The organism is Streptomyces sp. NPDC001828 (assembly GCF_042892175.1).
In the GTDB taxonomy this organism is placed as follows: domain Bacteria; phylum Actinomycetota; class Actinomycetes; order Streptomycetales; family Streptomycetaceae; genus Streptomyces.
This window is the reverse complement of record NZ_JBIATV010000001.1, coordinates 167,894-223,464: the sequence shown is the minus strand read 5'-3', so window position 1 is coordinate 223,464 and position 55,571 is coordinate 167,894. Positions and strand designations below refer to the sequence as shown.

Annotated in this window: 58 protein-coding genes and 1 pseudogene (1 of these 59 cut by a window edge); 13 read left to right on the top strand and 46 right to left on the bottom strand. The window is 69.1% G+C overall.

Annotation, left to right across the window (positions count from 1 at the left end):
* The first annotated feature begins 11 nt into the window (after positions 1-11).
* The 4 genes from ACFYZA_RS01080 (at position 12) to ACFYZA_RS01065 (ending at position 3,872) form a co-directional block, all read left to right on the top strand.
* Positions 12-1,100, top strand: a complete 1,089-nt coding sequence (locus ACFYZA_RS01080) for a WD40/YVTN/BNR-like repeat-containing protein (RefSeq protein WP_388486064.1) — start codon at positions 12-14, stop codon at positions 1,098-1,100.
* Positions 1,101-1,144: 44 nt separating this feature from the next.
* Positions 1,145-1,822 (top strand): uracil-DNA glycosylase, encoded by a 678-nt coding sequence (locus ACFYZA_RS01075; RefSeq protein WP_382587861.1) that lies wholly within the window; start codon positions 1,145-1,147, stop codon positions 1,820-1,822.
* Complete coding sequence (locus tag ACFYZA_RS01070; RefSeq protein WP_388486062.1) at positions 1,819-2,847, top strand: N-acetylglucosamine kinase; 1,029 nt, start codon at positions 1,819-1,821, stop codon at positions 2,845-2,847. Before ACFYZA_RS01075 ends, ACFYZA_RS01070 begins: the two co-directional genes overlap by 4 nt.
* Positions 2,848-2,942: 95 nt before the next feature.
* The gene (locus ACFYZA_RS01065) at positions 2,943-3,872 is read left to right on the top strand and encodes a sirohydrochlorin chelatase (protein ID WP_382587865.1); all 930 of its coding nucleotides are present in this window, start codon (positions 2,943-2,945) and stop codon (positions 3,870-3,872) included.
* A gap of 67 nt (positions 3,873-3,939) precedes the next feature.
* On the opposite strand, the gene ACFYZA_RS01060 is transcribed toward ACFYZA_RS01065, so the two are convergent.
* Together ACFYZA_RS01060 and ACFYZA_RS01055 are read right to left on the bottom strand one after the other, a co-directional pair.
* Positions 3,940-5,013 (bottom strand): lactonase family protein, encoded by a 1,074-nt coding sequence (locus ACFYZA_RS01060; RefSeq protein ID WP_388486060.1) that lies wholly within the window; start codon positions 5,011-5,013, stop codon positions 3,940-3,942.
* 91 nt (positions 5,014-5,104) lie between these two features.
* Positions 5,105-6,610 carry an FUSC family protein gene (locus tag ACFYZA_RS01055; protein ID WP_388487940.1) on the bottom strand — a complete coding sequence of 502 codons (1,506 nt, stop codon included), beginning with the start codon at positions 6,608-6,610 and terminating at the stop codon, positions 5,105-5,107.
* A 227-nt stretch (positions 6,611-6,837) separates the two neighbouring features.
* Here ACFYZA_RS01055 and ACFYZA_RS01050 point away from each other — a divergent pair, with 227 nt between their 5' ends.
* From ACFYZA_RS01050 to ACFYZA_RS01040, 3 genes are all read left to right on the top strand, one after another.
* The gene (locus ACFYZA_RS01050) at positions 6,838-7,314 is read left to right on the top strand and encodes an Lrp/AsnC family transcriptional regulator (RefSeq protein ID WP_382587870.1); all 477 of its coding nucleotides are present in this window, start codon (positions 6,838-6,840) and stop codon (positions 7,312-7,314) included.
* Positions 7,315-7,354: 40 nt separating this feature from the next.
* Positions 7,355-8,065: an HAD family hydrolase gene (locus ACFYZA_RS01045; RefSeq protein ID WP_382587872.1), complete on the top strand. Its 711-nt coding sequence runs from the start codon at positions 7,355-7,357 to the stop codon at positions 8,063-8,065.
* A 194-nt stretch (positions 8,066-8,259) separates the two neighbouring features.
* On the top strand, positions 8,260-9,312 hold the full coding sequence (locus tag ACFYZA_RS01040) for a chitinase (protein ID WP_382587874.1): 1,053 nt from the start codon (positions 8,260-8,262) through the stop codon (positions 9,310-9,312).
* A 75-nt stretch (positions 9,313-9,387) separates the two neighbouring features.
* On the opposite strand, the gene ACFYZA_RS01035 is transcribed toward ACFYZA_RS01040, so the two are convergent.
* On the bottom strand, positions 9,388-9,861 hold the full coding sequence (locus ACFYZA_RS01035) for a luciferase family protein (RefSeq protein WP_382587877.1): 474 nt from the start codon (positions 9,859-9,861) through the stop codon (positions 9,388-9,390).
* A gap of 469 nt (positions 9,862-10,330) precedes the next feature.
* Here ACFYZA_RS01035 and ACFYZA_RS01030 point away from each other — a divergent pair, with 469 nt between their 5' ends.
* From ACFYZA_RS01030 to ACFYZA_RS01010, 5 genes are all read left to right on the top strand, one after another.
* Positions 10,331-10,558, top strand: a complete 228-nt coding sequence (locus tag ACFYZA_RS01030; protein WP_382587934.1) for a type A2 lantipeptide — start codon at positions 10,331-10,333, stop codon at positions 10,556-10,558.
* A gap of 93 nt (positions 10,559-10,651) precedes the next feature.
* The gene (locus ACFYZA_RS01025; protein WP_388486057.1) at positions 10,652-11,458 is read left to right on the top strand and encodes an HlyD family efflux transporter periplasmic adaptor subunit; all 807 of its coding nucleotides are present in this window, start codon (positions 10,652-10,654) and stop codon (positions 11,456-11,458) included.
* Positions 11,455-13,731, top strand: a complete 2,277-nt coding sequence (locus tag ACFYZA_RS01020; protein ID WP_388486055.1) for an NHLP family bacteriocin export ABC transporter peptidase/permease/ATPase subunit — start codon at positions 11,455-11,457, stop codon at positions 13,729-13,731. Before ACFYZA_RS01025 ends, ACFYZA_RS01020 begins: the two co-directional genes overlap by 4 nt.
* Before the next feature lies 1 nt (position 13,732).
* Positions 13,733-16,603: an NHLP bacteriocin export ABC transporter permease/ATPase subunit gene (locus ACFYZA_RS01015; RefSeq protein WP_388486053.1), complete on the top strand. Its 2,871-nt coding sequence runs from the start codon at positions 13,733-13,735 to the stop codon at positions 16,601-16,603.
* 157 nt (positions 16,604-16,760) lie between these two features.
* A complete protein-coding gene (locus tag ACFYZA_RS01010; protein WP_388486051.1) occupies positions 16,761-17,315 on the top strand; it encodes a phospholipase domain-containing protein in 555 nt (184 codons plus the stop codon).
* 33 nt (positions 17,316-17,348) lie between these two features.
* Here the strand turns inward: ACFYZA_RS01010 and ACFYZA_RS01005 are convergent, their stop codons facing one another.
* The 6 genes and pseudogenes from ACFYZA_RS01005 to ACFYZA_RS00980 all read right to left on the bottom strand — a co-directional run bounded on the left by ACFYZA_RS01005 (position 17,349) and on the right by ACFYZA_RS00980 (position 21,486).
* A complete protein-coding gene (locus ACFYZA_RS01005) occupies positions 17,349-17,822 on the bottom strand; it encodes a DUF3574 domain-containing protein (RefSeq protein WP_382587887.1) in 474 nt (157 codons plus the stop codon).
* A 58-nt stretch (positions 17,823-17,880) separates the two neighbouring features.
* Entirely contained in the window at positions 17,881-18,828 is a 948-nt protein-coding gene (locus tag ACFYZA_RS01000; protein ID WP_388486048.1) for a DNA-binding protein, read from the bottom strand.
* A complete protein-coding gene (locus ACFYZA_RS00995; protein WP_382587891.1) occupies positions 18,825-20,039 on the bottom strand; it encodes an MAB_1171c family putative transporter in 1,215 nt (404 codons plus the stop codon). Before ACFYZA_RS00995 ends, ACFYZA_RS01000 begins: the two co-directional genes overlap by 4 nt.
* The gene (locus ACFYZA_RS00990) at positions 20,036-20,611 is read right to left on the bottom strand and encodes a hypothetical protein (protein WP_345259192.1); all 576 of its coding nucleotides are present in this window, start codon (positions 20,609-20,611) and stop codon (positions 20,036-20,038) included. Before ACFYZA_RS00990 ends, ACFYZA_RS00995 begins: the two co-directional genes overlap by 4 nt.
* 154 nt (positions 20,612-20,765) lie before the next feature.
* Positions 20,766-21,047 (bottom strand): annotated as a pseudogene (locus tag ACFYZA_RS00985) (YjbQ family protein); the annotation flags it as partial.
* 16 nt (positions 21,048-21,063) lie between these two features.
* Complete coding sequence (locus ACFYZA_RS00980; protein WP_376207574.1) at positions 21,064-21,486, bottom strand: YjbQ family protein; 423 nt, start codon at positions 21,484-21,486, stop codon at positions 21,064-21,066.
* A gap of 202 nt (positions 21,487-21,688) precedes the next feature.
* Here ACFYZA_RS00980 and ACFYZA_RS00975 point away from each other — a divergent pair, with 202 nt between their 5' ends.
* Positions 21,689-22,489 carry a hypothetical protein gene (locus tag ACFYZA_RS00975; RefSeq protein ID WP_388486046.1) on the top strand — a complete coding sequence of 267 codons (801 nt, stop codon included), beginning with the start codon at positions 21,689-21,691 and terminating at the stop codon, positions 22,487-22,489.
* A 1,794-nt stretch (positions 22,490-24,283) separates the two neighbouring features.
* Here the strand turns inward: ACFYZA_RS00975 and ACFYZA_RS00970 are convergent.
* The 37 genes from ACFYZA_RS00970 to ACFYZA_RS00790 form a co-directional block, all read right to left on the bottom strand.
* Entirely contained in the window at positions 24,284-24,601 is a 318-nt protein-coding gene (locus ACFYZA_RS00970; RefSeq protein ID WP_388486043.1) for a hypothetical protein, read from the bottom strand.
* Positions 24,602-24,671: 70 nt separating this feature from the next.
* The gene (locus ACFYZA_RS00965) at positions 24,672-25,859 is read right to left on the bottom strand and encodes a protein-L-isoaspartate O-methyltransferase (RefSeq protein WP_388486041.1); all 1,188 of its coding nucleotides are present in this window, start codon (positions 25,857-25,859) and stop codon (positions 24,672-24,674) included.
* A gap of 672 nt (positions 25,860-26,531) precedes the next feature.
* Positions 26,532-26,792, bottom strand: a complete 261-nt coding sequence (locus ACFYZA_RS00960) for a hypothetical protein (RefSeq protein WP_376207584.1) — start codon at positions 26,790-26,792, stop codon at positions 26,532-26,534.
* A 686-nt stretch (positions 26,793-27,478) separates the two neighbouring features.
* Entirely contained in the window at positions 27,479-28,654 is a 1,176-nt protein-coding gene (locus tag ACFYZA_RS00955) for a helix-turn-helix domain-containing protein (RefSeq protein ID WP_376207587.1), read from the bottom strand.
* Between the two features lie 138 nt (positions 28,655-28,792).
* On the bottom strand, positions 28,793-29,272 hold the full coding sequence (locus ACFYZA_RS00950; RefSeq protein WP_388486037.1) for a hypothetical protein: 480 nt from the start codon (positions 29,270-29,272) through the stop codon (positions 28,793-28,795).
* Positions 29,269-29,424 carry a hypothetical protein gene (locus tag ACFYZA_RS00945; protein WP_388486035.1) on the bottom strand — a complete coding sequence of 52 codons (156 nt, stop codon included), beginning with the start codon at positions 29,422-29,424 and terminating at the stop codon, positions 29,269-29,271. The genes ACFYZA_RS00950 and ACFYZA_RS00945 overlap by 4 nt, the downstream gene beginning before the upstream one ends.
* A gap of 12 nt (positions 29,425-29,436) precedes the next feature.
* Entirely contained in the window at positions 29,437-29,700 is a 264-nt protein-coding gene (locus ACFYZA_RS00940) for an HNH endonuclease (RefSeq protein WP_376207595.1), read from the bottom strand.
* 17 nt (positions 29,701-29,717) lie between these two features.
* Positions 29,718-30,566, bottom strand: coding sequence for a sigma-70 family RNA polymerase sigma factor (locus ACFYZA_RS00935; RefSeq protein WP_376207598.1), 849 nt, complete (start codon positions 30,564-30,566; stop codon positions 29,718-29,720).
* 499 nt (positions 30,567-31,065) lie between these two features.
* Complete coding sequence (locus ACFYZA_RS00930; protein WP_388486033.1) at positions 31,066-32,925, bottom strand: DNA polymerase; 1,860 nt, start codon at positions 32,923-32,925, stop codon at positions 31,066-31,068.
* A gap of 96 nt (positions 32,926-33,021) precedes the next feature.
* Positions 33,022-35,475, bottom strand: coding sequence for a phage/plasmid primase, P4 family (locus tag ACFYZA_RS00925; protein ID WP_388486030.1), 2,454 nt, complete (start codon positions 35,473-35,475; stop codon positions 33,022-33,024).
* Between the two features lie 66 nt (positions 35,476-35,541).
* Positions 35,542-35,928, bottom strand: coding sequence for a hypothetical protein (locus ACFYZA_RS00920; protein ID WP_388486028.1), 387 nt, complete (start codon positions 35,926-35,928; stop codon positions 35,542-35,544).
* The gene (locus tag ACFYZA_RS00915) at positions 35,925-36,200 is read right to left on the bottom strand and encodes a hypothetical protein (protein ID WP_388486026.1); all 276 of its coding nucleotides are present in this window, start codon (positions 36,198-36,200) and stop codon (positions 35,925-35,927) included. Before ACFYZA_RS00915 ends, ACFYZA_RS00920 begins: the two co-directional genes overlap by 4 nt.
* Positions 36,197-36,667 carry a DNA (cytosine-5-)-methyltransferase gene (locus ACFYZA_RS00910; protein WP_376207612.1) on the bottom strand — a complete coding sequence of 157 codons (471 nt, stop codon included), beginning with the start codon at positions 36,665-36,667 and terminating at the stop codon, positions 36,197-36,199. Before ACFYZA_RS00910 ends, ACFYZA_RS00915 begins: the two co-directional genes overlap by 4 nt.
* 61 nt (positions 36,668-36,728) lie before the next feature.
* On the bottom strand, positions 36,729-37,214 hold the full coding sequence (locus tag ACFYZA_RS00905; protein WP_376231247.1) for a DNA cytosine methyltransferase: 486 nt from the start codon (positions 37,212-37,214) through the stop codon (positions 36,729-36,731).
* Positions 37,215-37,232: 18 nt separating this feature from the next.
* On the bottom strand, positions 37,233-37,505 hold the full coding sequence (locus ACFYZA_RS00900) for a hypothetical protein (protein WP_376207616.1): 273 nt from the start codon (positions 37,503-37,505) through the stop codon (positions 37,233-37,235).
* Between the two features lie 83 nt (positions 37,506-37,588).
* Positions 37,589-38,332: a hypothetical protein gene (locus ACFYZA_RS00895; protein ID WP_376207618.1), complete on the bottom strand. Its 744-nt coding sequence runs from the start codon at positions 38,330-38,332 to the stop codon at positions 37,589-37,591.
* A gap of 117 nt (positions 38,333-38,449) precedes the next feature.
* Positions 38,450-39,169 (bottom strand): hypothetical protein, encoded by a 720-nt coding sequence (locus tag ACFYZA_RS00890; protein WP_388486022.1) that lies wholly within the window; start codon positions 39,167-39,169, stop codon positions 38,450-38,452.
* 299 nt (positions 39,170-39,468) lie between these two features.
* The gene (locus tag ACFYZA_RS00885) at positions 39,469-40,299 is read right to left on the bottom strand and encodes a hypothetical protein (RefSeq protein WP_388486019.1); all 831 of its coding nucleotides are present in this window, start codon (positions 40,297-40,299) and stop codon (positions 39,469-39,471) included.
* Positions 40,300-40,358: 59 nt separating this feature from the next.
* A complete protein-coding gene (locus tag ACFYZA_RS00880; RefSeq protein WP_376207624.1) occupies positions 40,359-40,985 on the bottom strand; it encodes a hypothetical protein in 627 nt (208 codons plus the stop codon).
* 151 nt (positions 40,986-41,136) lie between these two features.
* Positions 41,137-41,355, bottom strand: a complete 219-nt coding sequence (locus tag ACFYZA_RS00875) for a hypothetical protein (RefSeq protein ID WP_388486017.1) — start codon at positions 41,353-41,355, stop codon at positions 41,137-41,139.
* A gap of 1 nt (position 41,356) precedes the next feature.
* Positions 41,357-41,929 carry a hypothetical protein gene (locus tag ACFYZA_RS00870; protein ID WP_388486016.1) on the bottom strand — a complete coding sequence of 191 codons (573 nt, stop codon included), beginning with the start codon at positions 41,927-41,929 and terminating at the stop codon, positions 41,357-41,359.
* Between the two features lie 49 nt (positions 41,930-41,978).
* A complete protein-coding gene (locus tag ACFYZA_RS00865; protein WP_376207630.1) occupies positions 41,979-42,224 on the bottom strand; it encodes a hypothetical protein in 246 nt (81 codons plus the stop codon).
* Positions 42,221-43,024, bottom strand: coding sequence for a peptidoglycan-binding protein (locus ACFYZA_RS00860; RefSeq protein ID WP_388486013.1), 804 nt, complete (start codon positions 43,022-43,024; stop codon positions 42,221-42,223). Before ACFYZA_RS00860 ends, ACFYZA_RS00865 begins: the two co-directional genes overlap by 4 nt.
* A gap of 86 nt (positions 43,025-43,110) precedes the next feature.
* Positions 43,111-44,883, bottom strand: coding sequence for a hypothetical protein (locus ACFYZA_RS00855; RefSeq protein ID WP_376207636.1), 1,773 nt, complete (start codon positions 44,881-44,883; stop codon positions 43,111-43,113).
* A 472-nt stretch (positions 44,884-45,355) separates the two neighbouring features.
* Complete coding sequence (locus ACFYZA_RS00850) at positions 45,356-46,600, bottom strand: hypothetical protein (RefSeq protein WP_388486012.1); 1,245 nt, start codon at positions 46,598-46,600, stop codon at positions 45,356-45,358.
* 60 nt (positions 46,601-46,660) lie between these two features.
* Positions 46,661-49,624: a hypothetical protein gene (locus ACFYZA_RS00845; protein ID WP_388486010.1), complete on the bottom strand. Its 2,964-nt coding sequence runs from the start codon at positions 49,622-49,624 to the stop codon at positions 46,661-46,663.
* Between the two features lie 3 nt (positions 49,625-49,627).
* Complete coding sequence (locus ACFYZA_RS00840; RefSeq protein ID WP_376207643.1) at positions 49,628-50,065, bottom strand: hypothetical protein; 438 nt, start codon at positions 50,063-50,065, stop codon at positions 49,628-49,630.
* Positions 50,017-50,337 (bottom strand): hypothetical protein, encoded by a 321-nt coding sequence (locus ACFYZA_RS00835; protein ID WP_376207645.1) that lies wholly within the window; start codon positions 50,335-50,337, stop codon positions 50,017-50,019. Before ACFYZA_RS00835 ends, ACFYZA_RS00840 begins: the two co-directional genes overlap by 49 nt.
* Positions 50,338-50,474: 137 nt before the next feature.
* A complete protein-coding gene (locus ACFYZA_RS00830) occupies positions 50,475-51,041 on the bottom strand; it encodes a hypothetical protein (RefSeq protein ID WP_376207648.1) in 567 nt (188 codons plus the stop codon).
* Between the two features lie 53 nt (positions 51,042-51,094).
* Positions 51,095-51,469, bottom strand: a complete 375-nt coding sequence (locus ACFYZA_RS00825; protein WP_376207651.1) for a hypothetical protein — start codon at positions 51,467-51,469, stop codon at positions 51,095-51,097.
* Positions 51,470-51,507: 38 nt separating this feature from the next.
* Positions 51,508-51,789: a DUF5403 family protein gene (locus tag ACFYZA_RS00820; RefSeq protein ID WP_388486006.1), complete on the bottom strand. Its 282-nt coding sequence runs from the start codon at positions 51,787-51,789 to the stop codon at positions 51,508-51,510.
* 1 nt (position 51,790) lies between these two features.
* The gene (locus ACFYZA_RS00815; RefSeq protein WP_376207657.1) at positions 51,791-52,114 is read right to left on the bottom strand and encodes a hypothetical protein; all 324 of its coding nucleotides are present in this window, start codon (positions 52,112-52,114) and stop codon (positions 51,791-51,793) included.
* Positions 52,111-52,482 (bottom strand): hypothetical protein, encoded by a 372-nt coding sequence (locus tag ACFYZA_RS00810; RefSeq protein ID WP_376207659.1) that lies wholly within the window; start codon positions 52,480-52,482, stop codon positions 52,111-52,113. The genes ACFYZA_RS00815 and ACFYZA_RS00810 overlap by 4 nt, the downstream gene beginning before the upstream one ends.
* Before the next feature lie 8 nt (positions 52,483-52,490).
* Positions 52,491-53,402: a P22 phage major capsid protein family protein gene (locus ACFYZA_RS00805; protein ID WP_376207662.1), complete on the bottom strand. Its 912-nt coding sequence runs from the start codon at positions 53,400-53,402 to the stop codon at positions 52,491-52,493.
* Positions 53,403-53,468: 66 nt separating this feature from the next.
* On the bottom strand, positions 53,469-53,978 hold the full coding sequence (locus tag ACFYZA_RS00800) for a hypothetical protein (RefSeq protein ID WP_388486002.1): 510 nt from the start codon (positions 53,976-53,978) through the stop codon (positions 53,469-53,471).
* A 48-nt stretch (positions 53,979-54,026) separates the two neighbouring features.
* Positions 54,027-54,893 (bottom strand): hypothetical protein, encoded by an 867-nt coding sequence (locus ACFYZA_RS00795; protein WP_388486001.1) that lies wholly within the window; start codon positions 54,891-54,893, stop codon positions 54,027-54,029.
* Between the two features lie 139 nt (positions 54,894-55,032).
* On the bottom strand, positions 55,033-55,571 hold the end of the coding sequence (locus ACFYZA_RS00790; RefSeq protein ID WP_388485998.1) for a phage portal protein. It continues 868 nt past the right edge of the window; the window shows 539 of its 1,407 coding nt (coding positions 869-1,407); its start codon lies off the right edge, out of view; the stop codon is at positions 55,033-55,035.

The window sequence follows — 55,571 nt, the reverse complement described above, 5'->3', positions numbered from 1 at the left end:
GAGGGACCGGCATGACCGAGGTACTGCTCACCGCAGGTACGCGCAAGGGGCTCTTTCTCGGCCGCAGACGCGGCAGCACCTGGGACTTCGAAGGGCCCCACTTCAACGCCCAGGCGGTGTACTCCGTGGCCGTCGACACCCGGCACGGCCCCTCGCCCCGGCTCCTGGTCGGCGGGGACAGCACACACTGGGGACCGTCGGTGTTCCACTCCGACGACCTCGGCCGCAGCTGGACCGAGCCGAAGCAACCGGCCGTGAAGTTCCCCGAGTTCACGGGCACGTCGCTTGAGCGGGTGTGGCAGCTGCGTCCGGCGGGGCCCGAGGCGCCGGGCGTGGTGTACGCGGGGACGGAGCCGGCCGCGCTGTTCCGTTCCGAGGACGGCGGCGAGAGCTTCACGCTCGTGCGCCCCCTGTGGGAGCACCCGACGCGCTCGCGATGGGTGCCCGGCGGCGGGGGCGAAGGCCTGCACACCATCGTCACCGATCCGCGCGACGCCCGGGTTCTGACGGTCGCCGTCTCCACGGCGGGGGTGTTCCGCACCCGGGACGGCGGAGAGAGCTGGGCGCCCGCCAACAAGGGGGTCTCGGCGGTCTTCCTGCCGGACCCGGACCCCGAATTCGGCCAGTGCGTCCACAAGATCGCCCAGGATCCGGCCGACCCGGACCGCCTCTATCTGCAGAACCACTGGGGCGTCTACCGCAGCGACAACGCCGGGGAGCGGTGGACGGACATCGGCGCGGGGCTGCCCTCCACGTTCGGCTTCGCGGCCGCCACCCATCCGCGCCGGGGCGGTACCGCCTATGTCTTCCCGATCACCGCCGACTCCGACCGGGTCCCGGCGGACAACAGGTGCCGTGTCTTCCGCACCGAGGACGCGGGCGAGAACTGGGAGCCGCTCTCGGCGGGCCTGCCACGGGAGGCCCACTACGGCACGGTGCTGCGCGACGCGCTGTGCACGGACGACGCCGACCCGGCGGGCGTCTACTTCGGCAACCGCAACGGCGAGGTCTACGCGAGCGCCGACGACGGCGACAGCTGGCGGCTGCTCGCCTCGCATCTGCCGGACGTGCTGTGTGTGCGGGCGGCGGTGATCGGTTGACCGGGACGGCAGGGCGCGGGGGGCTGCGCCAGTAGAGTGACGGCGTGGCAGCACGACCGTTGAAAGAGATCGTCGAGCCCGGCTGGGCGGACGCACTGGAACCCGTGGCCGGAAGGGTCGCCGCGATGGGCGGCTTCCTCCGTGAGGAGATCGCGGCGGGGCGCACTTACCTGCCGTCAGGAGCCCATGTACTAAGGGCTTTTCAGCAGCCGTTCCACGAGGTGCGGGTACTGATCGTCGGCCAGGACCCGTATCCGACGCCGGGTCACGCCGTCGGCCTGTCGTTCTCGGTGGCGCCCGAGGTGCGGCCGCTGCCGGGCAGCCTGGAGAACATCTTCCGCGAGCTCGACTCCGACCTGGGACTGCCGAGACCGTCCAACGGTGATCTGACGCCGTGGACCCGGCAGGGGGTGCTGCTGCTCAACAGGGCGCTGACGACGGCGCCCCGCAAGCCCGCGGCCCATCGGGGCAAGGGCTGGGAAGAGGTCACCGACCAGGCCATCCGGGCGCTGGTGGCGCGGGGCACCCCGCTGGTGTCGGTGCTGTGGGGCAGGGACGCCCGCAATCTGCGCCCGCTGCTCGGGGACCTCCCGGCGATCGAGTCCGCGCACCCCTCCCCCATGTCGGCGGACCGGGGCTTCTTCGGCTCGCGCCCCTTCAGCCGTACGAACGAACTTCTCCAGCGCCAGGGTGCCGAGCCGGTCGACTGGCGGCTGCCGTGACGGACCACGGGGCGCCCTGGGTGCTCGGGGTCGACTCGGGAGGGTCCGGCGTGCGGTTCGCGCTGCGCCGGACCGAGCCGGGCTCCCGGGCCGAGACGATCGCCTCGAAGGAACCGGTACGGACCGGCCCCGCCGGCATCGACGCGGGGCACCTCCTTGATCAACTGCTCGCGGCGGCGCAGGAGTTGAGGCTGCGTACCGGAGCGGACGAGATCGCGGCGGTCGCGGTCGGCGCGGCCGGGATGGCCACGCTCGGGGACGCGTTGCGGGCCGAACTGCCTAGCGCCCTGGCCCGTCACCTCGGCGCCCGAAGCCTCGCGCTGGCCGCCGACGCCGTCACCGCGTACGCGGGGGCGCTCGGCCAGCGGGCCGGGGCGGTGGTCGCGGCCGGGACCGGGATGATCGCGCTCGGCACGGACCTCGGCACCTGGCGGCGGGCCGACGGGTGGGGGCATCTGCTGGGCGACGCCGGGGGCGGCGCCTGGATCGGCCGGGCCGGTCTCGATGCGGCCCTGCGCGAGCACGACGGGCGGCCGGGCGGCTCGCCGGCCCTGCTCGCCCGTCTGAAGGCGGTGTTCGGCGCCCCCGGCGAGCTGCCGGGGCTGCTGTATCCGCGCGACGACCGGCCCGCCGTGCTCGCCTCGTTCGCGCCCGAGGTCGCGGGCTGCGCCGCGGCCGATCCGGTGGCCGCGGGCATCCTCGGGGACGCGGCCCGGCACATAGCCGAATCCGCCGCCGCCGTCTGCCCGCCGGGCATCGGCGAGCCGCCCCAAGTGGCGCTCACCGGAGGCCTGTTCAAGCTCGGCGAGCCTCTTCTCGTACCGCTGCGCGCGGAGTTCGAGCGGCGGCTGCCGCACGCCCGGACGGTCGAGGCGGCCGGGGATCCGCTGGACGGTTCGCTGCTCGTCGCGGCGGCCCTCGCGGGCGGGGAGCTGCGACTGCCGCGCGATCCGCGCATGTTGTGGATCGCAAACGGCGTGACGGATCACGACCGAGTGAGTGCCAAGACAGATCAGGACAGTTGATCTTTATGCCACTCTCCGGGAAAATCGGGGCAGATACCGCTCAGCTGTCCCCTCCCCGAACAGCCGCCCACGCAAAACCAGTAGCATGCGACGCCATGAGCACCCCCACTGGGCCAGCATCCGGCCTGCCCGTACGAATGCCGCGACCCCGCCAGTCCGGCCGGCACCGCCGCCCGGAACCGGTGGTTGCTCCGGAGGGCGCGCCCGCGCTCGTTCTCGCCGTTCCCGGCGTTCCCGGCCCCGCTGTGCGCAGCCTGGCCGAAGAAGTCATCAGCATCGCCCGCTCCGAGCTGCCCGGCCTGCACGCCCGCATCGGCTACCTGGACAGCACCGAAGCCGAGTCCGCCGAGTACCCCACGCTCGACGCCGTCCTCGCCCACACCGCCGCCGAGCGCGGCGCGCGCGTCGAGCAGGCGCGCGCGGCGGGGCGCGAGGCCGCCGAGCCCGAGGGCCCGGTCGCCGTGGTGGTCCCGCTGCTCGCGGGTCCCGACAGTGCCCTGATCCGCCGGATACGGCAGGCCGTCGCGGACAGCCGTGCCGCCGCCGAGCTGACCGACGTGCTCGGTCCGCACCCGCTGCTCGCCGAGGGCCTGCACGTGCGGCTCTCCGAGGCAGGTCTGGCCCGTGCCGACCGGGCCCGGCTGTTCACGGTCGCGACCGCCGCCGACGGGATCATCCTGGCGACGGTCGGCGGCGAGGAGGCCGTACAGGCCGCCGGGATCACCGGCATGCTGCTGGCCGCGCGGCTCGCCGTGCCGGTGATGGCCGCGGCGCTCGACCAGGAGGGCGCGATCGCGGCGATGGCCGCACAGCTGCGCGGCTCGGGTTCGGCGCAGCTCGCCGTCGCCCCGTACCTGATCGGCCCGGAGGTGGCCGACGGGCTGCTCGACGCCGCCGCCAAGGAAGCCGAGTGCGCGGTCGCCGAGGCGCTCGGCGCCTACCCGGCGATCGGCAAGCTGGTCCTGTCGAAGTACGCCGCCGCGCTGGGCATCACCGCGCAGCCGCAGGGATCGCCGGTGCACTGACCGTACGTACGAAGGGCGGGGCCCGCACCGGACGTCCGGTGCGGGCCCCGTCGCGTCCGGGCCGCCGTCAGGCGAAGACCAGGCAGGAGGCGGCCGGGGCTTCGAGGGAACCCGCCCGTGCGGGGATGCCGGTGGCGGGGTCGATGTCGAACCAGGTCACGTCGCCGGAGCGCTCGTTGGAGGCGTACAGGCGGCGTCCGGCGGGGTCCAGGGTGAGGTCGCGCGGCCAGTGTCCGCCGCAGTCCACGGTGGTGACGAGCCGGGCCTTCTCGCCGCTCGCGTCCAGCGCGAGCACGGCGATCGAGTCGTGGCCCCGGTTGGCCGCCCATACGAAGCGCCCGTCGGGCGCGACGACGACCTCCGAGGGGAACGTGTCCACGTTCACGCCGTCTTCGACGACGGGTACCTCGTCGAGGGGTTCGAGCCGGCCGCCCTCGGCGTCCCAGCGGCACACGGTCAGCGTCGGCGCCAGTTCGTTGAGGACGTACGCGTACCGGCCCCCGGGGTGGAAGGCGAGGTGGCGCGGGCCGCTGCCGGGCCGCAGAGCGGTCTCGGTGTGCGGGCTCAACTCGCCGGTTTCCGGGGCGAGTTCATAGACGCGGACGGAGTCGGTGCCGAGGTCGACGCTGACGACCCAGCGTCCGCCGGGGTCCGCGAGCACTTGGTGCGCGTGCGGCTCGCGCTGCCGTTCGAGGTGGGGTCCCGACCCGTGGTGGGCCAGGACGGACGTGGCAGGGCCCAGGCCGCCGTCGGGGCGCAGGGGCAGCGCGGTGACGCTGCCGGAGTTGTAGTTGGCGGTGACCAGGTGTCCGGCGGCCAGGGCCAGATGCGTCGGGCCCGCACCGCCCACGGGTACGGGTTCGCCGAGCAGCCGGGGCTCGTCTCCCCCGATGTCGAAGGCGGCGGCCGTCCCGTCGGCGCTCTCCCCCACGGCGTAGAGGACGGCGCCGTCCTCGGAGGCGGCGAGATACGACGGGTTGGCGACGGCGGCAGAAGATCCGAGGACGGTGAGCGCCCCGGTCTCCCCGTCCACGGCGACCGCGGTCACCCCGTGCCCGCCCGCCGTGGTGAACGACCCGATGAACGCCCGCGCGGCCCTGTCCCTGCTCACCGTGCTACCCCTCTCCGCCGAAGGCCCCATGAGCCGGGGCCGCCCCTGCGCACCGCTGTGCTGGGCCGACCGTAGCAGGGGGTCTAGACCAACTGGGGCGAGATGGGCCCGGCGCCCGCGGTCAGGCGGCGGCGAGCGGAGCGCGCGGCGCGGACCGCAGCGGGGCGGCGAGCTCGCCGAGGGCGCGCTCCAGGCCGTGCAGGTGCGTGAGGGCGGCCTCGGCGCCGGGGTGGTGGTGCGGGGCCGGCAGCGAGGCGAGAGTGGACCAGGTCTTGTGGTCGGGCTCCGGCGAGACCAGGGCCGCCACCGCCGCCTCCACGCGCTGGCAGGCCGCGGTGAGGCGGGCGTCGTGGGAGGCGGCCGGGTCGGCGGCCACCGCGGCCAGGCCCCGTACCTCGCGGGCGCACTCGTCGAGCAGGACCAGGACCTGGTGGGCCCGCGCCCTGCGGGCGCGCAGCGGGCTGAGCGGGTGGACGAGCGGGGCGAGCGAGAGGCGCACCCGGCCGAGCAGGAGTTCCAGTTCGGCGGCGCGGGGTGCCGGGTCGGCGCTCTCGTCCCCGGCGAGCCGGTGGGCGGCGGCCGCGGTGCACCGGCGCACGCAGTGCAGGGCCCGCTGGATCCACGCGTCGGTGGCGGTGTGCGTGGTGACCGGCAGCACCAGGGCGACGCCGATGACCGCGCCGAGGGCGCCCACCGCCGTCTCCTGGACGCGGAGCACGAGCAGTCCGGGGTGCAGCACGCCGAGCAGTCCGTAGAGCAGCCCGGCCATGACGGTGACGAAGAACATCATCCAGCTGTAGCTGGGCGCGGCCGTGTAGAAGATGCCGAAGACGCACACGGCGACCAGCGCGGCGGTGGGCGCCGGCGCCCCGTGCAGCGGGATCGCGATGAGCAGTCCGGCCAGGATGCCGACGACCGTGCCGAGGACCCGGCGGAATCCGCGCACCAGGGTCTCGCCGCGCGAGGCGGTGTTGACGAAGATCCACCAGGCGGCGCCGACGGCCCAGTACCAGCGGTCCTCGGAGAGCACCTGGCCCACGCCGAGCGCGAAGCCGCAGGCCACGGTCGCCTGGAAGGCCTGCCGGGTGGTGTGGCGGGCGAAGCCGCGCCCGGCGAGCGGGGCCGGGGCCGCGGGCTGTGCGATGTGGCGCTCGATGCACCACAGGCCGAACCTGACCGTCGCCGAGGCCGCGATCGCGAGGCCGATGGCCGCGTACAGCTCGGGCAGCTGGGAGGTGACCGCATGCAGGAACTGGGTGGCGAAGAACATCATGAACGCGAAGATGCCGAGCGCGTGGCCGCGCGGGCCCCAGCGCCGGGCGTACACCCCGGCGAAGATCACCACGAGCCAGGCGGCGTCGCGCGGCAGCGGGGTGGCGTGCAGCGAGGCCGCGAGGGCGAGCACCGGGAAGCCGACGACGGGCAGCAGCGCGGTGGTGGTGGCCTGGGCGCGGACCGTGGGGTCGCCGACGGTGAACAGCGCGAGCAGCGCGGCGAGGCCGGCGGTGATCGACGCGGCGAGGGAGAGCCCGCAGAGTTCGGCGGCGGTCACCGACAGGCCCACGCCGAGCACGGCTCGCAGGGACACCCGCAGTCGCAGAAGCCCCGGGTCCGGAGCCACAAACATCCTCTTCACGGCGGTCGCCGCGCCCCCTTTACGTGCAATCGGCCTCAGGCATGACAAAGGCGCCGCGGGGCCCGGACCGGCTTCGTCGCCGTCCCGCGCGCTGCGCGGCGCCATCTACCACCAGAGGAAAACACCCGGAGGGACACTGGCTCAACCGAGCATCGCTTCACTGAGCCATTGGTACAGTTCGGAGTTCGACGACAGGACCAGAAGGGAGCCAACGGGACATGACGGTGGACACACTCGACACCCGGATCCTGCGTCTGCTCATCGAGCAGCCGCGCACCAGCATCCGCGAGTACGCGCGCGTCCTCGGGATCGCGCGCGGCACGCTCCAGGCCCGGCTCGACCGGATGGAGCGGGACGGGGTGATCACCGGCACCGGCCCCACGCTCTCCCCCGCCGCCCTCGGTCACCCGGTGCTGGCCTTCGTCCACATCGAGGTGACCCAGGGGCACCTGGTCGAGGTGGGCGACGCCCTCGCGGAGGTTCCCGAGATCATCGAGGCGTTCTCGATCACCGGTGGCGGCGATCTCCTGACGCGGGTCGCGGCCCGGGACAACGCGCATCTGGAAGACGTCATCCAGCGGCTCATCCAGCTCCCGGGCGTCGTGCGCACCCGGACCGAGGTGGCGCTGCGCGAGCGCGTGGCGCACCGGCTGCTGCCGCTCGTGGAGTCGGTGGGCCGCGCCTGCGCGAAGTGAGCGGCGGAGAACGCCGCCGGCCCTTGGCATGCTGGGACACATGAGCACATCACGTATCACTTCGGTCATCTTCGATCTCGACGGCACTCTCGTGGACAGCGAGCCGAACTATTACGAAGCCGCGCGTCAGGTGCTCGCGCGGTACGGCCTGCCGGATTTCAGCTGGGAGCAGCACGCCCGCTTCATCGGCATCGGCACCCGCGAGACGCTGGAGCTCCTGGACCGGCAGCACACGCTGACCGGGTCGATCGAGGAGATGCTGGCGGCGAAGAACGCGGCCTATCTGGAGCTGGCCCGCACCTCGACCGAGGTCTTCCCCGAGATGCGCGCGTTCGTGGAGCGGCTGCGCGCCGAGGGCGTACGGATGGCGGTGGCCTCGGGCTCCTCGCGGTCGGCGATCGACGCGGTCCTCGCCGGCACCGGCCTCGCCCCCTACATGGACCTGGTGGTGTCGGCCGAGGAGGTCGAGCACGGCAAGCCCGAGCCCGACGTCTTCCTGGAGGCCGCCCGCCGTCTCGGGGCCGCGCCCGCGAACTGCCTGGTCCTGGAGGACGCCCCGCCCGGAGCGGCGGCCGCGCACGCCGCCGGAATGCGCTGCGTCGCCGTGCCCTACCTGCCGGCGAGCGCCGGCGACCCGGCGTTCGCCACGGCGGGACTGCTGTTCCCGGGCGGGCAGCGGGAGTTCAGCGCCGAGCGGGCGTACGCGTGGATGACGGGGGACCTGGCCGCCGACCCGGCACGTCCCGCCTGAGGCCCAACTCCCGCCGTGCGTGCGGGACCTGAGGGAGCCACGGGGCCATGACCTGGTGCCTCCGGCACGATTGACGGAAGGTCTGGACCAATCTACGGTGTGGGGCGCCACCCCCTCGCACCTCCTCAGGTCCCCCCACGGTCCAGGAGCGGCGCGGCCTCGTCGCGCCCGCTCCCGGAGGCAAGGAGCACAGCATGATCGGTCGTACGTTACGTCTGCTGGGAGCCGGGCTCGTCCTGGCGCTCGCCACACAGGCCCCGGTGGCCGCGGCGCCGAGTGCGCCCCAGGCCGACACCTGCGCGGTGAAGTCGAGACCCTCGGGCAAGGTGCTCCAGGGGTACTGGGAGAACTGGGACGGTGCGGCCAACGGCGTGCATCCGCCGCTGGGCTGGATCCCGATCACCGACGCGCGCATCGGCGCTCACGGCTACAACGTCATCAACGCGGCGTTCCCGGTGATCCGTTCGGACGGCACCGTGCTGTGGCAGGACGGCATGGACGCGACGGTGAAGGTCCCCACCCCCGCCGAGATGTGCCAGGCGAAGGCGTCGGGCCAGACCATCCTGATGTCGATCGGCGGAGCCGCCGCCGGTATCGACCTCAGCTCCAGCGCGGTGGCCGACCGGTTCGTGGCGTCCATCGTGCCGATCCTCAAGCAGTACAACTTCGACGGCATCGACATCGACATCGAGACCGGCCTGGTGGGCAGCGGGAACATCAACACGCTGTCGGCCTCGCAGGCCAACCTGATCCGCATCATCGACGGCGTCCTCGCCCAGATGCCCGCGGGCTTCGGCCTGACGATGGCCCCGGAGACGGCGTACGTCACCGGGGGCAGCGTGACGTACGGCTCGATCTGGGGCGCGTATCTGCCGATCGTGAAGAAGTACGCGGACAACGGCCGCCTGTGGTGGCTGAACATGCAGTACTACAACGGCAGCATGTACGGGTGCTCCGGCGACTCCTACGAGGCCGGCACGGTCGCCGGGTTCACGGCGCAGACCACCTGCCTCAACAAGGGCCTCGTCGTCCAGGGCACCACCATCAAGGTCCCCTACGACAAGCAGGTTCCGGGTCTGCCCGCCCAGCCGGGCGCGGGCGGCGGCTATATGACGACCAGTCAGGTAGCGCAGGCGTGGAACACCTACGGGGGCGGGCTCAAGGGCCTGATGACCTGGTCCCTCAACTGGGACGGCTCCAAGAACTGGACGTTCGGCAACAACGTCAAGGCGCTCCAAGGGCGTTGACGGCCCGACACGGCCGGCAGCTGAGCCCCGCCCAGCCACACCGGGCGGGGCTCGCGCTCCGTGGCGGCCGACCGCTCAGACCGGACGCGGCCCGTGGGGCAGGAAGCGGCCGACCGCCCTGCGCGCGGCGGGGATCACACCCCTCGGCTCAAGGACGAGCACCGGCGACTCGGCCACGCGCCGCAGTGGACCGGTGGGGCGGTACCAAGTGCACGGCGGGGCAAGGGCGTTCGGGGCCCTGCCCGTATGCGCCTTCAGCGCCACGCTGACCAGCGTGAGCAGCAGATCCACATCCGCGTCGCAGTCGAGCAGTACCGTCACCCACGCCGAGCCGGGCTTCAGACGTATGGCGGTGCTGTGCCGGAGCTCGGGGCGCAGCCGCTCTATCGCCGGGTGCGTGAGGTGCAGGTCCGCCGCGAAACCGGAGTGGAAGTGCACCACTTCGCACTCCGCGGTGAAGAGCGCCCGCCCGACGGCGCACCGGGGCGGGCCACTTACCAGGTTCGGCCATGACTCCAACTGATCCATGGCGCGATGAGCCGCGGTCATGACGCCATCCTCGCGCACACTTCACCGGCAGGACCACCCCCGTCCACCCATGAGATGTGCCGCGTGGCCGATCCGCGCCGGACGGCTCGCGTACGCCACGGGCGCCGTGCCTCACAGACAAGCGGAAGGGCACCTTCCGAGAATCTGCACATCGCGTGCGCGGACCCGTCACGGGGGCCCGGGCCACGCTTCGGCGGCCGCGCGGCCGAAGCTCATTGGTGCGGGAGTGTCCCACTTGGGAGAAGCGATCTCGGAGCATCCGGAATTCATCCCGTGAAGCTCGTGAAGAAAATGACCCGGAATCATGAACAGGTCTGCACGCGACGGCAATTCAAGGCCGATGGAAAGCCCTGTCCATCCCCCGTTCGATTGGCTGTCCATGCCGTCGGCGTGTTTTGATCCTGGCCACTGCGGGAGCCCCGGCAAGGAGTTCCCGATAGGAAATGTCCCCATGAAAGGCATACTCACCATGAACAACGCTCCCCAGGTTGAGACCCTCGAGATCTCCGACGCCGACCTGGACAACGTGTCCGGCGGCCTCGTGGGCACCGCTCTCGGCAACGTGACCGGCACCGCCGACTCCATCCTGCCGGTCTCGGGCATCGTCAACTCGGCCACCGGCCTGGTCGGTTCGGTCACCGGTGTGAACACGGGCGCCGTCACGGGCCTGGCCACCGGTCTCGTCGCCGGTCTCTGAGATCGCGCAAGGGGCCCCGGAACCCCTCGGTTCCGGGGCCCCTTGCGAATGATTCACGCTTTGCGGAAGTTTCGCGGGTAAGGAAAGAGTCGCGTGCAGTTCCGTCAGCAAGCCCTTTCCAAACTGCAGTCACCGGAGGAACTCGACCTGCCGGTGCGTTTCGCGCGCCCGCAGGGGCGGCTCGTTCTCTTTGTCACCGTCGTGGTGATGGCGGCCGCCGCTTTCTGGGCCGTCACGGGCTCTGTTTCCTCCACGATCGACGCACCCGGCATCCTCACGCACGCGCAGGGCAGTTACGTGCTGCAGAGCCCGGTCGCGGGCCAGGTCACCGGAGTGTTCGCCAAGGAGGGCCAGACGCTGCCGGCCGACGCGCCGCTCCTCAAGGTCCGCACCCCTCAGGGTGACCGGACGGTCCGCGTGATCGCGGCGGGCCGCCTCACCAGCCTCGCCGCCACCATCGGCGCCGTCGTCGCCACCGGCTCGAACGTGGCGAGCGTCGAGCGGACGGGCGGCAGTGACGACCCCCTGATGGTCATGCTGTACGTGCCCGGTGACAGCGCGGCGAGCGTTCCCGTCGGCGCCCCGGTCGACCTCACCGTGCAGTCCGTGCCGGCCGAGCGGTACGGGGTGCTGCGCGGCACGGTGGCCGCGGTCGGCCGGGCGGCGCAGACCCCGCAGCAGATCGCCGCGTTCCTGGGCGACGGGCAGCTCGCCGGGCAGTTCGCGCGGGACGGCAGGCCGGTGGCGGTCGCGGTCCGGCTGGACCGGACGCCCGGCACGAAGTCCGGCTACCGCTGGTCGTCGGCCGACGGCCCGCCGTACGCGGTCGACTCCATGACCCCGGCCACCGGCACCGTCCATCTGGCCGACCGGCGCCCCATCGATTGGCTGCTCCCGTGACCGCGTCCCACGCCTCGCCCCCCACCCCGCAGCTGCCGCCCGGCCACGGCCGGCGGCGCCCCGCGAACTCGCCCGGTGGCGGCCGCCGTTCACGGGCCCGGCAGGCGCCGAAGGCCCGGCCCACGAGGGCGGTGCGCAGCCCCACGGTCCTCCAGATGGAGGCCCTGGAGTGCGGGGCCGCGTCCCTCGCCATGGTGCTCGCCCACCACGGCCGCCACGTCCCGCTCGAAGAGCTGCGCATCGCGTGCGGCGTCTCGCGCGACGGGTCGCGGGCCAGCAACGTCCTCAAAGCGGCGCGTAGTTACGGCCTCACGGCCAAGGGCATGCAGATGGAGCCGGCCGCCCTCGCCGACGTCCAGGCGCCCGCCATCCTGTTCTGGGAGTTCAACCACTACGTCGTGTACGACGGCATGGGCCGCCGCCTGGGGCGGCGGGGCGTGCACATCAACGACCCGGACAAGGGCCGCCGGTTCGTCGCGTCGGAGGACTTCGACACCAGCTTCACCGGGGTCGTCCTGGTCCTGGAGCCCGGCCCGGACTTCCGCCCCGGCGGCCGCAGGCCCGGCATCCTCGGCGCGCTGCCCGCCCGGCTGCGCGGCACCACGGGCACGATGCTGGCCTCGCTGCTCGCCAGCCTCCTCCTGGTGGCCGTGGGCGCGACGCTGCCCGCCCTGAGCCGTACGTACATCGACCTGTTCCTGATAGGCCATCAGAGATCGTTGCTGGGAACGCTGTTCTCGGCGATGGGCCTCATGGTCGCGCTCACCGTGGTCCTGACCTGGCTCCAGCAGACGAACCTGCTGCGCGGACGGATCATCTCGTCCACGCTCAGCAGCGCCCGCTTCTTCCGGCATCTGCTGAGGCTGCCGGTCACCTTCTTCGCGCAGCGCAGCCCCGCCGACCTCGTGCAGCGGCTGCAGTCCAACGACGCGGTGGCCGAGACCCTGGCCCGCGACCTGACGGCGGCGGCCGTGGACGGCGTCGTCGTGCTGCTCTACGCGGTCCTGCTGTGGACCTACGATCCCCAGCTCACCGTCATCGGGGTGGGCATCGCGCTGCTCAACGTCGTCGCGATGCGCATCGTCGTACGGCTGCGGGCCACCGGCACGCAGAAGCTGCGGGCCGACAACGCGCGGCTCACCAACACCGCTTACACCGGGCTCCAGTTGATCGAGACGATGAAGGCCACCGGCGGCGAGAACGGGTACTTCCGGCGCTGGGCGGGCCAGCACGCCACCACCCTGGAGGTGCAGCAGCGCCTCGGGGTGCCGAGCGCCTGGCTCGGGGTGGTGGCTCCCGCGCTCGCCACGCTCAACAGTGCGCTGATCCTGTGGATCGGGGGCCTGCGGGCGGTGGAGGGACACCTCTCGATCGGTCTGCTGGTCGCGTTCCAGGCGCTGGTGACGCGCTTCACCGCGCCGGTCACCCGGCTGAACGGGGTGGCCGGGCGGATCCAGGACTTCGCCGCCGACGTCGCCCGGCTCAAGGACGTCGAGAACTTCCCCGTGGACGCGCTGCACAGCCGCCCCGAGCCGCCCGCGAGTACCCGTCGCCTCAAGGGTCATGTGACGCTCGACGACATCACCTTCGGCTACAGCCCGCTCGACAAGCCTCTGCTCAGCGGGTTCTCGCTGACCGTCGGGCCGGGTCAGCAGGTGGCTCTGGTCGGCGGTTCGGGCAGCGGCAAGTCGACGGTGTCCAGGCTGATCTCGGGTCTGTACGCGCCCTGGGAGGGCACCATCCGCATCGACGGGCAGCGCCTGGAGGACATCCCGCGCGGGGCGCTCGCCGCCTCTGTTTCCTTCGTCGACCAGGACGTCTTCCTCTTCGAGGGCACGGTGCGGGACAACATCGCTCTGTGGGACCCCTCGCTCCCGGACGACGCCGTGGTTTCCGCGCTCAAGGACGCGGCCCTGTACGAGGTCGTCGCGCGGCGGCCCGGCGGGATCCACAGCCGGGTCGAGCAGGACGGGCGGAACTTCTCCGGCGGCCAGCGCCAGCGCCTGGAAATCGCGCGGGCGCTGGTGCGGCGCCCCAGCATCCTGGTCCTCGACGAGGTCACCAGCGCCCTGGACGCGGAGACCGAGCACGTCATCATCGACAACCTGCGCCGGCGCGGCTGCGCGTGCGTCGTGATCGCGCACCGGCTGAGCACGGTCCGCGACAGCGACGAGATCGTGGTGCTCGACCACGGCACGGTCGTGGAGCGGGGCCGGCACGAGGAGCTCGTCGCGGCGGCGGGACCGTACGCCCAGCTCGTGAGGGAGCACTGACGTGAGCTCCGTACCTCATCTCGCGCCGACCGGCACCGACGGGCAGGACGCCGTCGTCGGCGCGCTCGGCGGCCTGGGCCGGCCCATCGACTGCGCCGGACTGCGCGCCTTCTCGCTCGAAGGGCCGCAGGTGCTGTGGCTGGTGGTCTCCGGCGCCCTCGACCTGTTCGCGGTGGACGCGGCGGAGCAGGGCCACTGGCACTTCCTCGGCCGGCTCGAACCGGGCACCCTGCTGCTCGGCCCCGTCGAGGGCCCGCAGCACACCCTGGTCGGCCGCCCCCTGCGGGAGTGCGTGCTGCGCCGCATCCCGCTGCGCGAGCTGTACCGGCAGCCGGAATCCGGCGGATACGAAGACGGGTATCCGGGCGGGTACGGCGGCGGGTATCCGAGCCGGTACGACACCGGCGACACGGCCCTCAGCCTCCTGGAGCACGCCTTCTCGCTCGGCGTCGGGCGGGGCCAACGGGTCCTGTTCGAGGCCCCGTTGGACGGCCGTACCGCGCCGGAGGAGTCGGTGGCCGACGACGACATCCTGTGGCTTCCGGTGGCGCCCGGCAGTGTGCGGTACGGGGCGGCCTTCAGTGCGGAGGCGGCCGGCGATCTCCTCGTCGACGGCGCCCTGTGGCAGGGCATGGTCAACCAGCAGTACCGGCTGCTCTCCGCGCTCGACCGCTGGATCGAGCGGGTGGAGCGGGCCCACGAGGACCGCGCGGCGGCCGGGATCAAGGCGGGCGAGGCGGTCCGCGAGGAGGCCGACCGGGCGCTGCTCACCTCCATCGGCCGCCCCCGCAAGGGGACTTCGCGTGCGGTGGCGTCCGACGACACGACGTACGCGGCCTGCCGCCTGGTCGCGGACGCGGCCGGGATCACGCTCGCGGATCCGGCCCTGGGCGGCGCGGTCAGCGACCGGATCGACCCGGTCGAGCGGGTCGCCGTGGCCTCGCGGATCCGGACCCGGCCGGTACGGCTCGACGGCCGCTGGTGGCGCGAGGACTCCGGGCCGCTCGTCGGCCACCGGGCCAGCGGCACCCCGGTCGCCCTGCTGTGGCGGCGCGGCGGGTACGAGGCGGTGCACCCGGTGTCCGGGCGGCGCACCCGCGTGGACGCGGGCAACGCCGAGGAGTTCGAGCGGCGGGCCGTGATGCTCTACCGGCCGCTGCCGGACCGTCCGCTCGGCCGGTGGGGGCTGCTCCGCTTCAGCCTGCGCGGCACGCGCCCCGACGTACGCCGGCTGCTGCTCGCCGGTCTGGTGACGGTGGCGCTCGGCGCTCTCGTGCCGATCGCCACCGGGCAGGTGCTCGGGGTGTACGTGCCACGGGCGCAGAACGGCCTCATCGTGCAGGTCTCGCTGGCCGTCGTCGTCACCGGGGTCGTGTCGGCCGCGTTCACTCTGCTCCAGAACCTCACCGTGCTCCGCATGGAGGGGCGGATCGAGAGCACCCTGCAACCCGCCGTGTGGGACCGGCTGTTGAGGCTGCCGACCAAGTTTTTCGCCGAGCGCTCCACCGGTGAGCTGGCGAGCGCCGCGATGGGCGTGAGCGCGATCCGGCGGGTCCTGTCCGGGATCGGGCCCGTGGCCGTGCAGTCCGGCACGGTCGGGGCGATGAACCTCGCTCTGCTCCTGTGCTTCAGCGTGCCGCTCGCCCTGGTCGCGATCGCCCTCCTGACCGTCATCGCCGCCGTGTTCCTCGCGCTCGGGATGTGGGAGCTGCGCTGGCAGCGCCGTCTGATCGCACTGGGCAACAAGCTCAACAACCAGGCGTTCCAGACCCTGCGCGGGCTGCCCAAGCTGCGGGTCGCCGGGGCGGAGAGCTTCGCGTACGGGGCGTGGGCCGGGGAGTTCGCGCGCAGCCGGGAGCTCCAGCAGCGGGCGGGCCGGATCAAGAACCTGACGACGGTCGTCAACTCCGTCTATCTGCCGCTGTGTTCGCTGCTGCTGTTCGTCCTGCTCGCCGGGCCCGCCCGCGACTCCCTTTCGGCGAGCGCCTTCCTGACCTTCAACACGGCTGTGACGATGCTGCTCACCGCGGTCACCCAGCTGACCGGGGCGTTCATCTCGGCGGCCGCGGTGCTGCCCCTGTTCGAGCAGATCGAGCCGGTACTCGACGAGGCTCCCGAGGTGCGCGGGGCGAGCATCCAGCCGGGTGCGCTCTCCGGGGAGATCGAGGCGCGGGGCCTGTCGTTCCGCTACGGCGACGACGGACCGCTCGTCCTGGACGACGTGTCCCTGAAGGTGGCGCCGGGTGAGTTCGTGGCGATCGTCGGGCCGAGCGGCTGCGGCAAGTCGACCCTGCTGCGGCTGCTCATCGGCTTCGACGACCCGGTCTCGGGCAGCGTCCGCTACGACGGGCAGGACCTGTCGGCACTGGACCGGGCGGCCGTGCGCCGCCAGTGCGGGGTGGTGTTGCAGAACGCCCAGCCGCTCTCCGGGTCGATCCTGGACTGCATCTGCGGGGCGGAGGTGTTCAGCCAGGAGGAGGCGTGGGAGGCCGCCGCGATGGCGGGTCTGGCCGAGGACATCAAGCGGATGCCGATGGGCCTGCACACCATGATCTCCGGGGGCGGAGCCATCTCGGGCGGTCAGCGTCAGCGCCTGATGATCGCCCAGGCGCTGGTCCGGCGCCCGCGCGTGCTCTTCTTCGACGAGGCCACCAGCGCCCTCGACAACGAGACCCAGCGCATCGTGATCGAGAGCACCCGGGGCCTCGCGGCCACCCGGGTCGTGATCGCCCACCGGCTCTCCACCGTCCTGGACGCGGACCGGGTGATCGTCATGTCCGGGGGCCGTGTGGTCCAGGAGGGCCCGCCCGCAGAGCTCCTCGCCGACCCCAACGGGCGCTTGCGCGAACTGGTCCGCCGGCAGCTGCGCTGAACGCTGCGCGCGGCGGCCCACGCGGCCGCCGACCGGGCCGGGCGCCGCTCACCGCCACCCCTTCGCGCTCACCCCGGCTCGGGCGGGGCCGGTTGAACACCGGGCCATCGGCGCACGTACTGGAGCACACCCCCTCCCCCGTCCCGAAGGGCCTTCCGTGAGGCACGTACCGAAGCAGCGGGCGGCCCGCTGGGCCGTCGTGCTCGTGGCCGTGAGTACGGTCGCGGGAACGGGCGCGGCGCTGCCCGCGAAGGGGCCGGCGCCGGCCGTCGCCGCCGTGGACGACTGCGCTCGGGGCGGTGTGGACGTCACCGCGCGCAATGGGGGCGACGCCCCGTTCACGTTCCAACTGGCGGGCGTCGCGGCCTCGGTGGAGCCGGGCGGCTCGCGGACCATCCTGGTGCCGGTCGCCGACCGGCAGAGCTACCGGTTCACCGTGCTCGGCCCCGGCGGCTTCCGCCAGGACGTCGCCGGGGTCCTGGACTGCGCCCCGCCCTCCCCGGCGCCGACGGCCGAGGCGGACCGGGCGGCGGGCGCCGATCGGGCGCCCGTCGTCCGGCCCGCCACCGCCGTGCCCCGCGAGAGCGCCGCGGCAGTGGGCGGTCGCCGTCTCGCGTTCGCCGGGGTCACCGACCTCGAATCGCTTGTGGCGGGGGCGGTCCTGGTCCTGCTCGGCGCGATGCTCTTCGTGGTGCGGCGGCTCGCGCTGTGAGCGGTGCGCGCCGGGCCGGCGGGCCGGTGCGGATCAGAAGTCGGCCTGGGCCTTGACGTCGGCGCGGCCGACGGATTCAAGACCGTACATCGAGCAGTACAGGTTGCGGATGTACTCGATGTCGGGGTTGTGCGTGCGGGCCTCGCGGGCGGGATAGAGCACCGTCAGCTCGTAGGAGATCTCCCGGTTGATGCTGCCGGTCTTGTCCCGCCACTGGCCGCGGCCCTGCTGGATGGTCAGGCCGGAGGGGAAGCGGGGGGTGATCACGTCCGCGACGAACTTCATGAACTGGGCGTCCGTTATGGGTGGTTCGCCGTTGTGGCGGCCTGTCCCGAAGTAGAGGTGTGTCGCCAGATAGGCGCTCCCCGTGGTGGCGGCCTGTGCTGTCTCCGTCTGCGTGACGGTCTTGCCGTAGGCGACCTCGGAGACCTGGCCGCCGGTGGTGAAGAGGAGAGCGACCGCCACGAGAGCGGCGGCCGCGGGCGTGGACACCCTGATGTGCAGCATGTGATCCCTGTCTGTCGGGTTCTGGTGGGGATGGTGCTGGTGCTGGTCCTGCCGGGCCCTAGCGGGTGGGGCTGTCCTGGCCGCCGGGGTGCGGGGGCACGGACTCCAGCAGGAAGGCCGCCGCGTCCCGCAGGTTCACGGGCGCCTGCGCACAGCCGCGCAGGCGAACGGCGGTCCGCGCGAGGGTCTCGGTGGTCCGTACGGAACCGATGTCCCCGGCGCGCGGGGCGAGTTCCGCGATGAGCTCCTCGGCATCGCTCCAGGCGTGGGCGCCGGTCAGCGCCGCGAGTAACTCCGCGGTGAACAGGTGGCGGTAGGAGGGCCCGGGGGCGGTGGCGGCCTCGTGCAGGAGGGGGATCGCCCGGTCCCGGTCGCCGAGGCGGGCCAGGACCCAGCCGTGGTGGCCGACGAGTTCGGCCCGGTCGATCCACCAGGCCCAGGGCGGGTCGTGGCGCGAGGCGCCGTCGAGGAACCGGCTGCGGGCGCGCGCGATGAGGCGCTCGGCCTCCCGGCGTCCGCCGAGCAGGGCGGTCGCGTGCGCCCGGCGGACGAGGACGAGGGTGGCGACCAGCGTCGGCAGGGGGCGCGGTCCCGACACCCGGGCCGCGGCTTCCAGGGCGGCGAGCGGGCGGCCGGCGCGGGTGAGCAGCATGCTGTCGTTGAGCAACACCAGGCGGGCGGTGGCACGGTCGCCGCAGAGCTCCGCGAGGGCCAGGGCCCGGCCGTTCATGCGGTGGGCCGGGCCGTCCAGGCCCGCGTCGAAGAGGATCCAGCCGATCACTTCGCAGAGTTCGGCGAGCGCCGCGAGCACGTCGCCGTCCCGGCCGTGCAGGGCGGCGGGGGCGTACGACAGTTCGGGGACGCGCTTCAGGAGGTCGCGTACGGCGGGGAGTGCCGCCGTCGCCCCGTGCGCCGCGTCCAGGGACACCAGGTGCTCAACTGCCGTCAACGCCAGGGCAGTCAGGGCCCCGGGTGCCAGGGCGTATGGGTGGGGCGGCTCGGTCATGACGGGATTCTGTCGGGCGCGCGCACCGCCCGGCCCTGGGTGAGGGCGGTGAACGAGGACGCCACCTGGGTCAGCCACTCCACCTCGTCGCGGAAGTCGTCGTACGGCGGCCGTGCGGGGATCTCGGTGGCCTCGGCCTCGTCGTCGCGCTCCTCGGCCGGGCGGTTCAGGACGGCCCGCACCTGGAGCGCCTCGCCGAGCGGTGAGGTGGGGTCCTCGGGGAGGCCGAGCGAGCGGGCCACGCGTGAGAAGTCGGCGAGCGAGAGGGAGGTGCGCAGCATCAGCTGGCCGTCTCGTATCTCGATGACCCGCCGGTAGAGGCTGTAGTGCGGATCGCGCGGCGGGATCAAGTCGCGCGCCCAGGAGCGGGGCGGGTCGAGCGCGATGTCCGGCGAGGCCTGGTAGAGCGCCCACCACAGGGGCCGCAGCCGGAGGTAGGAGCGGTAGCTGCGCAGCCAGCCCCCGGCGCGGGTGAGGTGGATGCCCCAGGACGGGATGGTCCAGCCGGTGATCTGGAGCAGGGCGCCGATGGTGCCGCACGACCACTGGATGGGGTCGAGTGCCGAGGCGTCGAAGTGCAGTTGGGTGCCGGCGATCTGGATGCTGCGGGTGACGCAGTAGACCAGGATCAGGCTGGCGCCGACGGTGACCGTGCGCATGCCGACTTTGAGCCACTGCCGGTTGGCCATCTTGGTGAAGCGCAGCGAGAGGCGGACCGTCTCGAACTGCCCCACACCGCAGATGACGAGATAGAACGACATGTACAGCGCGTACCGGGCGTCCTGAATGCTGAGCAGGATCGTGGAGGTGGCCGTCTTGGCGCTGGCGACCGGGCTGACGGCGAGGGAGGCCACGATCAGGACGGCGAGGGCGGCGCCGAAGAACACCACCCGGCGTCGTGCCCGGCTCCGGGCCTCCTCGGGCGGGGACGACCAGTACACGAGGACGACCTGCTGGGCCGCGGTGAGGACGACGACGGCCACCTGGACGATCAGCGAGGTGATGTTGGGCAGCCCGAACAGGTTGGAGATGTGCACCCGCAGGGCGTCCAGGTCGACCAGGAAGCTGATCCCGGAACACAGGAAGTAGACGCACAGCGCCCACAGCGCGACGTCGTGCTTCCTGCGCAGCAGGTCCGGCAGGCGATAGCCGAAGGCCGCCAGGCCGCCGAGCGCGCAGACCCAGGTGAGGACTCCGTTGACCGCGTTCATGACGGGTCCGCGTGGCCGACGCCGTTCTCGATGCGGGCGACGATCTCGGCGGCTTCCTCGGGAACGCCCCAGGCCGGCTCCAGCCAGCGCTTGGTGGCGCGGGCCAGGATCAGCGAGGCCATCGTCTCGGCCTCCTGCTCCTCGTCGTCGCTGTAGCGCGAACGCATCAACATGCTCTGCACCACGGCCGGTTCGACATCCGTGAACAACTGACTCGTATCACTGTGATCGAATTCCACAGAACCCCGGTGCGCGAAGGCGATATGGGAGAGTTCATGGGCGATGATGTGTTCTTTGTGTGACGCGGAGGCGGCCTTCTCGTAAGCGATGATGTCGAAATCGTCGAGTTTCAGCCACAGTCCGAAGAGATGGCGTTCCGGGAAGGGCATCGGAATCAGATGGATCGGCCGCTGGTTCTGCGCACTGAGATAGCCGTGCAGTTCATCAATGCCGCAGCCGTGCTCCATGCCCCAGTCCGCGAGCAGCGCCTCACAAGTTTGACGAACCTTTTTGAGACGGCGCCTGAGCCGACGGTCCTCCGGCGACGGTAACGCAGAGCCAGACACCTTCATCCTTAGCCTTCCACGCCTTCCACGCTGGAGAAGCAGGCCGTTGCAATGCCGATTCGACTGATTCCCGGGATTCAGGCTCCCGGGCCCGGGCGGACAACGCGGCCATGATGCCACACCCTCAACTCACCCACTGTTGAAGTTCCTTTCACCGTACTCAGCCGAGAAAACTCAGCCGCACCTGACGGTTCGGATTGTCCTTGTTCGTGTCCACCAGGCACACGGACTGCCAGGTTCCGAGCGCGAGCCGCCCGTCGACGACGGGCAGCGTGGCGTGCGGCGGCACGAGTGCGGGCAGCACGTGGTCGCGGCCGTGGCCGGGGCTGCCGTGCCGGTGCTGCCACCGGTCGTCGGCGGGGAGCAGGATGTGCAGCGCGGCGAGCAGGTCGTCGTCACTGCCCGCACCGGTCTCCAACACGGCGATCCCGGCGGTGGCGTGTACGTTCGAACCAACATTAGCCCAGGAAGGAGAGCCGCACTTGGCGTTCAGGGTTGTCCTTGTTGGTATCGACCAGGCACACCGATTGCCAAGTACCCAAGGCCAGTTGGCCACCGATGACGGGCAACGTTGCATGGGGCGGGACGATCGCTGGCAAGACGTGATCCCGTCCGTGCCCGGGGCTGCCGTGGCGGTGCTGCCAGCGGTCATCAGCCGGGAGCAAGGTGTGAAGCGCGGCCAGAAGATCGTCATCACTGCCGGCCCCCGTCTCCATGAGGGCTACTCCCGTTGTTGCATGTGGCGCAAAAACGTTCAGCAAGCCGTCACAACCGGTGGCCACCTCCGCCAGGAAAGCTTCACAGTCTGACGTCAGGTCGAAGACGCGCTCTGCGCCTCCCGTGGTGATGTTCAGGGTGCGGGTCTTGAATCCGTGGCTCATGTGTCCATGGTTCCCGACTTGGGCGGCTTCACCAACTACATACACAGATGACCCCGGCGAGTGCTGTAACACTCCCGGGGCCCGACACCAGGAGCTGTAACTCCCAGTGCGCATCAATCGTACGCCTCACTCTGCAAATTTCACGATCGTGCCCAACTCCGCCGCTCGGCATCGCGACCTGTCCTTCACGGCACGTGGCATCTTGGTGCACCTGCTGTCTCTCCCGAGTGGCGCCAGGGAGGACGTCCGGACGCTGGCTGACCGTAACCCGGTCGTAGGCCGGAAGGGCGTCCAGGACGCCGTGGAGGAGTTGATCCGAGAGCGGTACTACTTCCGCCACACCTACCGCGACGATCAAGGACGGGTCCGTACGGAGACGTTCGTGTTCGACACGCCCCAGGCAGAGTTCTCTCCGGTTCCCGTCCCGCCGGGAACCGGTTCGCCGGTGAGCGGCCGTACGGGAACGCTCCCTTCGGGAGTAAAGGATCTTGGGTCAAGGACCCAGGAAATATCCCTCCCCTCCCCCTCCAGCGACTCCGTGGCCGTGGCTCCTGATGAGGACGGGAGGGCAGGAGAGGCAGAGAGGATCCTGGGACGCCTGGAGGCCGTGGACGGCCGCCTCCGGCTTTCCCGTCGCCAGACCCAGTCCGTAACGCCCTTGGTGACCCAGTGGCTTCAGAGGGGCGCGACGGTCGCGGAGATCACGGACGCTGTGACCCAGGGCTTGCCGGAGCGGATCTACTCGGCTGCCAAGTTGGTGACGGATCGGCTCACGCGGAAGTTGCCCGCGCCGCGTCGTTCATGGGAGTCGTACGCGGATTGTGCGGAGTGCCGGAACCCTCTGCCGGTTGGTCAGGCCTCCGGTATCTGCGCTAGGTGCGCCGGGCTGTCTGCGCCGGTTGCGGTGGAGAGTGGCGGGTTGGATTCGGGCGTGGTGGCCACGGCGGCCAGGATCCGTGAAGCGATGCGGGCCCGTCGTGTGGTGGCTGGGGGTGCTCGATGACTGCGGTTCCGCAGTACGCCCGCCCTGCGGCACGTGTGGTGCTGGGTGCGGCGCTGATCATGTCCGCGCCTGGCGAATATGAGCTTGCCCGCTTGGCCGGGTGGGGCCCTTGGGTGGCCGGACTGATGCCTGTCTGTGTGTCTGTCTACGCGGCCGTGGCGGCCACGTTCGTGGACGGGATGCCCAAGGGGTCTCGGGGGCGAGGGTCCGCCGCCGTAGGGGCGCTCTTGGCCCTAGGTCTGGCGCTCTGTGCACAGATGGTGGCTCATCTGATTGCCCAGGACTACATGGGGTCGTCCGCGTTCCTGGTAGCGGCCACGTCCGCCGTTCCGCCGATCGTGGTTGCCCACCTCATCCACCTGACGACCCGAGCGGGCGCCCCGCCGGTTGCAGTTCAGGAGGCCGTGGAGGAGCTGGTGGTGGAGGCAGTGCCGGCGGTTGGGGTCACCGCGGATTCCGTCCAAGGTCAGGAGCCGCAAGAGCACAGCCCGGAGGAGCCGGAGGGGTCCCCGGGGGGCCAGGAGATGCCGCAGGGCGAATCTGTTGAGGGTCGGAAGGTCTTGACGCCTCGTGAGGTGGGCGTGGAAGAGATTCGGAAGGCGGTGGAGTCCTTGGTGGAGGCTGATGTGAAGCCGAGTGGGCGTGCGCTGGGGGAACGGCTTGGCGTGTCAGCGCGTACGGGTCGGCGGTACCTGCGCCTGGTGGAGTAGGGCTGGTGGCGCGTCTGGCCCCGTCCAGGGTCGTCACCTTGGGCGGGGCCGTGAGGCTATGCGGCTCGGGAGGCAGCGGGGTAGCCATCCCGCAGGATCAAGGACAGAGGGCGGGCCACGTCGTCCTCCGTGACAGAACCTTCCGGCACTTTCACAAAGTGCTGGCCTTGGTGCGCCCACCGAGCGCGTTCGCCGGGGTATCCCCATGCCCAGCCCTGCGCGGCGTCCTCTTCATCGGCGCGGACCCATACATGGCCTTTGGCGTCCAGCACCCAGTCCCCCGCCTGCCATTCCTCTGTGCTCACTTGCTCCCCCGCTGGTTGTTGCTGCCTCAACCTTGCCATGCACCTCTGACAGTTGACCCCGAATTGTTCCGTCTTGGTTCCCAGACCCGGCCATGTTCGTATGTGGCCCCACCTGCGTGTCTGCGGTGGGGGCGTCCGACCCTGGGACCAACGGCCGTGGGTGTCCGCTGGGTTGGTCCGGGTGGCCGGCCAACGCCCGGGGACATGACGGCCGCAGGGGTGTGACCAGTTGCATGGCCGAAAGGTTGCACGTGTCCGTGGCCGAGTTTGCGGCCGTGACCGTTGTCTCTTTCGTGAGTGGCCGTACGTGACCGTTATCGGTCGGGTCCTGGCCGTGGCCGTATGTGTCGGCCGTGGTCATGGCCGGTCGGTTGAACGGTCACGACACCCCCCATGTTGAACGCGTTCAGGTGAGCTAGGACCATACGCCCGTGACCGGCCGTGATCAACCGGCACCCCCGCGTGGCCAGGCGCGCCATCTGGTGGGTGGGCATGCCGCGCTCACCTCGTTTCGAATCTTCGTGCGAATTTCGAGGGACCAGGTTGGCACAGACCAGGACGCAGCGGAAGGCGATGTTCCACACTCTGTGTGATCATCCGAACACACAGTAGGGCCCTGTCCGGGGATGTCGGACAGGGCCCTAACGGGCCGGCCGGTGAGGAGGAGAGCCCCGGCCGTTCGCGACCGGCCAAGGGGCGCCGCCTGAGCCCGGAGGCTTGAACCAGCCCGTAAGCAGTCAACCGTAGCGAATGGGGGGCCACGCCCAACAGGGCGTATTTCAGTCGTCGTGCGCGATGCCGTCCAGTTTTTCGTCCAGGGCGGCCACGTCCGGCTGGTCCATGATCGTTTGCATGGCCGTACTGGTCTCCAGTTCCGTCCGGGCGGCCTCCACGATGTCCGCCACCGTCACACCGAGGAGTCTGGCCAGCCTCGGTGTGTCCACCGCTCCGATGCCGCTTGTCCGGATGAGAGCAGCGGCCATGCGGAGCTTGTCCCGCCCGTCCGTGTCCGCGTCCAGGTCCCAGCCCGCTGTCCGAGCGTGGTCTAACAGCCAGCGCGTGAACTCCGTGTCCCTGATGCTGAATTCGCGGTCCATGTCCGGAGCATACGAGAGCCCCGGCCCGACGCCACGGGGGAGCGTCAGGCCGGGGCGGTCTCGTCGGGGATCATTTCTCCCGGGGAGCGGCCCCCAACCCCCGCGCCAGGCTGTCATTTGCGAGGGACGATCGCATGACGTTGGTCGGCTCATCAAGCCACAGGTGTTGACCGTCGTCCGTGAACGTGAGGCCGAAGCGCTCGAAATGCGGTTGACCCTCCAGCCGCCAAGCCGTGTACGCCCCAACCAACTCCGACCAAAGATCGCGCGGTCCGTAAGTGACGACCGCATCCGGCCGCCACCACTCGTCATAGACCACCAGGGCCACCGAGGTACCCGCCTCGTCCCACAGTTGGACTTGTCGGCTCTCGCCCTGGCCACGATGGGCGTACGCAATATCCGGCAGGAACAGTCCGAGCGCGAACCGGCTCGACCAGTCCCCGCCGAACAGCTCGTCAGGGTCGATTACCGATGCCGACTTACGAGGCTCGCCCGGAGGGTTGATGTCGGTGTTCGGCCGATGGCTTCGCACCCACATGTATGACGCGCCGCCAACGAACTTTCCGCTGGCCACTCCCCCAAGGACTGCCAGCTTCAGCAACCCTCCTGACGCAAACAGCGTGTTGTACGGCGTCAGGATCAGGGCGCCGGCCGCTGCTTGCCTACGCCACGCCGCCGGGATGTCTCGCACGGCCGCTGTCGCAATGATCCGGTCGTAGGGCGCGTTCGGCGCGTGGCCCTCCAAGCCGTCACCCGTGATCGTGGCCGGGGCGTACCCGGAGCGCTCCAGGTTGGCCCTGCCCCACGATGCAAGGGCGGGGTCAAACTCCACCGTCGTCAGGCGGTCCGAACCGACCAGTTCGCACAAAAGTGCGGAGTCGTAGCCGGACGCCGTGCCGATGTGCAGGACGCGACTTCCTCTCTCGGCGTCCAGGCGGTTCAGCTTCTCAAAGACGATGTCCAGCGCGGAAATGGACGACGTGAAGTCGCCACGCGCGGGGCCGTGTTCGGGCATGATGCCGTCATCCATCTGCGTGATGAGTGAACGGTGTGTGCCCCACACTGCCCGCCGCCACGCATCCTCGTCCTTATCCCGGTCGATGACCTCGTGTAGCCCCTCACTGTCGGTGTCGTAGCCCCAGAACTGCGCGGGCGCGAAGGCCTCGCGGTCCACGGCGTTGAACGCTGGCCGAAGCCACGGGGACCGAAAGGCCCCCATGGCTTCTAGCTCCTTGCGGCTGATCTCTTGGTAGTCCATGGCCTCTCTTACTTCGGCCGGGAACCGTCGGGCGACGGGGGCGTGGGCGGCGGGGTCCACGGCTTGTCAGCGGGCTGCCCTCCGTGCTTTCCGTCGGACATGGTCAACCACCAACTGCGCATCTCAGAACCTCCGTTGCTCGCCCGAACCGTCGGGACTTTCGCCCCCAGCCGGCCTCGGGACTTTGGCCCCTGACCCTTGTGGGTCAGGAGTGTTGACCCCGCTCCCCGGAACGGACCTCACATCACGTGCGGGGAGCGGGAGTTGGAACCTGACCCCCGGCCGGGACGGGACCGCCGTCACGTCCGCCTGCCATCCGTAGCAGGGGCGGACCGGTGCGGGCCTCACCGAGAGTCAGGGGTATTTTGGCGGGCCTCGTCCTTGATCGGCAGGCCCGATGTCCGGCACGCCAGCCGCCTGACGTGGTGCTCGGTCATGTAGCCGCTTTTCCACCGGTCGATGAAAACGACGTGCTGGCAGAGAGGGCACCGCAGCGCGCTAATGTCGCCCCAACCATCCCTGAAGACAAAGTGATCGTTTCCGAGGTCACGCGGCTCGTACGTCACTAAGACAGCGGTGATCACGTTCGCATCCCCTGGGCAACTATCAACGCAACCGTGGCAACCCACACCACCGCGCCGACCGTGACCACCACGGCATGCGTACGGTCTTTCACGGAGCCGCCCGGCCGTGTTCTGCGTCGGGCTCCACGTCGGCGGGCCTCGGCCGCATCCGTGCCCGAAGGCTCGCCCGGCCCGCCGGAGTTGAAGCCAGCTCCAAGCCGTTGACCTCGGCCCGCCGCTCCTGCTCGGCCTTGTCGGCCAGCGTCACAACGGCGATGTCATCGAACCGCCGGGCGAAGACAGCGTGACCGGTGCGCGCGGCGTGGTGCCGCATGGCCTGGTCCGCCCGCTCATACTCCGCCGTCGGCACGATCGTGAACTTGCAGCCGGGGCCCACGCAATCCACAGAGACAGACCGCTCCCCATCCGGGTGGGAAGAGACCGTGTACGCCACGAAACGGGCCGTAGCTCTCGGGGCGCTCACGACCGCACCCCCTGTGCGCTCGGGAGCTGGCTCAACTTCGGCACGATGTGCGGGTGGTTGGCGAGTTCGACGTTGAAGTCAGCCACCGCCGACAGATCACCACGGCCCCGCGCCTCCATGCGCCCCTCGTCGCACCAAGCGCAGTCAGCGCACTCGGGGTACACGACGGGCTCCAGTGCAGGCACGTACCGCAAAGGCAGCTCAACCGGCTGCTCCTGCCAGTTGTGTTGCGGCGCGAAGTAGTCCCCCGCCCCCATCACTCCTCACCAACCGGCGTGTTCAACAGCAGCGCGCGGGCCAGCTCGGAGGGGTCCGGCTCTCGCAGCTCCTCGTCGGGTCGGGCGCACGTCCACTCGGCACCGCCGCCAGGCGGACGGAGCCATACGGTCCCGGAAGGGTCCACCTCCGACACCTTGCCTAGCTTCTTAGCCCCCGTGTCGTACGCCCACTGACCCGTGTCCACTACGCCACCGTCCCTATCCGACTACGTGTCAGGAAACGGTAGGGGCGGTGCAATTGCATGTCTGCAACAGTTCGTCAGGTCAGCGGGTGAAACTGTCGCAAGTGATCGTTTAGAGGTTTACCCGCACCACGCTCGCTACCTCCCGCAGCTCTGGCGTGATCAACCGGCGGTGCTCCGCAATACGCGTCACCACGTCACCCGCGTAACGCTGATTGCCCAGCCACTCCGGATACTTGCGCTTGATCTTGAGCAGCCGGGACACCGCCCCCGCATAATCGCCCGTCATCGCCTGTGCGTCGGCCACGTCGAGCATGTGCCGGTTGATGTTGTTGGTCGTCGGCCGGACGCCCCCCTTGGGCACCCGACGGGCCAGCCTGAGCACCTGGTCCGGGTGGCCCAAGACGGCCGCGTTCTCGCACGTCTTCAACATGACCGTGGTCGGCCCGAAGGTGCGCAACGTCGTGTACGGCGATGGCAGGAACTCAGACCCCAGCGCGTCGCCCGCGACCTTCGCCCACTTCATGGCCGACGTGGCTTCGCCGGCACGGTTGTCCCGGATCGCCGCCGCCGACACCCGAAGCAGCATCCACCCCCAGGCGCACAGCTCATCGGGCGTCGCCCGACGCATCTTCAACGGCTCCATCTCGTCAGCCCACTTGATGGCCAAGTTGCGCGCCCGGTCCAACTCGCCCCGGCGGAGGTACAACCACGTCAGATTGTTGACCGTCTCCGCCGCCTGAATGCGGTCCGTCGCAAGGTCCATCGACCGATCAAGGGCGTCCTCGGCCAAGTCGAACTGGCGCGTCATGGTCAAGGCCCAGCCGCCGAGTTGGAGCACGCGCACGCGGAGAGCCTGGCCCTCGTCGCCCAGCGCGGCCACGTCGCGAAGTATCCCCGGCAGCACCCGCGCCAGCTCCCCGAATTGCCCCTTGAAGTAGGGGAACGCCGCATCGACCACGGCCCGGACCCCGGCCAGAGTCGGGGGCTCGTCACTCTCGACTACCAGCGCCCCCGGCGGGGTGTTCAGAGCCTCTCTGACAGCCGCCCAGGTGTCCAGGGTGTCTTCGTTCGCACCCGGCTCGTCCGTGCCCTCCGCGAGGCGCATGGTCGGTACCTGAAGGACATGCGCCAGCTTCCGCCACGTCTCCATGCGGGCCGTATCCCGGACGCCTTGCTCCAGGTGACGGATGACCGTCACACCCACGCCCGATTCTTCGGCCAGCTCAGTTTGGGTCAGCCCCCGCCACTTGCGGGCTGCTTTCAAACGCTCGCCTGCATCGCTCATACTTGCAGGGTACGACGGCCGCCGCCCCCGTGAATCGGCTTGGGCCTACCTCTTAACGGAGTTGAGTCTCCGCCGATCACCCCTACGCACAAGAGCCCCGGTTCCCCCAATTAAGGGGGAGCCGGGGCTCTAGTCTGCTCAACCCTCCTTCAAGAAGGCCGCCAGGCGGAGTACGTCGTCCAGGGATGCGGCCGGACCAGCCAACTCCCTTGCTTCCAGGAACCGTTCCTCCGGTGACAGCTCCAGCACCATCGGAGAGAGGGTCGGCGGGTGCGTGCCGTCCTCCAGGTCTGCGCGGTAGATGTCCTCCAGGGCTGAGTCCCGGCAGGCCCGGCGGAGGGGGCAGTCCGTGACGCAGGGCTTGGCGGTGTCGGGGCAGGGCTCGGGAACGGCGTCGGTCACGTCTTCACCTTCAAGGCGGAATGTCGTCAGGGTCACGGCACGGGCCAGGCGGCGGGCCGTCTCGGGGGATAGCAGGACCGCCAGGGGATAGGCCCGGAGGCTTTCGCCCGTCCCCGGGGCAGGTCCCACGGACAGTTCCACGTAGCCGTCCGGATCCTCTCGGAGGGAGAGCTGGGTCTCCTCCGTCCATTCGTCTGGGAACGTCTCGTCCGTCATGCGCGCCACGTCCGGGCGTAGTCGGACTGGTCCATCAGGTCCCAGAGGTCCGTGGAGTCGTCGGTGGAATCCGCGGTGGTGTCGTCGTCCTGATCCAGGACGGAGGCGCCGGCCAGCGTGGCGTCTTCCGGGGTCATGTAGCGGTGTCGCATTGCTCGGGCCTCTCAAGGCTCGGCCGCCCAAACGGCAAGCGGCTTGGTGTACTTGGCTTGGTTGCAGTCCCGGCAAGCGGCCACGACGTTGGAGGCCACGTCCGGCCCGCCAAGGGCGAGCGGGATTACGTGGTCCAGCTCCTCCGCCGGGCCGTCGCAGTAGCAGCACCCGGCCCAGCGGGCCAGGACTTCTTTCCGGTCGTAGGGCTCAGGGCGCAGAAGCCGGGCTGCACGGGGGAACGGTCGGGGCCGGGGTGGTCGCCGGGCCGACCTCATCCGCCGTGGCGCCGGGATCACGCCGCGTCCGCCTCCAGCCCTTCCGCTACGACCTCCACGGCCTGGCGCATCTTGGCCAGGGAGCGGGTCAGCATCACGCGGACGTTGCCGGGGGTGGTGCCCAGCTCCTCCGCGATTGCGGCGGCGTCGGGGACGGGGAGGCCCTGGGCGTCATATCCCTGGTGGAGGTGAACCTCCGGCTCAAAGCCGTACGTCATGCGTACGACCCGGGCCGGGTTCTCCTTCAGCGTCGCCAGGAGGGCGTGGGCCAACGCTTCCTTGTGGGCGCGTTCGCGGCGGGCCACGTCGCGGGGCTCCACCAGGTCCTCCGGGACGCCGTAGCCGTAGGGGGCCTCCAGGTTTTCGTGGAGAGGAAACGTTTCCTCCCTTCCGGCCGGGGCGTCCAGGGAGTCAATGCCCTCCAGGACCAGGCGGACCGTGTGCGCCTTGGCCGGGGTCATGCGGTGGGAGGAGTCAATGACGGTGACCAGGAACTCCGCCGCCTCCCAGTCGCCGGCGACGGTGCCCAGTGCGGCGCGGAAGGTGGCCAGGGCCGCCGGGGAGACGGTGGCTCCGCCGTGGTCGTGAGCCGCTTCTCCCAGGGCCTCCGCGATGCGCTTGTGGGCGTAGGTCGAGAACTTGGCGCCACCGTTCGGGTTGTAGCGCTCCAGGCATTCGAGAACCGCCAGACGGCCCTCCTGGCGGAGATCGTCAAGCTTGTCGGTGTACCCGGCGGACAGGGCCGGGATGCTGGCCATGCGCTTCTGGGCCAGGGTGTAGATCAGGCCGTCCAGTGCGGCGATGACCTGCGCTTTTGCCTCGGTGTCGCCTTTTTGGGCAGCACAAATCAGGGCAGCGTCAAGCATGGGGGTTCTCCTTGAATGGGGGGCGGGTCTGGCCCGCTCGCCCCCATGCACTGAGCCCCGTTACAGGCGCTTGATCGCATGTGTGTTCGAATCGAAAAGCGCAGTTGTGCCGGTCAGGAAGGGCGGAACATGGTCCGCCGGGCGTCAGTGGGTAGGGGGCACCGCCGGGCGGCCAACCGGCCGTCCTTCAGGCGGATTTGGGCGTGAGGTATCGCCACTCGGCCCCGAGAGGGCCGAGGGTCATGGGGTGTCTAGCGAGTGGATTGCTTACGTTCCGTGGAAGCGGCACGGGGAGGCGGGGAGGTCTCGGCACGCTGCCGACCTGCACCAATGCACCTGCATGGACCCGCCCTCCCCCGTGAGTCGATACGTCCGACTTATGAGAGCCACCCAAACATGAACACGCTAGGCCCGTCAATCGTGTTCATGTTCATCACATGCCCGGGTCGCGGCTTCTGTGGTGCTCTGTCCTCCCAGGTCAGAGGGGTCTCTGGCGCCTCTACTTCACGGCCCACTCATCCGGCAGGCCGTACCCCCCGGCCCAGGTACGGCCGTAGACCGCCGCATCGGTGCCGATGGGGACGCCGAACAGGTTCATGCGCACCGTGGCGGCCACCTCCGCCGCTATCTCCGCCGCTTCCCGCTCTGGGGCGGTGCCCAGCACTTCGTCATGCACCCAGAGGTTTAGGTGGCTGGTCAGACCCTTGGCCTCCAGGTCCAACAGGGCCTGACCCATGGTGTCTCGGGCGGTGGACTGGCAGATGTAGGCCGTTGCCTTATAGAGCTTGTCCCGGTCCAGGACCAGGCGCCGGCCACTGGGGGTACGGATCTCACACCCGTTCGCCAGGGCATGGCGCTGGAGGCCACGGGCCCACCTCTTCACGCCGGGGTAGGCCCGCGCATAGCGGCTCAGGGTGTCGCGCATCAGGTCCACGGGCTGGCCGGTCTGCTTGGCCAGGGTGGCGGCCCCACCCTGGTAGGACGTGCCCAGGCCCGCGATCTTCGCCAGGTCGCGTTGGTGCTTGGTGAAGCCCTCCCCGAACATCAAGGTGGCGGTGAAGTCGTGGAGGTTGCGGCCGTCCCGGATGGCCTGGCACATGCGCGGCTCCTGAGAGAGAGCGGCCAGGACGACCAGCTCCACGGAGGACTGGTCCACGCTGAAGTACGCCATGCCGGGCTCCGCGACGATGGACCGCCGGATCTCCCACCCCTTGGACGGGAGTTGCTGGAGCGGCGGGTCCGACACCGACGCACGGCCCGTCTTGGCTCCCAGGGTGTTGATCTTCGGGTGGATGCGGCCGGCGGCGTCGCGGTTGTCGAGCATGGCCAGGGCGTATGACTGGCGCCACTTGGCCGCACGCTTGGCGTGGAGGACCGCGTGAGCGAGCGGGTTCCCTCGGCGGGTGGCGCGCGGTTGCCACTGGTCGTCCAGGTCCGCCGCATCGAGTAGGACGCTCTTGTCCACCTTCAGGGAGCCGGAGGGCGTGGTCTCCGTCAGGGTCTCCCCCATGGCCAGGAGTGCCGTAGCCACCTGGGCCGTGGAGTTGATGTTCTCCACGCCGTAGCGGGCGGCCCGGAGCGTGTGCTCCTGCGCCTGGTCCTGGAGGCGGTCCGCCAGGCCCTGGGTATACGGCACGTCCAGGAGCATCCCGGTTCGCTCCATCCGGGCACAGATGGCCATCAGACGGTGTTCGTAGTCCACCAGGGCCGGAGGGATGGACAGGACCTCCAACTCCCGCTCCAGGCAAGGGCGGAGCCGGGCCGTGTAGATCACGTCCAGTCCGGCGTACTTCTGGTAGGTCTCGTCCTGGTAGGGGATGCGCGCGAACCCGGTTGCCTTGGTCAGGCCGTGGGCGTGGAACACGCTGGTCAGCCCTGCCTGGGTGTCGGGCGCGGAGGGGTCAACGAACCATGCCGACAACGGCTTGAGACTGACCCCCACTCCGCCTTCAAAGTCCTGGCGGCTGTCGCGGAGGTGGGCCAGGATCTTGGTATCCCGCACCCGCTCCCACACATCGTCCAGGGGCGCGATGCCGTGGCGGTCCAGGACCAGGAGGTCATAGGCCGCGTTGTGGATCACCAGTTCCGGGCACCGCGTGACCACGGTCCGGGCCAAGTCCTGGAAGGCTGGGCCGCGTTCGACGGGGACGACCCATGCCGTGGTCGCCGTGCCGTACTGGACCGTGCGGAGCTTGTGGGAGGGGCGGAAGGTGTCCAGGCCGCTGGTCTCTGTGTCGAGTGCGAGCGAGCGCGGCTGTACAGTCTTCAGCCAGTCGCGGGCGGTGGCCACATCCGCTTCCGTCTCCAGGGCGTGGATGGTCACCGGCTCCCCGGCCACAAGGTGGGTGTACGTCTTCAAGGAGTCCTCCGTCAGTGGGTCGCGGCGGAGGGGCCCTGACATGCGAAAGGAGGCCGACCCGGTACGGGACGACCCCCAACGCAAGTGTGGTACGCGCTACTTCGCTTGGCCGAAGATGTCCGCCGCACCGTCATCCACTGACGGGCGTTTCACCTGTGTGCAGTCGGCCAGGTTGCGGAACCCGCGGATTCCCCGGGACTGCCCCGAGCCCTGGCCTTCCGTCACGCCAGGGAAGGACCGCAGGGTTTCGTAGAACTTGTTCCGCGTCATCGGGTGCCGGACGCCCGCCTCTTCGGTCCAAGTCCGGTAGCGCTCCCAGCACACGGACTTGGGAACGAACGCGCCGTCCTCCACGACGAACTCCTCCCCGATGAACCCGGTTAGCGGGTGGGAGCTGTCCCGGTACTGGAGGGTGGCCTGGTTCACCACGTCGGGGAAGTCCAGGCCCTGGCCGGCACGGTAGGCGGCATGCCAGGCAATGGCACCGCGAACGGCCCACGCTGCGATACCCTCCCGTTCCTTTTCCAGCGTGGCTTGGAGGTGGCGGTCCTCCCGGCCCGTGAAGTCCTCGTTCCACGGAACGACCCGGACGCGTTGCCACAGGGCCGCATCCGTAGCGTCCACCTCCGGCGCGTAGTTGGTGTCCACCTGGACCAGGCACACAGGCTTGAACGTGATCTCACTCTTTGCGTACACGCCCCGGGCCGTGATGCTCTGATCTCCCGTGATGGCTTTCATCAAGGCCTGGTCCAAGGGCATGTTGGCGGGCCACTCGGAGGAAATCACCAGCCGCTTTCCCCGGAGCCCCACCACGTCCGCACGCGGGCCGCCGGATTCCCGGCGCCGCAGGAACAACGACGCGTCCGCACGCTTCACGGCCGCCCGGAAAGTCTCCTCTATGGCGGCCGTGTACGTCGTCTTGCCGTTAGTCGTGGGTCCCACGTGCATGATCACGACTCGCTCCACGCCGTAACCCGTGATCCCGTACCCGGACAGCATCTGAAGGAAGCCGGGCATCTGCCCGCATTGGGGGTGACACTCCATCAAGAAGCGCTCCCAGCGGGGGCACTCAGCGTCCGGTCGGTAGTCCACCTCCACGTAGTAGGTATTCATGTCCTCCGGCTGGTGTGGCCGGGTCACTCCGGTTCGCAGGTCCACCACCACGTTCTTGAACGCCATCAGATACGGCACCGCGTCGAACGCGTCCACCTGGGCGTACACACCGGGGATGGAGGTCAGCATGTCCACCATGCCCTTGACCTTGGAACTGTTCTGGGAGTTCAAGATGTGCTTGGACAGCTTCTCCGGGTCGTGGCCCGTCTCGGAGGCCATCGCGCTGACCACAGACCGAACGTCCGCGTACAGAGCTTCGGTTGGCACCTGCGCCCAGTGCCGGCCATGCCAGCGGAACACTCCGGCGCCGGGAACTACCCGCACATGTCCGCCCAGTTGGCGGAACAGTCGCTCCGCGTTGCCCAGGTCCGTGAGCGGCAGGACCGTGGCCTCCTCCGCCTCTGAGGAATCGGCCTCCGGCCGGGGCTCGGGCTCCAGGTCCACGACGTGGAGCGGGGCCCTGCGGACGGCCGCGTGGAAGGCAGTGGGAAAGGCTTCGGGGTCACGGGCCCGCCAGTCGGTCAAGTCGTCCCCGGCGTGGGGGATGACCAGCTTGCGGACCATGACACCCGCGTGGACGAGAGCATCCGCCAACGCTTCCGTGAACGCCTCACCGGCTTTGTCCCGGTCTCCCGCGATCACAACGTCCCGGCCCTTCAGTCCTTCCGCCAGTTCCGCGATCAGGTCCGCATTGCGGGCCAATCCTGCGCCCCGGACCATGACGACGTCGTACCCGGTGGCCACGGCGGTCAGGCCGTCGCCCGGCCCCTCCGTGATGAGGACCGTGTCATAGCCAGACCCGCTCCGCAGGACGCCGTACTTGCCCCATGCGGCCCCATCCGGGGAGGTGATGCTCAGCCACCGGGCCGGGCACTGGCCGGACAGGTCCCGGCCCTGGAGTCCGCGCGGGACGCCGTTGAAGTCGCACAGGGGGACCGTCAGGCGGGGGAAGCGCTGAAAGGCGGTCGAGCGGTAGGTGAACCGCTGGTCCAGGCCCGGGTAATCCAGACCCAGCCCCAGGTCCACCGCGCGCTCCGCGTCCAGTCCGAACCGGGCCTGGACGTAGTTCCGGGCCTCCGGGTGCTCACGGTCCAGAAAGGCCATGTTCGCGGTGTCCACGTAGACGGCCAGGGCCGCGATGTGCTCCGTGGACAAGGCGCCAGCCACCGGCTTGGACGACGCGTGGATACCGTCGCCGGGGGTCCACTCGAACAGGTCGTATGCCGACATCCCCAGCGCCCGGAGGATGGCGTCCTTGTCGCATCCAGCCCAGCACCGGACCAGGAGCCGTCCGTCCTGCTTCAGCCGGAAAAAGAGGCTGGGGCGGTGGTCGTCGTGAACCGGACACGGGACGCCATACTCCCCGCGCTCCTCGACCACCTCCGGGAAGCGGCTCAGGAACTGGGCAAGGTTCTTCACTGGTGACTCCTCAAACACGGAAAGCGGGCGTGTACCGGGGTCATCCACTGACCGCCGTTACACGCCCGCTCTGTGCTCACCAGCTCACTCCCTCAGTGCCTCCAGCACCCGGGCGAACGTGGCCAGGTCCATGACCACGTATCCGTTCTTCACGTTGCGCCGGGGAGCCTTCACCACGGCCGCACCGAACTTGAACCCGGCATTGGCCGCTTCCCGATTCGCCTGCCGTACGTACTCGGCCAGCCGGATGGACTTCTCCGCCTTGGCCTCCAGCACGAACGGCCGGGCGTGGAGGTCTCCCACGTCCAACACCCCGGCCTGTACCTGGCGGTTGACGTTCCCCAGGTCGTGGGGGTCCTTCCACCGGTAGTCCGCGTCTCGCCAGTCGGTCACGTACTGGCCCAGCTCCTCGTTCAGGAAGTCACGGACCGCGCTCTCCCATGCGGTGCCCTTAGCTTTGACGGTGCTCACTCCGGCGCCACCTCCTCCAGCAACGACCAGACCACCAGGCCGTGTTCGATACGGCCCCGGACCTCCGGGGCGTCCCGCCCAGTCACCAGGCGCACGTAGTTCGCTTCGTTCTCGCGGCGGATAACCGCCTTGGCCGCTCCGCTGGTGGCGTAGGGCCCGTAGGTGGTGGTCTTGTTGCTGGCCTTCCGGTCTGCATCCTGTGGATACCGGTGTTCCACTACGGCGCGATAGACCACGTTCTGGCCGTGCCCCATGTATCGCGGCACCGTCATTCCCCCTCGTTCAAGAGTGCTGCATAAGCGTGGTACGCCTGTTGAGGACATACGCCGTTTCCAATTCGTGCCAGTTGCTCGCCCCGTTTCAGGCCCGGAACTCCGGTGACCCAGCCGGGAACCAAACCCATCATCCATTCACCGAATGCCGGGGCCAGGCGAAGACCTCCGCGCGGCCCCATTTCGATGGGCACAGGGGCAGGTGACCCTTTCAGGACTTCCCACCGGTGGATGGCGCGGCGGAAATCACCCCACCATTCGGCTGGCGAGTGGCCGCCCTCCTGTTGCTCCGCATCCGGCTCGACGTCCAGGAGGAACACGACTTCGTCCTCCAGGGTCGGGCCATGTCCTCCGGCTTTCCTCTTGTCCGGGTGCTGCGGTGCGCCGTTGCGACCCAGGTTCGCCGTGGGCGTTTTCAGGAGCTTTTCCGCCTTGTCCCGGGGGAACAGGCGGGCAATCGCTGTCACCAGGTCGTCACCGCCGGCGCCCGCTCGGGCGGCTTTGGCGTAGTCCGGACCGCGTACGCCGTCAGCGGCCGTCGGGGTCGGAAGGTGTGGCAATGCAAAACCATCGGTCCCGGTGATGTGGGGCCCCAACGTCGGACGCTCGTACGCATATCCACCGCGCGTCATACCCGATCGCGGCCAGGTCTGAGAGGACTTGCGAGAGCCCGCGGCCTCTGATCGCGGAAACATTTTCCAGGAATGCGATTCTCGGTCGAATGACGCGAATGGCTTCAGCAACGTTTCGCCAGATGCCGGAGCGTTCGCCACTGATACCCACCCTCTTACCTGCATTTGAAATGTCTTGACATGGGAAGCCAGCCGTTATGAGGTCCACCCGTTCGGCCAGTCCAGCCCAGTCCGCTTCCCTGATGTCCCCCAAGTTGGGGGCATCCGGGAAGCGGTGGGCGAGCACGCGGGAGGCCGCCGGATCCAGTTCCGCGACGAACTCCACGCGCTCACCCGTCAGGGCCTCTACTGCCGTGCCCAGTCCCCCGTACCCTGCGCACAACTCCAAGATCGGCAAGGGCTAAGCCAGTTCGCCAGGGATAGTCACCGCGACGTGTTCAGCCGCGATGGTCTCCACGCGGTAGCTGCGCCGCTTCACGAACCCAGACTCCCGCCCCGTGGGGCGCACCTTCAAAAGGGGCATGACCCGGCCCGCCACGATCGCGGACGTGGGGCGGATGACCTCCGCCTCCGTCATGCGCACCCGGTTGCCCTGCCGTGTCGCGTAGACCACGGTGTCACCCTGACGAATCGGGGCGCCCGTGAAGTCGTGGATCTCTCCTCTTTTAGCCACTTGGATTTTCCTCCTGTAAATGCAGGCAGGGCCCCAGTTCGGGCCCTGCCGTGGAACGTTGCATGCCGACCCAAGCCGGGGGGTTAGAAGGGGGGCTCTTCCAGGGACTTGGAGAGCGACGGAATACCCTCGTTTACTTCGTCCGGTGCCGGCGCCGGGCCGCGAACCTTCAGGACCGGCTTTCGGTAGCTCACGTCAATGCCGGACTTGGTAGTGAACTCGACCAGCTCCAAGTTCAGGTCACACGTTGCGGGCCGCCCCACGGCTTCCAGCTCACGCCAGACCGTCTCAATGCCCTTCATGAACTCCCAAGAGGAGCTGACAAGCCGGAACTTACCCAGGTCCGGGTTCTCTGCCAGGCGGAACGTCACACGCTGGTCCGGCTTAGGGCCGTGGCCGGCCTTGGCCGCCGCCTTTCGTTCCGGCAGCGTGGTAGGGCACCCACACGGCTGGCCGAAACGCGTGTCCTCCTGGTCCGTGAATTCGACACCGTCACAGGCATGGATGGGCTTTCCCGTCATGCCGTACAGAGCCATGCGGAAGGAAATGGCGTCCGGACCATCGACAATGACGCGGATGGTGTCCTTGGCGGTCATGACTTCCAGGGAATCTTCCTTGGTGGTCTCCCACTCCTCGGGGGTGCCGCCGTACATCTCGGCAACGGATGCGGCCACCTCCGGATCCCCCGTGGTGATGCGCCACGACTTCAAAGCAACGGGGCGCCCGTTGAGCTGCTGACCCGCGCGGAAACGGCCCACGTAGTCACTGGTGAAGACCTTGGGACGGGCGTCCGGGTCCTGATCGAGAATGCGAAGAGTGCGGGCCATATACGGCGCTCCATGTCTTGGGATCCACTTGGAAGTTGGGCAGCGAAAAGGCCTGGGGCATTGGCCCCAGGCCTCTTGCTCGAATGCATCTACTGAGCGCCGTTACAGGCGCGTGCCCTACTTCCGCCGCTGGGTGCCGGTCTCCACGGCACCGCCCGACGCAACGGCCCGACCGATCACGCCAGACTTGAGAGTCCGCTCCCACTCGAACACCTGGCGCAGGTGGAGGAACACGCCGAAGAGGTCCGGCGAGTGGCGGACGGGAACCAACTTCCACCCCTCCGGGCGGACATGGAGGACGGCCGCCGCGTCGATGGCCGGCACCGGGACCGACTCCCCCGTATCTGCCCGTACGATCCGGTCCGCGTTGGCGTACGCCGAGAGCTGGAGCGCCACCTCCTCGTGTACGCCGGAGCGCGTGGTCTTCCAGTCCAGGACCACGGTCTCCGTACCGATGCGTGCGATGGCGTCGAACGACCCGGCGTAGTGGTGCTGGTCGGACCAGACCGCGTCCTCCAGGAACAGGAACTCCGGCTGGACCTGGTCCAGGAACTCCCGGAAGTGATCGGCGTAGCTGCGGAGGTCCGGGTGGACGCGGGTCACGTCCTCTCCCCGGGCCAGCCGTTCGAAGATGTCGTGGGCCGCACTGCCCGTGTCGGCCGCCTGCTTGGTGAAGCGTCCTGGTGCGCGCTTCAGGTAGTCCACAGCGCCGTTGCGGTCACCGCGGATCATCATGTCCACCACGGCGCCCACATGGTCCACGGCGGCATTCGCCACCTGGGAGGCGTACCAGTAGTTCAAGAAGACCTTGGGGAGCATTCCCAGGACGGAGGTCACTCCGGGGACTTTCTCCCCGGAGGCCGGGTCCACGTAGAAACGGCTTCCGGATCGCTGGATGGTTGTCAGTGCGGCCAAAGAGAGCCCCCTCATGCGTGCGCGGCGCCGAGCCGCGCTCTGTCGCTTACGGGGTCATGCACTGACGGGTGTTACAGGGAGAGGGAAGCATCAAGAGTGCTTCCGGGTCCTTCTTTCCCCCTCTGTATTGAAGAAAGAAGGAACGGGAAGCATGCATGTTGCTTCCCCAACGCCAGCGGCCCCGTCCAGGAGGATCGGGGCCGCGTTGTGCGAGTGGCGTGTCAGTGGTCGCGGTCGTTCTCGACTTCCGCCAGGGCGGCCAACACACGGTCCGTCTCCGCTCGCGTTTCTTCCAACTGGGCGCGCAGGGACCGGCGTTGGGCGGTGGTCATGACGGGGACCAGCTCCGCGCGGAATGCCTTGGTGCCACTCTTGATGTGGCGGGCCAGGTTGAGCATGGACGCGGCGGTGTTGTTGCCGGCGTCCTTGCGGGCGTCGTCCACGCTGGTGACGGCCTGGGCGGCCCGCTTTTCGAGCTGGGAGCGTTGGCCCCGTGTGAGGGGCTGGACGTTGAACTTGGCCCACAGGGCCTTGGGGATGCGCTCCCGTTTGACGTCCTCGATGTGGTGACGGACGGCTCGCTGCGCCGATGCGTCCATTCCCAGGTCTTGGTAGAGGAGTCCGGCCAGGGCCTGGTACTGAGGGCTCTGGCCGTCCCAGTCAACGTCCTTGCCGTTTTTGAACAGTTGACGCAGGTCCACCAGGCGACTGGCGGTCGTCTTCCGTAGTTCGGTGGCGTTGTCCTCTGCTTGCTTCAGGAGCCGTCCGGCGTCTTTGGCGTCGTTGAATGCCTGGCTGACCTTGGGGTCCTTCAGGGCCTCCAGGGCTATCGGGTCGGCGGAGGCGAACTCCACCACCAGGCCCTCCGCAACGGGCGTGAGGTTCTTCTCCTCTGCCCTGCGCTCTATCTCCGCCGCCAAGTCCTTGGCTGTGCTGGCTGGCTTAGGAGGGGCCGTCTTCTTTACTGGCACGCGTCGAGTCGTCGTCTTCTTCGCGGCGGTTTTCTTGGCCGCCGCCTTCTTAGCCGTGGTCTTCTTTGCTGCCTCTGCCATGGTCTCCCCTACCTGTGCGGGAGCCGCCAAGCTAACACCGGGGTGACTCCTGTGCCCGGTCAACGGTGCTGGTTCACCACGAAGTTGGTACCGCACACCCCGCATGTCACGGGACCTTGGTCATAAACCCGTTTGCCCATCTGCATCGTCCGGCCGCATCCACAGACCAGGTTGAGGCGGGTTCCGCTCTTGCCCTTCTCCGGGACGACCACCTCCAGGGCGGGGACCTCTGCCGCCAGAACCGGCGCCAAGGCTTCCATCAACGGCGCGAACCTGGTTGCCGTGGACTCGTCCACCGGGATGGGGCTGTACCCCTTCACAGGGTGGAGTTCATTGTCCTGGGGCCAGGTCATGCCCAGCTCCTTGGCCATGGCCGCAAAGCGCTTGTTGTGCCTTTGCCCCCGGTTGCTGGTGTCCGAGATACCCCGCACATGGCATAGCGCGTGCGTCGCAGCGTGAAGAACGGCCTCCAGGACGGCCCGGGGCCCAGCTCTCAGAGCCTCCACGTTGACAGGGAGGTCCGGCTTCCCACCCAGCGTTCCTTCATGTTCGGGCCAGGCCAGGTTGTGGCGGGCGCCGGCGGTATCAAGGACCACCGTCACGTCCGGTAGGTCTGGGTGGTCCGTCTTCAGCGTCTCCCATATCAGCTCAATGCCTGCAATGATTCGCGCTCCGCTGACTGCCACCAGCTACCCCGTTTCACCCTGTGAAATTGCGGCCACAACGTACCACGCACGCCTAACCCGCTAGGGTCATCTTTACACTCTCGTGAAACAGAAAAGGGCCCTGCCAGACGGAACATGTTCCGCCGGACAGGGCCCCAGGGGCTGGACCGGGTCAGTCACCCGGGTTGTACTTGGCCGCCACCTGGCGGGATGCGCTCTCACCACAGATGAGGACCACCAGGAAAGTCAGGAAGTCCACCACCGTGTCATTGACCGCCACGTCCGCAACGGCCGGAACGGTCTGAGCGACCAGCACCAGGACCGCCGCGATACCTGCGCGGACCCGGACCGGGTTGTCACGGAGGAACACCTTCAGGGCATCGAAATTCAAGTCAGCCTCCAAGCTGTGCATAGAGAGTGCGCACCTGGTCCCGGAGCTGGGCCAAGGTGCCGTCATTGCGGATGACGTAGTCCGGGACCAGGCCGTCCAGGGCCGTCTCCGAACTGTGGGAGGAGTAGGCGCCGACCCCAGCCCCAGGCCGTTCGACGCGGACAACCACGGCGCCTTCCGCCTTCAGCTCCTCCACCTCGTTCAGGTAGCGGACGTCCGTCACGACGCACGGCATGTTCCACTCGGTGCCTTGGCGTACCTGGCCGATGACGCCCCGGATCCAGAAGCCGGTATCCATCTCGCGGACGGACTGGCCGTACTCCTGGAGAACGCGGCGGACCTCCGGGAACTGGTCTTTGGCCCGCTCCCACCCGGTTTCCCGGATCACCTGGGACAGGCGGGCAGCGTTCTTCGCAGGGTTCAGGGGGATGTACGGGTCCAGGCGCAGGGCGGCCCGGCGGAGTTCGTCCGCGAATGCCAGGCGGGTGTAGGAGCCGTGGCGGACCAGTACCTGGGCCACGGTGTCCTTGCCGGACCTGGCCTTGCCAGAGAGAGCGATGTGAGGGGTGCGCATGGTGCGGCCTTTGGTCGGGGAACGGTTCCCCGACATCGACTGAGCCGCGTTACTTCCCCTTCGGGCCCAGGAGCGCGGAGACCAGGGAGCCCACGGCCATGACGACTGTGGGCGGGATGGCGTACTTCCACCGCTCCAGGGCCCGGAGGCGGTCCTCTTGGTCCGCGAGGGTGCGGCTCACGCCTTCCTGGGCCTGGGTGAGATTGCGGACGTCCTCCCGCATCCCCACTAGCTGGTCATAGATCTCCCGCGCGCCGATGGTGACGCCGAGCGGGTCACGCTCTGATTCGTTCATCCCATCAACCGTGCCCAGGTGGACGGGCCCGGGATGCCGTCCGCGTCCGACCCGCTCCAGCCCTGGTCCTCCTGGAATGCCCGGGTGGCCTTACGGTCGCTCTCCGTCCAGCGCGGGCCCGCCCCTACCGAGTAGAAGCGGCCGTACCCCTTGCGGATGAGCGCGCGGCCAAGCTGGGTCACGTAGTCGTTGGCCTTGCCCGGACCGAAGTATCCGGTGCCCGGGAAGCCGCTGGAGCCCGTGCCGGCTGTGCCGCCCGCCGGGGAATCCGCGGTGGCCTGGTAGACGAATCCTGACCGGCCCTTCAGCGACGGGTCAGCCGTCACGATGCCCTCCGGGAATGCCGGGAGGCCGTAGCCGTGGACGTAAGCCGACCGGCGTGCACGGGTTCGGCGCATGACCTTGTTGCCGTTGGCATCGTTGGTCAGGGAGGTGTTTCCCTCCACAGTGTTGATGTTGTCCCGGTCGTAGCTCAGAACGATGCCCGTGTGTTCGTCACCGTCCACTCCGTAGATGACCTGCGCGCCCACGGCCGGGAACTCACTCCAGCGCCCGCGTGCCTTGAACCAGTTCATGGCCTCCTCCACAGATGCCGTGCGCGGGTAGAGGCTCGCAGCATTCGCGCGCATGGCCACCCAGGAGGTCCAGGTGGCGCACCACGGCTGGTAGTTGGACCACTCCAGGCCGGGTACCTGACTCGAATACTTCTGGTGGCCGGAAGGCCGCTCACCCGGAGCGCGCTCCGCCTGGTAGCCGACTTCCGTAAGTGCGACACGGAAGACGTCATTGCATACACCCATGGTCAACTCCTGTTCAGGGAAAGGGGAGAGGGCCCCGCGCGGTGCGGAGCCCTCTCGTGTGATGTGTGGTGGTCGGCCAGAGAGGCCTAGAGGCGTACGGGCGGGTCCGGTGTCAGCCCCGCGTCCTGGGGAACGCCGTTGTAAGTCGTTCCGCGCAGGGTGAGGGTCTGCTTTACCGCCCCCGCAGAGGCGGAGAGCTTGTTCCCGACGATCCACGCCAACGTGTCGAGACTCGCTCCAGTCTGGTCCACGACGCGTACGACGTCGCCGAGTTGGAGCCGAGGGTCCGGCAGGATCTCCACGTCTCCCAGGATTGGAGCTGGGTACTGACCTGCCTTCAAGAGCGCGTCGGCCACGGCGGTGGCGGACTCAGCCGTCTGGACCCAGCCTCCACTGTCATGGTTGTACGTCTGCACCCGGTAAGCCGCCTGGCTGGTGGTGTTCTGAGACGTGGCGGAATACCGCACTGGATTGTCACCAGAGGAGACGGCAGGAGACTTCACGTTGACGGATACGGCACCGGAGGTGGCGCCCCGCAGGAACACCACTGACGTGCTCCGGTTGCGCATCGTCAGGTAGAACCGCCCGTCCACCTTGCGGAGCCCTACCTCAACCGCACCGAACACCTGGGGTGCCGAGTCGGAATCGGCCGAGACGAACCGGATCGCGTTCTCCCCCACCGCTCCCGGCTTGGTCAACGGCGGCATAGCGTCGAACTGGTTGTCTCCGACCAGCCACCACAGTTCCGCCCACTCACCGGGGCCCAGCCGTGCAACGTTATACAGGGGATTGGCTACTGAGTCAGTCGTTTGGACACTGAGCCAGTTGTCCCAAGGCACGGTGATGTAGTTCCGGCACGCGTCGATTTCCTCGGTGACGGTCAGGGAGGCCAATTCCCGGTCAGAGGTAACGGTCAGGCTCGGGGTCGCCGGCGCGATGGACCAGCGATTGCGGCCCTGCCACCGAAACACTCCGTTGGTATCGAACTCCGCCGTGGACAGGGTGGCCGCCGCTATCTGCGTAATCACGTCCCACGCACTCCCGCTTACCTGCGGAATCACGCGCAAAGGAGCATCCGGCAGGTCCAGCGTTGCAGTCTTCTGCCACATGCCCGTCTGGGTCAGCGCCGCTCCCAACGGCCTGGTTGCGAGCTGGGAGAGCTGGACGGCTTCCACGCGAAGGTTCTGTATCACGAGCCGGATGAATGCCAGGGATCCAGGCGGGACCGCCGAAGGGCTCGACGCAGGAACCCCGAAGTGGACCACTCCGTCCGGGGCCGTCAGGCGGGGAAGCAGGATAGCTTTTCCGGAAGAATCAAACTCCATCCACAGCCCAAGGTGGAACGTGCCCTTCTTGGGCTTGACGTCCCAGCCATCCCAGGTGGCGCCCCCGTTCTTGCTCGGGTCCTCGTTGGTGCCCACCGCCACAACCATTTGTGTCGTCTTGATGGCCGTGTTGAACTGCATAAGCGCGGAGGTGTACGTGAGCTGGTTGTTCGCGTCGCTCCACGCCATGGTGAACTCAATACCGCTCTCCACCAGGCCATCGCCCGGGATGTTCGCGTTGTTGATCCATGCCTCATAGAACAGACCCGGCGTGTTGCCCCGGTTGACAGGGCGTACCGAAGGAACGTATTCCGCAGTGGATTTGCCCGCGTACCAGTCGAAGCACATCTCATGCGGTGCCTGGTCCTTCGTCCAGAACTTCCACATGCCCTCCAGCCGCGTGAGCGTGCCGATATTGGCTGCCGCCCCGCCATGCAGCGATGCGTAGAGGATGCAGCCCTGGCGGGGAGGGGGACACGTGTGGATTCCAGCGTTGCGCAACAGGTGATCTACGCACCACGATGCGCTGGCCACCCAGTCCGTGGTCCACCACCGCGTAGTCCTCGGGTCAAGACCTCCCGCCGGGCGGGGAAGGTCGGCCGGCATTCGCAACCGCTCCGCGCCATCAAGAGCACTCACGCGCACTGTGTCCCCGCCGGACTGAGCCGTCCGGGACCGTACGCTTCCCCGGAATGCGGGGAGGGTCTGACCGTTCACCCCCCACTCCTGGACCACGGACTGACCCGGCCGCGACACGTCCCCCGTAGCGCGTGGGGCCCATGGCCCATACAGAGCCGGAGCCGACTTCCCGCCCGCACCGCCAACCGAGAGTTCTAGTTGGGTGGAGCTGGAGCCGCTGAAGGCGCGCATGGCGTCGGGCAAATCTGTGCTGTAGCCGGAGTCCAAGGACCACTCCTGGACCTGGCCACTCATGTCCTGGCCGCCGAGCCGGATGGACTGGGCCGCGTTGCGCTCTCCTGCCTTCAGGGCCGATACCAGAGCGGGGTTACCCGACTGCATTGACTACCTCCACAAGGTCCAGGGAAACGTCTCGTTCGGACAGTCGGCCGGGCCGAACTGACTGGGTGAATCCGGCCACGCTGAACTGGGACCCGCCTTCACCGGGGGGTATGGCAATGGCTGATGGCGTCCCGATCGAGAGGGAAGCGGGCCCAATCGGTGTGGGAGCCGGGGTGTCTCCCACACCGATCCACGGTTTGACGTATGCGCTGGCGCTCGGAGCCTGGGCGGCCTGCATACCAGCGCTAAGGGTCACGTCCTTGCCGGCCGCGTCGATGAACTGGAGGCCGAAGGAAGTCACTCCGGGCACGCTGTGTGTGAATGTCACGCTCTCGCCCGGCTGGACGGGAAATCCGCGGCCCCCAGTGGGCGCCCAGTCAATGCCGCCCTTACCCGAGAACATGACCTGTCCGCCGCTCTGCGACAGAGTGATACCGGCGGCATAGTTCCACTGACTGGTTGGGCCGCTTCCCAGTGCCTGGGCCGCCGGTAGCGCCTCACGGAATGGGACACGGAGGCTTTCATCACCAGGCCGTGTTCGCCGCAACAGCACGCGCCCCACGGCCCAGTTGGCGAATCCTCTGTTGATCTTCAGGGAGGGCCGGACGGTGGCCGCTCCGGCGGGGACACTCGCCACCACTGGGCGGTCAAAGCCCTGCCCACCGATGGACCCGACCGAGGCGTAAAGGGGAGCGGGACCATAGAAGATCAGCCGCACGTCCGAGACCACCGCCGCCAGCTCCGGAGCCCAGAACGTCACCTGACCGCCCGGCATGACGGGGAACCCACCGATGTCCCGGGCGTTCTCGATGATGAACCAACCATCGGCCCCGGCGGGCGCCGATACCGTCACCGGGTCGTACAGCGCAGAGCCTGAGTTGACCGTTACCTTGGCCCCCGGGTCTCCCCGCCAGTCGACCGCGCCATTGATACTTCGCAGGCCGTTGGCCTGGGGGCCGAAGAACCAGTTCTCCGATGCCGGGTCGATGACACGGACCGGGCCGGGGCCGTCCACACGGCGGGCCAGACGGTCCAGGAACTGCGCGTCCTCCAGGGCCATGGAGGTCCAGGTGAGCTTCATCCGCCTGGGCTGAACCGGCGGCACCCACGTGGTCAGGGCGCCGGACAAGGCACGGAACTCACTCACACCAAGATCGTTACTGCGGTCGTAGGTGACGGCCGCTTCCGGGAACTCCCGCAGGGCACCGGACCGGCCAATCCACAAGGACACGTCTTCTCCAAAGAGGGTCGGGGCAGAGCACCGACTCACGTGAGTCGGTGCTCCCTTCGTTCAGCGGCGGGCCAGTTGACGCATTCCGTTGGCCGCCGCTCGGGCCAGTTCCTGCTCTCCGACCTTCACGACCACATCGCGGTCCGCGTACTGGCGGAGCACGTCCACCAGGTCCGCTGACCATGCGGGCTGAGCGCTTTGACTGACACTGACCTGCGGCCCGGTACCGATCAGGTCCGGCAACGTTCCTGTAATGCCAGTGAGTTGGCGCTTCAGGCCGGGGATGCGGTCCTCAATGCCGTCCATGAATCCGTCCAGGACAAGGCGGCCGGCGGGCGCCAGGATGGTGCGGTCCCGCCGGGCCGGGCCCTTCCAGTCCGGGAGCATGTCGGTCAGGCCGTTGAGCTTGTTCTTCACGCTCGACCACATGGAGGAGATGCCGTCCAGGAAGCCGTTCAGGAGGTCGATACCGGCGCGGACCAGGAGACGGCCCATGTCGCCAAGGGTGTTGACGATGTTGCCGGGCAGATCAGCGAACCACTGATAGACGGTGTTGATTCCGCCGGAGATCCAGCGGCCGAATTCGTTCATTGCATTGGATGCCGAATCCGCCAATCCGGAGCCCCATTCCTGCAATTTCCGCCAGACCCCGGAAGCCATACCTCCGAAGAGATCTACGACTTTTCCGAGGGCTTTCGACGCCAGTGCCTTCATGTTCGAAAACACGTCGCCCATGTACGTGAGCACACCGGAGAGCAGGTCTTTTGCGGCTTGCCAGGCGCGCGAGAAATCGCCTTGCAAAATCGCGACGATAAGTTGAATGGCAGGAAGAACCACGTTCTGGATCAGCGATGCCAGGTTGTCCGCCAGCATGGCCGCCAGGTCTGCCACCAGGCCGATCAGTGGCTGTATGACGGGCATCAGGGCTGCTAGGGCCTGCACCAGGAAGACGCCCGCGGCCTCGATCAGCGGGCCCAGGGCAACGGCAAGTTGTCCGATGGATTCACCGATTTTGGCGAGAGCCGGGGCTAGGGCCTCCAGCAATTGCGAGACGATCGGAGCGACGGCCGCAACCAGCGCACCGAAAGCAACAAGCAGCGGACCAAGAATTCCCGGGAGTTGCTGAAGAATGGGCCGCAGGGCGGTCATTAGAATTCCCGCAACCTGCCTGAACAAATTCGCACAGATGATGAGAACGGGACCCAATGCCGTGCCGATCTGGGCGACCAGTTGGGCCGCAATCGGAACGATTTCCGCGAGAATTCCCGAGAGGGAGCGGACGATGGGAATCAGGGCCTGTCCGGCGGATTTCGCCAGGTCCGCCAGGACCGGGGCCAGGAGCTTGAACGTTTCCGCTACGGCACCGAGGATCGGCCGCAGTGCCGTGGCCAGGGCTGATGCCAGCGAGACGACGACCGGCAGAATCGCGGCGAACGCCCCGCCCAGGGCTCCAAGGACCGGCCCCAGAGCGGTGGCCAGCCCGGAGGCGAGCGAGACGACGACGGGAAGGACCTGGGCGAACGCGCCCGCCAGGGACCCGACCACGGGGCCAAGACCCTGGCCCAGGGACTTGATCAACTGGGCGAAGACGGGGCCGAGTTGGGCCACCGCTGTCTGGAGGGGCCCGGCCAGGGTGTTGACCAGGGTGGACAGGATGGGGAGGGCGGCCTCCAGGGCGGCCCCGAGCACGGTCGAGACCAGGTGGCCGATGGAGGCCAGGGTCTCGAACAGGGCCGTGAAGGTAGCCTGTGCCTGAGGGGTTGAGGTGATGGCCGCCGCTTTGGCTGCGATCTCCGAGAGGACGCCCAGGAATCCGGCTCCGGCCGTCGCGGCCGGTCCGAAGACGTTGGCCAGGGTCTGGCCCAGGTTGCCCAGAGTGGTGAAGAACGATCCGGCCAGGCCGATGGCCTTTTCAATGCCCTTCTGCATGGCGCCCGACTTGAAGGCGCTCGCCATCTTCTGGGAGAGCGCGTCCAGGGAGTGGCCTCCGGCGGCCGTGAGCTTGGTGAACGCGGGAGTAGCGGCGGCTCCGACCTGGACCAGGCCCTGGACCAGGGTGGCCGGCAGGGCGGACAGGTTCTTCAGGCTGACCGTCGCACCGCCCATGGCCTTGCCCAGAGCGCCGGAACGAGCCAGGCCATCAGCGGTGTTGAGGACCTGGCGGCCCATCAGGTTGAGTGCTCCGGCCGTCCCGGTGAGCTGGGTCTTCAACACCGGAAGAACGGACTTGGAGACCCGGTCCAGGGTCGTGCCCATGTCCTTGAACAAGGCACCCTGCACGGACTTCTGGACCTTCTCCCAGGCCGGGCCCAGGGACTTGACCTCTGCGACGAACGCTTTTGCCTGGGGGCTCAGCTTGGCCAGGGCGTCCGCGTCACCCTTCAGGGCTTCCGCCACGCCCTTCATGCCGATCTTGAGGGCCGCGCCCGCACTGGCCATGGTCAGTACGGCGGGTGCTGCCAGAGCGGCGGCGGGTGCCATCTGCACCAGGCCGGACACCAGGCCCGCCATGGACGGGATGGTCCCGGCCATGGAGCCCAGCTTGGCTACCGTGCCGAGCAGACCGCCCAGGCCGCTGGCCGCGCCGCTTACGGCCTTGGCCAGAGAGCCCAGGGACTTTTCGAGCTGGGCAGTCTGGGAGCGGTCGGCGTTGATGTGGGCGTTGATGGTGAGCGGCGGCTCCAGGTGAGCCAGTTCCCGGCGTAGCCTGGCAATCTCCGCGTCCTTGATTTCCAGGCGGGCGTTCAGGGTGGCCGCTCGGGTCTGGAGCCGGGTGCGAAGCGTGTCACCGAATGCACTCAGGTCCGGGTCCACGCGAACCTTGACCTTGGCGCGGACCCTGGACAGGTCCCGGTTCAGTCGGTCGCGGAAGCCCTGGGACAGGTCCGGCACCGCCTGGACCTTGATGCGGGCCCGGCGCTCTGTGCGGTCCAAGTACCGCTGGAGCGACTGGGCGAAATTAGACGTGTCCGGCAGAACGCGAATCGCGATGCGTCCACGCTCCGTGCCGCCGGGCCCGGCCATGGGTCACCCCCGTATGTACTTGTCTGGCAGTGGGATTGCGTGCGGGTGATGGGAGAGGTCCAGTACGGGGCGCGCGGAGCGCGCGGACTGGGGAGCCGGGGGCTTCACGGGCTCCGGATCACGGCGGACCTTGCCGCCGGAGACACGGACGTTGTTGGCGTCCGCGAAACGAACTGCGTTGACCACCTGGGCCAACAGGTGTGCTTGGAGGGTCCAGCCGCGATGCTCCGGCCCGCCGGCCAATGCGGCGGCCAGGGCGGAGTCTTCGGGTAGGTGCTCGGTCAGCGTCCAGGCCCGGCGGGGGGTCAGAGTCCCCCGCCAGATGTCGGCCAGGTCGAGCCCGTAGAAGCGCTGGAGATCAGCGCGGAGCGGGCCGCCGTGGCCGTCCTCGATCAGGCCGCCGAGCCCGGCGCTTCCGGGGCCTGGGTGCCGTCCTGCCATCCGTTGATCACGCGGACGTACATGCCGATAGGCCAGTCCGCCATTTCCTCGGTCAGGGCGGCCGTGTTGTCACCGATCAGGAGCAGGAGGTCACGGAGCTGGGGAATCAGCGCGTCCAGGTCCGAACTGCCGGAGTCGGCAAAGGCGTTCAGGAGAATGCGGGCCGTCTTCATGCGGTCCGGCGGGAGCATTAGGAGGTTGCGGAGGCGAACCTCCGCGCCCGCTCGGGTGTGGAGCGGGACGGACGCGTACTCCTTCTGGGTCTCGGCCATCAGGTCAGCACAGGAAAGAACAGTCATCGGGTCCCCTAGGTGAGGTGTGGTGGCGGTCCCGGGTGGAGCCCCACCGCCCGGGGGACCGTCCAGGCGGTGGGGGCACGGAGCGCGTGGCGCTCGACGTGGCTTCTGGGTCAGGGCTTGGCCGGGGGCGTGATGGTCGCCCACTCACCAATCGCGTTGCCGATCGTGGAGGAGCCCAGGAACGTGCCCTTGATCGGGAATGACACGAAGTCGTCCACGGCCATGGCCACGGCATCCGAGCCCAGGAGCGACACCCGGGGGTGCCAGAGCGGAAGGAACTTGGTTCCGTCCACCAAGACCACCAAAAGGGCCTTGACCTGGGGAACCGGCGTGGCCGGGATACGGAACGACTTGTCCGCCTGGACCGCACCGGGCCCGGCGCCGAAGTACAGGCCGTACGTCTCGGGGGACGCCTGAATGGACTTGAACGTGATCGAGTACGTCACGTCCGGGTTGGTGGAGCGGAGCTTGGCGTTCTGCCAACTCCCCTTGATCTCCGGGTCATCGCCGTCGCGGCCGAACTCCGGGAGTTCATCACGGGAGGTGTGGCCGATGGACTCCCAGCCCGCGCCGGGCGCCAGGGGGTCCGTGATGGCGGTGGGCTTGGGCTTGTCCGCATCTGCGATGTAGATGTAACCGCCCGCCGCGACAAACGCGGCGTCGTCAACGAGTGCCATAAGGGCGTGCCTCCGGGGCGGAACATGTTCCGCGTGAGATGGGGTGGGGAAGGTCAGATGGGCCGGGCGGTGACCCGGTAGGTGGCCTGGAACCGGAAGAGGTCCGGCCCGGCGTCGGGGTCGCCCGTGCGGAGTTCGGCGGGGCCCGCCACGTCCTCGAAATGGGACAGGTAGCCGTCCGCGCCCCGGAACTGGTCCGCGCACGCGTTCGCCAGGGCGGCCCGCGCGGTGCGGGCCAGGCGGGATGCCTCCAGGCGGGTGCCGGCCGCGCACTGCACGTCCACTAGGGCGGAGTCGATGCCTCGGGCGTCCAGGGCTGCGCCGCCGACCCGGCGGGCCACCACGAGCGGGAGGACGTGCGCCCAGTCGTCGGGCCACAGGACCCGCACACTGGCGCCGTCAAGGCCCGTGCGCAGGGCGCCAGTCACCAGGGCGTCCGTGTCGGGAAGGAGTGGATACGGGCGGTTCACAGGCCCGCCTCGATCACGTAAATGCCGTTCACCCAGCGGCCGTTGCGTGAGCGGTGGCCCCAGTTGATGGCGTGGATCATCGGGTCCTCAATGGACACGGTGGAGTCCACGCGGTTGGTGCGTACGGTCAGGCTCCGGGCCAGGTCACCGCTGAAAATGTGGGCGTCCACCACGGCCTGGACCCGCGCGGCCCTCTCGTCCAGCTCTTCGCGGACGGCTTGCTTGACGCCGGGCATGTGGGCCACCACCGAGTTGAGCCGGGGGTCTACAGTCGCCATGTCACCCCCGCTTCCTGATGGTTGCTGCGTGGTAGGACACCCGGGGGTTGCCGCCGAACCGCTGGGGCTCCCCGACCACGGCCCAGGTGGTCCCGGCCCACTCGACGCGGGACCACGGCCCGGCAGGGAGATTCCGCGCGTACACGCGGTACAAGGTGCCGGTCAGGTATCCGGGTTCGCCCTGTTCGTCGGCGGAGGCGGGCGTCACGCGGGCCCGCACCACCACGGGAGCACCGGGGCCGGGCCGGGTGCCGCCGTAGCCGTCGTCCATGTCCACGGTGGGGTAGACCGTGATCTCATCCGGTCCGGAGTCCAACAGGCTCACAGCGACCCGCCAAGGCCCGCGATGGGTACGGAGAACAGACCGCCGAGCCCTGCAACGGAGCGCAAGAGGCGGACCTCCGCGTCTGTGAGTGCGACGCCCGCCGGCAGGGATGCGGGGAGCTGGTACTGGTAGGACCCCTGCATTTCGGAGCGGAACCCTTCGGGGTTGCGGGTCCGTCGTTCGGCCGCCGCAAGGGTGACGGTCACGGCCACGTCCGGCGCCTTGGCAGGGTCGGGCCACGGGAGACCGTAGGAGCGGACCATGGCAGAGGCATCCGCTAGGGCCGCCTGGGCCAGTGCCCGCTCCTCTCCAGTGAGCGTCCGCCCCAACCGGGCCTCCAGAGCCGCCAGTTCGGCAAGGGGCGTCACAGGTCCCCCTACTTGGGCGCGGCGGGCATGTCGAGCTTGACCGCGCGGACCAGCTTCTTGGTGTTGCCCACCTTGTCGGTCATCACGTTGAACCCGGCGTACAGGTTGACGATGGAGCGGTCCCGCAGCTTGGCCGCGTCGTAGTCACGGACCCATCGCATGGACAGACCGTTGTAGGACTGGCTGGAGCCGGAGGTCACGCCCGCCGGAATGGCCGGGGCGCGGGTCGCCAGGACGAACGCGGACGGGATGAACGCGAATGCGGAGCGCGGGTTGATGGCGTTGGAGGTCACCAGGTTGAACCCGGCCAGCTTGCCCACCTCCGCCTGGCGGAGTGCCGAGTCAGAGCCGGACTTGGACACGTCCGTGAGGCGGCCCGACTTCAGGAGGGCCGTCTCCACGTCGGAACCGATCAGGAGGGTTCGGTCGTTGACCGGGACCTCTGCCTTGTTGAGCGCGGCGCGGGCGTCGATGAACGCCGGGAACGGGTCCTTCTCGTCCACGACGATGGCCGGCACGCTGTAGTTGGCCGTCTGGATCATGTTGGCCACGCCCGTGTCGATGGCCTTGGCCACGGCCTTGACCTGGGGCTCCAGGACCTGGGATCCGAAGTCCTTTACATCCAGCGTCAGTTCCTCGTCCGTGACGGCTACGGCGCTGTAAATGTCCTTGTTGAGCTGGACCGTGATGGAGTCCTCCGTCAGCTCGTCCAGGACGATGTCCGTGGTCCGGTCGTTGCGCCAGTCGTACTCACGCGCGTTGAGCTGGGACGGAATGCGGACCGTGACGGTGTCGGCCTTGGCTCCGGTGAAGTCGAAACCGGCGTTGGACCACACCAGGTTGCCAAGGACCAGTTCGCGGTCCAGGAGACCGAGCGACGTTGCCGCGATGGTCTCGGCCTTCAGAAAGGCGTTAGCCATGAAATCCCCCTGTGGGCATAGGAAAGGCCCCGGTCAGGGGGCCGCAAAAGTAAGTGGTGTGCGGGGTCAGTGCCGCCCGCGCGGGATGGACGCGGCCAGGGCCGCCGGGTCGTTGGAGACCGGCTTGTCCGTGGGGTCCAGGCCGCCACGGCCGACGCCGGAGGGCCGCTTGTGGAACTCCTCCGCCAGAGCCTTGGCGTGTGCCTCCCGCGCGTCGTCGTCCGCCCCCTGGATCAGGGCTGCGAACACGGCGGGAAGGCTGTAGGTGCGGCCCAGACGTTCGCGCTGAAGTTCCGTCTCCAGTTCCTGGGCCCGCTCCTGAATGGCCGCGAACTCCTCGGGGGTCTTGGCCGCCTTCAGGGCGTCCGCCGTCTCGCGGGCCTTGACGCGGTACTTGGCGGCTTCCTTGCGGGCCGCTTCCAGCTCCGAGCGGAGTGCGTCTACGTCCAGGACGCCGTCCTCCTGGCCGTCGTCGTCCGCAGCCTCCGGGGGCGCGTCCACGGGGGTCTCCTGGACCTCCTGGCCGTCCTCCAGGGTCTGCGTCTCAACCGGGTCCGGGGTCGGGTTTTCTGCCATGCGGTACGCCTCCAGGGCACGCCAGGGACCGCCGCGTGGGCGGGTTGGTCAGGAAGGGGATTGGTTCGCGCGCCGTTGCGCGTCGATGTGGCGCCGCCAGGCGGTCCGGGCATCGTCACCAGACAGTCCGCGCGTGACCTCTCGCCATTGGCGGTCATAGTCACGGGCCTGGGGCGTCATGAAATCGTTCCGGGAGTACACCGGAACGGTCTGACAGTGGCACCCGTAGTGGTAGCGGGTCAGGTCTTCCAAAGCCACCGGGGGCCGGCGGTGCTGGCGGGCCCTCCCATCGGGGGAGCCCTCCGGCTTGCGACGGCCACCACCGATTGCCGTGGCACGGGAGGTATAGGTGGCCCCCCGGGACACGAGCATGGCGCAGAACGCGCACGGGTCGCCGTCCGTGACGCGGGCCCATCCGACCGCCCGACGGTCCTCCTGGGACGCGTGGGTGATCAGGTCTCGGCCCGCGCGCAGGGCTTCACGGTCGGCCGCTCCGGCGGCCGTAGTACCCGCGTTGCGCATCAGGGTGTCCAGCTCCTGGAGGAACCCGGCGTCATCAAGCCGCCCGCCGTCGTCCTCCTGGGACTTCAGCCGGTCCAGCTCCCTGGCCACGCGGGCCGGGCCGTTGCCGATCAGGTTGGCTACGGCCGCGCTTTCGTGGTCGTCCTCCGGGTCATCGGGCCAGTCGAAATCGTCCACGCTCACGCGGTCCGCGTCGTCCGGCTCCGGGCGGCGGACTGTGTCGGAGATCCTGGCCCAGTCCTCCCGTAGCTCCCCCAGCGTGAGGGATTCGGGAATGTGGTCCTGGTCCGGCAGGGGGACCGTGTGCCCTGTCTCCAGGGCCCGGTACAAGCGGTAGAAGGCCACCGCGGATTCTCTGGAGCGGGTCCGTTCACGCCGGACCAGGGCGAGCATGAACGCCAGCCAGACGTTCCCCGACTCTTGGAGGGAGAGCGGGGAGACACGGGACCATTGGACCAGGGACTGGGCTGACACGTTGGCGCCGATCCGGGCCTGTGTGCGCCAGTACTGGTCCAGGAGAGCGGTAGTTGCCCTACGCCGCATTGGGCGTCACCTCCGCCAGCGGCGGGGCCACGGCCTTGGCCATGGACGCGGCCAACTTCAGGGCCGGATCCGCCTGTTCCTGCATCTGCGCCCACTCCTCCACGTCCGTGGCAGTTACGCCGGGGATGCGGGGCCACAGGGCGCGCGGCGGGACCTGGAGCATGGTCACGGCCTTGCCCAGCGCGTCCACCGTCTGGGACAGGGAGCGGGAGGCCATGTCCTTCCACTGGACACGGGCGTGGGGGTCCATCTCCTGGCCGCCGCGAATGGCGACCAGGCCCAGAACCAGCTCCCAGGACTCCCCCAAGGCGTGCTGGTATTCGTCAATGGCGCGGGACAGGGCCGCTTCCGCCGCCGCCAGGGCCTCCGCCGAAAGGTTGATCAGGGAGCCCAGGAGGTGGAAGGCGGGGACCTGGGAGGCGGCGGCCATGTGCTTGGCGCCCATCTCGATAGCCTCCAGGAACCCGGCCAGGGGGGTTTCGTCAAGCTGGGAAAACTTGGTGTCCGGGTCAGGAGCGACCAGGAAGC

What these genes read in the sequence shown, in the direction of transcription:
- ACFYZA_RS01080 (WP_388486064.1), top strand. Translation starts at nt 12, where the DNA reads ATGACCGAGGTACTGCTCACCGCAGGTACGCGCAAGGGGCTCTTTCTC.
- ACFYZA_RS01065 (WP_382587865.1), top strand. Translation starts at nt 2,943, where the DNA reads ATGAGCACCCCCACTGGGCCAGCATCCGGCCTGCCCGTACGAATGCCG.
- ACFYZA_RS01060 (WP_388486060.1), bottom strand. Translation starts at nt 5,013, where the DNA reads ATGGGGCCTTCGGCGGAGAGGGGTAGCACGGTGAGCAGGGACAGGGCC.
- ACFYZA_RS01055 (WP_388487940.1), bottom strand. Translation starts at nt 6,610, where the DNA reads ATGTTTGTGGCTCCGGACCCGGGGCTTCTGCGACTGCGGGTGTCCCTG.
- ACFYZA_RS01050 (WP_382587870.1), top strand. Translation starts at nt 6,838, where the DNA reads ATGACGGTGGACACACTCGACACCCGGATCCTGCGTCTGCTCATCGAG.
- ACFYZA_RS01045 (WP_382587872.1), top strand. Translation starts at nt 7,355, where the DNA reads ATGAGCACATCACGTATCACTTCGGTCATCTTCGATCTCGACGGCACT.
- ACFYZA_RS01040 (WP_382587874.1), top strand. Translation starts at nt 8,260, where the DNA reads ATGATCGGTCGTACGTTACGTCTGCTGGGAGCCGGGCTCGTCCTGGCG.
- ACFYZA_RS01035 (WP_382587877.1), bottom strand. Translation starts at nt 9,861, where the DNA reads ATGACCGCGGCTCATCGCGCCATGGATCAGTTGGAGTCATGGCCGAAC.
- ACFYZA_RS01030 (WP_382587934.1), top strand. Translation starts at nt 10,331, where the DNA reads ATGAACAACGCTCCCCAGGTTGAGACCCTCGAGATCTCCGACGCCGAC.
- ACFYZA_RS01005 (WP_382587887.1), bottom strand. Translation starts at nt 17,822, where the DNA reads ATGCTGCACATCAGGGTGTCCACGCCCGCGGCCGCCGCTCTCGTGGCG.
- ACFYZA_RS01000 (WP_388486048.1), bottom strand. Translation starts at nt 18,828, where the DNA reads ATGACCGAGCCGCCCCACCCATACGCCCTGGCACCCGGGGCCCTGACT.
- ACFYZA_RS00995 (WP_382587891.1), bottom strand. Translation starts at nt 20,039, where the DNA reads ATGAACGCGGTCAACGGAGTCCTCACCTGGGTCTGCGCGCTCGGCGGC.
- ACFYZA_RS00990 (WP_345259192.1), bottom strand. Translation starts at nt 20,611, where the DNA reads ATGAAGGTGTCTGGCTCTGCGTTACCGTCGCCGGAGGACCGTCGGCTC.
- ACFYZA_RS00980 (WP_376207574.1), bottom strand. Translation starts at nt 21,486, where the DNA reads ATGAGCCACGGATTCAAGACCCGCACCCTGAACATCACCACGGGAGGC.
- ACFYZA_RS00970 (WP_388486043.1), bottom strand. Translation starts at nt 24,601, where the DNA reads ATGGACCGCGAATTCAGCATCAGGGACACGGAGTTCACGCGCTGGCTG.
- ACFYZA_RS00965 (WP_388486041.1), bottom strand. Translation starts at nt 25,859, where the DNA reads ATGGACTACCAAGAGATCAGCCGCAAGGAGCTAGAAGCCATGGGGGCC.
- ACFYZA_RS00955 (WP_376207587.1), bottom strand. Translation starts at nt 28,654, where the DNA reads ATGAGCGATGCAGGCGAGCGTTTGAAAGCAGCCCGCAAGTGGCGGGGG.
- ACFYZA_RS00950 (WP_388486037.1), bottom strand. Translation starts at nt 29,272, where the DNA reads ATGACGGACGAGACGTTCCCAGACGAATGGACGGAGGAGACCCAGCTC.
- ACFYZA_RS00945 (WP_388486035.1), bottom strand. Translation starts at nt 29,424, where the DNA reads ATGCGACACCGCTACATGACCCCGGAAGACGCCACGCTGGCCGGCGCC.
- ACFYZA_RS00940 (WP_376207595.1), bottom strand. Translation starts at nt 29,700, where the DNA reads ATGAGGTCGGCCCGGCGACCACCCCGGCCCCGACCGTTCCCCCGTGCA.
- ACFYZA_RS00935 (WP_376207598.1), bottom strand. Translation starts at nt 30,566, where the DNA reads ATGCTTGACGCTGCCCTGATTTGTGCTGCCCAAAAAGGCGACACCGAG.
- ACFYZA_RS00915 (WP_388486026.1), bottom strand. Translation starts at nt 36,200, where the DNA reads ATGACGGTGCCGCGATACATGGGGCACGGCCAGAACGTGGTCTATCGC.
- ACFYZA_RS00895 (WP_376207618.1), bottom strand. Translation starts at nt 38,332, where the DNA reads ATGGCCCGCACTCTTCGCATTCTCGATCAGGACCCGGACGCCCGTCCC.
- ACFYZA_RS00885 (WP_388486019.1), bottom strand. Translation starts at nt 40,299, where the DNA reads ATGGCAGAGGCAGCAAAGAAGACCACGGCTAAGAAGGCGGCGGCCAAG.
- ACFYZA_RS00870 (WP_388486016.1), bottom strand. Translation starts at nt 41,929, where the DNA reads ATGCGCACCCCTCACATCGCTCTCTCTGGCAAGGCCAGGTCCGGCAAG.
- ACFYZA_RS00865 (WP_376207630.1), bottom strand. Translation starts at nt 42,224, where the DNA reads ATGAACGAATCAGAGCGTGACCCGCTCGGCGTCACCATCGGCGCGCGG.
- ACFYZA_RS00860 (WP_388486013.1), bottom strand. Translation starts at nt 43,024, where the DNA reads ATGGGTGTATGCAATGACGTCTTCCGTGTCGCACTTACGGAAGTCGGC.
- ACFYZA_RS00845 (WP_388486010.1), bottom strand. Translation starts at nt 49,624, where the DNA reads ATGGCCGGGCCCGGCGGCACGGAGCGTGGACGCATCGCGATTCGCGTT.
- ACFYZA_RS00840 (WP_376207643.1), bottom strand. Translation starts at nt 50,065, where the DNA reads ATGGCAGGACGGCACCCAGGCCCCGGAAGCGCCGGGCTCGGCGGCCTG.
- ACFYZA_RS00835 (WP_376207645.1), bottom strand. Translation starts at nt 50,337, where the DNA reads ATGGCCGAGACCCAGAAGGAGTACGCGTCCGTCCCGCTCCACACCCGA.
- ACFYZA_RS00830 (WP_376207648.1), bottom strand. Translation starts at nt 51,041, where the DNA reads ATGGCACTCGTTGACGACGCCGCGTTTGTCGCGGCGGGCGGTTACATC.
- ACFYZA_RS00820 (WP_388486006.1), bottom strand. Translation starts at nt 51,789, where the DNA reads ATGGCGACTGTAGACCCCCGGCTCAACTCGGTGGTGGCCCACATGCCC.
- ACFYZA_RS00805 (WP_376207662.1), bottom strand. Translation starts at nt 53,402, where the DNA reads ATGGCTAACGCCTTTCTGAAGGCCGAGACCATCGCGGCAACGTCGCTC.
- ACFYZA_RS00800 (WP_388486002.1), bottom strand. Translation starts at nt 53,978, where the DNA reads ATGGCAGAAAACCCGACCCCGGACCCGGTTGAGACGCAGACCCTGGAG.
- ACFYZA_RS00795 (WP_388486001.1), bottom strand. Translation starts at nt 54,893, where the DNA reads ATGCTCGCCCTGGTCCGGCGTGAACGGACCCGCTCCAGAGAATCCGCG.